The sequence below is a fragment of the bacterium genome, from assembly GCA_024224155.1.
GTDB lineage: Bacteria > Acidobacteriota > Thermoanaerobaculia > Multivoradales > JAHEKO01 > CALZIK01.
In genome coordinates, this window is the sequence record JAAENP010000284.1 from 1 (window position 1) to 49,527 (window position 49,527).

At 63.3% G+C, this 49,527-nt stretch carries 45 protein-coding genes; 26 read left to right on the top strand and 19 right to left on the bottom strand.

Annotation, left to right across the window (positions count from 1 at the left end; genetic code table 11):
• Window positions 1-264: 264 nt before the first annotated feature.
• The 3 genes from GY769_14740 to selD form a co-directional block, all read right to left on the bottom strand.
• The gene (locus GY769_14740) at window positions 265-549 is read right to left on the bottom strand and encodes a hypothetical protein (protein ID MCP4203177.1); all 285 of its coding nucleotides are present in this window, start codon (window positions 547-549) and stop codon (window positions 265-267) included.
• A 132-nt stretch (window positions 550-681) separates the two neighbouring features.
• On the bottom strand, window positions 682-1,272 hold the full coding sequence (locus GY769_14745) for a hypothetical protein (GenBank protein ID MCP4203178.1): 591 nt from the start codon (window positions 1,270-1,272) through the stop codon (window positions 682-684).
• A 121-nt stretch (window positions 1,273-1,393) separates the two neighbouring features.
• Entirely contained in the window at window positions 1,394-2,383 is a 990-nt protein-coding gene (selD, locus tag GY769_14750; protein ID MCP4203179.1) for a selenide, water dikinase SelD, read from the bottom strand.
• 293 nt (window positions 2,384-2,676) lie between these two features.
• Between selD and GY769_14755 the strand changes: the two genes are divergently transcribed.
• From GY769_14755 to nrfD (GY769_14795), 9 genes are all read left to right on the top strand, one after another.
• Window positions 2,677-3,144 (top strand): c-type cytochrome, encoded by a 468-nt coding sequence (locus tag GY769_14755; protein MCP4203180.1) that lies wholly within the window; start codon window positions 2,677-2,679, stop codon window positions 3,142-3,144.
• Between the two features lie 313 nt (window positions 3,145-3,457).
• Window positions 3,458-5,143: a M3 family oligoendopeptidase gene (locus tag GY769_14760; protein ID MCP4203181.1), complete on the top strand. Its 1,686-nt coding sequence runs from the start codon at window positions 3,458-3,460 to the stop codon at window positions 5,141-5,143.
• Window positions 5,144-5,380: 237 nt separating this feature from the next.
• Window positions 5,381-6,193, top strand: coding sequence for a DUF1223 domain-containing protein (locus GY769_14765; GenBank protein ID MCP4203182.1), 813 nt, complete (start codon window positions 5,381-5,383; stop codon window positions 6,191-6,193).
• Between the two features lie 215 nt (window positions 6,194-6,408).
• Window positions 6,409-6,897, top strand: a complete 489-nt coding sequence (locus tag GY769_14770) for a ubiquinol-cytochrome c reductase iron-sulfur subunit (GenBank protein MCP4203183.1) — start codon at window positions 6,409-6,411, stop codon at window positions 6,895-6,897.
• A 96-nt stretch (window positions 6,898-6,993) separates the two neighbouring features.
• Complete coding sequence (locus GY769_14775) at window positions 6,994-8,070, top strand: cytochrome bc complex cytochrome b subunit (GenBank protein ID MCP4203184.1); 1,077 nt, start codon at window positions 6,994-6,996, stop codon at window positions 8,068-8,070.
• Window positions 8,067-9,848 (top strand): hypothetical protein, encoded by a 1,782-nt coding sequence (locus GY769_14780; protein MCP4203185.1) that lies wholly within the window; start codon window positions 8,067-8,069, stop codon window positions 9,846-9,848. The genes GY769_14775 and GY769_14780 overlap by 4 nt, the downstream gene beginning before the upstream one ends.
• 226 nt (window positions 9,849-10,074) lie before the next feature.
• Entirely contained in the window at window positions 10,075-10,818 is a 744-nt protein-coding gene (locus GY769_14785; GenBank protein MCP4203186.1) for a hypothetical protein, read from the top strand.
• A 2-nt stretch (window positions 10,819-10,820) separates the two neighbouring features.
• On the top strand, window positions 10,821-11,606 hold the full coding sequence (locus GY769_14790; protein ID MCP4203187.1) for a 4Fe-4S dicluster domain-containing protein: 786 nt from the start codon (window positions 10,821-10,823) through the stop codon (window positions 11,604-11,606).
• A 16-nt stretch (window positions 11,607-11,622) separates the two neighbouring features.
• Window positions 11,623-12,843: a polysulfide reductase NrfD gene (gene nrfD, locus GY769_14795; protein ID MCP4203188.1), complete on the top strand. Its 1,221-nt coding sequence runs from the start codon at window positions 11,623-11,625 to the stop codon at window positions 12,841-12,843.
• Between the two features lie 88 nt (window positions 12,844-12,931).
• Here nrfD (GY769_14795) and GY769_14800 read toward each other — a convergent pair whose 3' ends face one another.
• From GY769_14800 to GY769_14845, 10 genes are all read right to left on the bottom strand, one after another.
• Window positions 12,932-14,146: a c-type cytochrome gene (locus GY769_14800; GenBank protein MCP4203189.1), complete on the bottom strand. Its 1,215-nt coding sequence runs from the start codon at window positions 14,144-14,146 to the stop codon at window positions 12,932-12,934.
• Window positions 14,143-14,439: a hypothetical protein gene (locus GY769_14805; protein MCP4203190.1), complete on the bottom strand. Its 297-nt coding sequence runs from the start codon at window positions 14,437-14,439 to the stop codon at window positions 14,143-14,145. Before GY769_14805 ends, GY769_14800 begins: the two co-directional genes overlap by 4 nt.
• Complete coding sequence (gene nrfD / locus GY769_14810) at window positions 14,436-15,812, bottom strand: polysulfide reductase NrfD (GenBank protein MCP4203191.1); 1,377 nt, start codon at window positions 15,810-15,812, stop codon at window positions 14,436-14,438. The genes GY769_14805 and nrfD (GY769_14810) overlap by 4 nt, the downstream gene beginning before the upstream one ends.
• On the bottom strand, window positions 15,809-16,492 hold the full coding sequence (locus GY769_14815; GenBank protein MCP4203192.1) for a 4Fe-4S dicluster domain-containing protein: 684 nt from the start codon (window positions 16,490-16,492) through the stop codon (window positions 15,809-15,811). The genes nrfD (GY769_14810) and GY769_14815 overlap by 4 nt, the downstream gene beginning before the upstream one ends.
• Window positions 16,492-18,984 (bottom strand): molybdopterin-dependent oxidoreductase, encoded by a 2,493-nt coding sequence (locus GY769_14820; protein MCP4203193.1) that lies wholly within the window; start codon window positions 18,982-18,984, stop codon window positions 16,492-16,494. Before GY769_14820 ends, GY769_14815 begins: the two co-directional genes overlap by 1 nt.
• Before the next feature lie 33 nt (window positions 18,985-19,017).
• Window positions 19,018-19,443, bottom strand: coding sequence for a cytochrome c3 family protein (locus tag GY769_14825; GenBank protein ID MCP4203194.1), 426 nt, complete (start codon window positions 19,441-19,443; stop codon window positions 19,018-19,020).
• 415 nt (window positions 19,444-19,858) lie between these two features.
• Window positions 19,859-21,550: a hypothetical protein gene (locus GY769_14830; protein MCP4203195.1), complete on the bottom strand. Its 1,692-nt coding sequence runs from the start codon at window positions 21,548-21,550 to the stop codon at window positions 19,859-19,861.
• Window positions 21,547-22,758: a hypothetical protein gene (locus GY769_14835; GenBank protein MCP4203196.1), complete on the bottom strand. Its 1,212-nt coding sequence runs from the start codon at window positions 22,756-22,758 to the stop codon at window positions 21,547-21,549. Before GY769_14835 ends, GY769_14830 begins: the two co-directional genes overlap by 4 nt.
• Window positions 22,755-23,882 (bottom strand): cytochrome bc complex cytochrome b subunit, encoded by a 1,128-nt coding sequence (locus GY769_14840; protein ID MCP4203197.1) that lies wholly within the window; start codon window positions 23,880-23,882, stop codon window positions 22,755-22,757. Before GY769_14840 ends, GY769_14835 begins: the two co-directional genes overlap by 4 nt.
• Entirely contained in the window at window positions 23,879-24,343 is a 465-nt protein-coding gene (locus tag GY769_14845; protein MCP4203198.1) for a Rieske (2Fe-2S) protein, read from the bottom strand. Before GY769_14845 ends, GY769_14840 begins: the two co-directional genes overlap by 4 nt.
• 212 nt (window positions 24,344-24,555) lie before the next feature.
• On the opposite strand from GY769_14845, the gene GY769_14850 reads away from it, so the two are divergent.
• Window positions 24,556-25,143, top strand: coding sequence for a hypothetical protein (locus GY769_14850; GenBank protein MCP4203199.1), 588 nt, complete (start codon window positions 24,556-24,558; stop codon window positions 25,141-25,143).
• Between the two features lie 2 nt (window positions 25,144-25,145).
• Here GY769_14850 and GY769_14855 read toward each other — a convergent pair whose 3' ends face one another.
• From GY769_14855 to GY769_14870, 4 genes are all read right to left on the bottom strand, one after another.
• Window positions 25,146-25,886, bottom strand: a complete 741-nt coding sequence (locus tag GY769_14855; GenBank protein ID MCP4203200.1) for an SDR family NAD(P)-dependent oxidoreductase — start codon at window positions 25,884-25,886, stop codon at window positions 25,146-25,148.
• On the bottom strand, window positions 25,883-27,211 hold the full coding sequence (locus tag GY769_14860; protein MCP4203201.1) for an FAD-binding oxidoreductase: 1,329 nt from the start codon (window positions 27,209-27,211) through the stop codon (window positions 25,883-25,885). The genes GY769_14855 and GY769_14860 overlap by 4 nt, the downstream gene beginning before the upstream one ends.
• 13 nt (window positions 27,212-27,224) lie before the next feature.
• The gene (locus GY769_14865) at window positions 27,225-27,563 is read right to left on the bottom strand and encodes a hypothetical protein (GenBank protein ID MCP4203202.1); all 339 of its coding nucleotides are present in this window, start codon (window positions 27,561-27,563) and stop codon (window positions 27,225-27,227) included.
• 97 nt (window positions 27,564-27,660) lie between these two features.
• Window positions 27,661-30,261 (bottom strand): hypothetical protein, encoded by a 2,601-nt coding sequence (locus GY769_14870; protein ID MCP4203203.1) that lies wholly within the window; start codon window positions 30,259-30,261, stop codon window positions 27,661-27,663.
• A gap of 110 nt (window positions 30,262-30,371) precedes the next feature.
• Here GY769_14870 and GY769_14875 point away from each other — a divergent pair, with 110 nt between their 5' ends.
• From GY769_14875 to GY769_14910, 8 genes are all read left to right on the top strand, one after another.
• Window positions 30,372-31,073 (top strand): hypothetical protein, encoded by a 702-nt coding sequence (locus tag GY769_14875; GenBank protein ID MCP4203204.1) that lies wholly within the window; start codon window positions 30,372-30,374, stop codon window positions 31,071-31,073.
• Window positions 31,074-31,242: 169 nt separating this feature from the next.
• Window positions 31,243-31,722 carry a superoxide dismutase family protein gene (locus GY769_14880; GenBank protein MCP4203205.1) on the top strand — a complete coding sequence of 160 codons (480 nt, stop codon included), beginning with the start codon at window positions 31,243-31,245 and terminating at the stop codon, window positions 31,720-31,722.
• Between the two features lie 149 nt (window positions 31,723-31,871).
• Window positions 31,872-33,005, top strand: a complete 1,134-nt coding sequence (locus tag GY769_14885; GenBank protein ID MCP4203206.1) for a hypothetical protein — start codon at window positions 31,872-31,874, stop codon at window positions 33,003-33,005.
• Between the two features lie 112 nt (window positions 33,006-33,117).
• Window positions 33,118-35,829 (top strand): pyruvate dehydrogenase (acetyl-transferring), homodimeric type, encoded by a 2,712-nt coding sequence (gene aceE, locus GY769_14890; protein MCP4203207.1) that lies wholly within the window; start codon window positions 33,118-33,120, stop codon window positions 35,827-35,829.
• A 10-nt stretch (window positions 35,830-35,839) separates the two neighbouring features.
• On the top strand, window positions 35,840-37,177 hold the full coding sequence (gene aceF / locus GY769_14895) for a dihydrolipoyllysine-residue acetyltransferase (protein ID MCP4203208.1): 1,338 nt from the start codon (window positions 35,840-35,842) through the stop codon (window positions 37,175-37,177).
• Window positions 37,177-38,985, top strand: a complete 1,809-nt coding sequence (gene lpdA / locus GY769_14900) for a dihydrolipoyl dehydrogenase (GenBank protein ID MCP4203209.1) — start codon at window positions 37,177-37,179, stop codon at window positions 38,983-38,985. The genes aceF and lpdA overlap by 1 nt, the downstream gene beginning before the upstream one ends.
• A gap of 16 nt (window positions 38,986-39,001) precedes the next feature.
• Window positions 39,002-39,475, top strand: coding sequence for a peptide-methionine (S)-S-oxide reductase MsrA (msrA, locus tag GY769_14905; protein ID MCP4203210.1), 474 nt, complete (start codon window positions 39,002-39,004; stop codon window positions 39,473-39,475).
• Between the two features lie 28 nt (window positions 39,476-39,503).
• Window positions 39,504-40,214, top strand: a complete 711-nt coding sequence (locus tag GY769_14910) for a permease (GenBank protein MCP4203211.1) — start codon at window positions 39,504-39,506, stop codon at window positions 40,212-40,214.
• Between the two features lie 54 nt (window positions 40,215-40,268).
• Here GY769_14910 and trmH read toward each other — a convergent pair whose 3' ends face one another.
• Window positions 40,269-40,928 carry a tRNA (guanosine(18)-2'-O)-methyltransferase TrmH gene (gene trmH, locus GY769_14915; GenBank protein MCP4203212.1) on the bottom strand — a complete coding sequence of 220 codons (660 nt, stop codon included), beginning with the start codon at window positions 40,926-40,928 and terminating at the stop codon, window positions 40,269-40,271.
• Window positions 40,929-41,044: 116 nt separating this feature from the next.
• Here trmH and GY769_14920 point away from each other — a divergent pair, with 116 nt between their 5' ends.
• Window positions 41,045-41,764, top strand: a complete 720-nt coding sequence (locus tag GY769_14920) for a tetratricopeptide repeat protein (protein MCP4203213.1) — start codon at window positions 41,045-41,047, stop codon at window positions 41,762-41,764.
• Between the two features lie 10 nt (window positions 41,765-41,774).
• Entirely contained in the window at window positions 41,775-42,959 is a 1,185-nt protein-coding gene (locus GY769_14925; GenBank protein ID MCP4203214.1) for a di-heme enzyme, read from the top strand.
• Here the strand turns inward: GY769_14925 and GY769_14930 are convergent.
• Entirely contained in the window at window positions 42,956-43,669 is a 714-nt protein-coding gene (locus GY769_14930) for an outer membrane beta-barrel protein (GenBank protein MCP4203215.1), read from the bottom strand. The genes GY769_14925 and GY769_14930 overlap by 4 nt on opposite strands.
• Before the next feature lie 211 nt (window positions 43,670-43,880).
• On the opposite strand from GY769_14930, the gene purD reads away from it, so the two are divergent.
• From purD to GY769_14960, 6 genes are all read left to right on the top strand, one after another.
• Complete coding sequence (purD, locus tag GY769_14935; protein MCP4203216.1) at window positions 43,881-45,149, top strand: phosphoribosylamine--glycine ligase; 1,269 nt, start codon at window positions 43,881-43,883, stop codon at window positions 45,147-45,149.
• Between the two features lie 277 nt (window positions 45,150-45,426).
• The gene (locus GY769_14940; GenBank protein ID MCP4203217.1) at window positions 45,427-45,966 is read left to right on the top strand and encodes a hypothetical protein; all 540 of its coding nucleotides are present in this window, start codon (window positions 45,427-45,429) and stop codon (window positions 45,964-45,966) included.
• Window position 45,967: 1 nt separating this feature from the next.
• On the top strand, window positions 45,968-46,297 hold the full coding sequence (locus tag GY769_14945) for a hypothetical protein (GenBank protein MCP4203218.1): 330 nt from the start codon (window positions 45,968-45,970) through the stop codon (window positions 46,295-46,297).
• 1 nt (window position 46,298) lies between these two features.
• Complete coding sequence (gene pdxA, locus GY769_14950) at window positions 46,299-47,339, top strand: 4-hydroxythreonine-4-phosphate dehydrogenase PdxA (protein ID MCP4203219.1); 1,041 nt, start codon at window positions 46,299-46,301, stop codon at window positions 47,337-47,339.
• 53 nt (window positions 47,340-47,392) lie between these two features.
• Complete coding sequence (gene serS / locus GY769_14955; GenBank protein MCP4203220.1) at window positions 47,393-48,676, top strand: serine--tRNA ligase; 1,284 nt, start codon at window positions 47,393-47,395, stop codon at window positions 48,674-48,676.
• 396 nt (window positions 48,677-49,072) lie between these two features.
• Window positions 49,073-49,527, top strand: a 455-nt coding sequence (locus tag GY769_14960; GenBank protein ID MCP4203221.1) for a hypothetical protein, incomplete at its 3' end; no start/stop codon positions are given.

The following is a 49,527-nucleotide window of genomic DNA, read 5'->3' on the forward strand; positions in this document are numbered from 1 at the left end:
CACCTCGCATTGCCCCTTCTTGCCCCACGGCCCCTGGGCCCCTTTGGCCCTGCCGGCGCTGAAACCCCCGGCGCCGGCAGCAGCCACAGCCCATCGAGCCCTCACCGGGCCCTGTATCGATACGTCCTGGACCTCGGCCGGGCGAGGTTCCCTAAGCGGTGCCGCCGCTCTCCCTGCCAGAGCAGCCGGATAAGAAAATGAAGGGTGACCCCCGGTAAGGAGCCACCCTTCGATCGCGCTGAACACGTGGGCGAGCGGTGATGATTAGAACAGCCAGCCGATTCCCAGGCTGTAGAAGTCGACCGAGCCCGAGGTGTCGTAGAGATACGGGGCATCGTCCTCGTAGTCGAGGTAGCGATAGCCGCCGGTAAGGTAAGTGCGTTCGTTGACGCGGTACTTGGCTTTCAGCGCGACCTCCTGGAACGTAGTGTCCAGGTCCGAGAAGGTGTGGGTGCGGGTGAAGTCGTACCACTGGTTGGGCCGACTCGCCGCAAAGGCCTCACCTTCGGGGAAACTGAATGGATCGAGAGACGCCTCGGCCGTATTCAATGCGGCGTCGAGCGACAGCTCGAAGTCTTCGTTGGGCTTGAAGCGGATACCTCCCAGAATCGTGTTGAGCGTGGTTTCGTATTCGAGCAGGGCACGATCGGAGCCAAACTGGCCCGACAGAATCGTGCCCGCTCAGCCATCAAAGAGCGGAATACTCGCAGGAGTACCTAGCTCTGTGCTGTTCCAGGCGTAGGCCGTATGCCATTCCCACTTTGGCGCCGGAGCTCCCCAGAGAGTCAAGGTGAGCGCCTGCACGGTGCGCGACCAGTCGGTCAGGTCGCCGTCGTCGTTGTCACCGTCCCAGTAGCGATAGGAACTGGTGAAGCTCGTGCTGCCGGCCAGGCAGTTCGCTCGCAGCTTGACTTCGTCCCACGAGGCCGGAGAGGCCGTGGTGTCGGCGATTCGAGCATCGTGAAATTCGTAGTACTGAGCTCCGTTTGGATCGAAGGGATTGGGCACGGCCGGTGAAGTGAGTGTCGAGAAGGCGCCATCGACCAGGGCGAAGGCGTTGTCGGTTTCGCCGTGCTCGACCGAGACATAGGTCTTGAGACCCTTCTTCGGACGGGCTCTCCAAGAGGCCCCCAGAATGTTGGTGGTCGAGGCCATCTCTCCGGGGGCAACTTCGAGGTGGTCGCGGTCTACCTCCTCGTATTCCCAGAAGAGCCGGACGCTGCCCTTTTTCTTCCCCAATCGGCGGTTGAAGTCGAGCTTGGACTCGGTCACCTGGCGGTCCAGACTCGACAGCCGCGTCTTGTGAAAATCTTCACAAGTTCGACGCGGTGCGGCAACACCCCGTGAGGTGGCCGGCTGGCCCGCCTCGAAGGGCGGGAGTGCCAGGATGACGCTAGGCCAGGATTCGAAGTCCTGGTTGTGCTAGCACTCGGCCGATCTCGTGCACTGAAACACCTAGCCTCTCGGCTGATTCGACAGCCGACTGCGCCTTTTCCGGGGACAGGGTCATGAGCAGGCCGCCGGAAGTTTCGGGGCTGAAACAGAGCGTCCGGCGCCAGCCCTCGAGCGAGTCGTCGAAGCTCACCGCGTCCCCGAAGTGCGTTTGGTTGTCATGGGCCCCTCCGGGAAAGATCTCGGCCCGGGCTAACTCCTCCGCGCCCGGCAGCCACGGCAGTCTGGAATAGGCGAGCTCGAAGCCGACGCTCCCGGACTTGGCCATTTCGCTCAGATGTCCGAGCAGGCCGAAACCCGTGACGTCGGTGAGAGCGGTGGCGCCCAGCTCTTGGGCCAGCTCGGCCGCGGCTCGGTTGAGTTCCAGCATGCTCCGGGTCGCAGCCTCGACCTCGACCTCGCCGGCTCGATTCTGCATGAGAGCCGTCGTCACCACGCCCGTGCCCAGCGGCTTGCTCAAGAAAAGGCGATCGCTTGCTTTCGCGCCGCCCTTGGTTTTGAGCCGACTCGGGTGAATCGTACCCAACACAACCAGGCCGTACTTAGGCTCTTCATCGCGGACGGTGTGGCCGCCGGCGACCGCGATTCCCGCTTCCTGTGCCTTCTCGGCGCCGCCTCGGAAGATCTCGTTGACGATGTCGAGCGGCAGACTCTTGGGCATGGCGGCGACGTTCAGCGCCAGCACCGGCCGGGCTCCCATCGCGTAGATATCGCTCAGGCTGTTGGCTGCGGCGATCGCTCCGTAGGCATAGGGGTCATCCACGATTGGGGTGAAGAAATCGAGTGTCAAAACGACCGCCAGATCGTCACTTACTTGATAGGCGGCGGCGTCGTCCGCGAGTTCGAGGCCCACGAGTACCTTGTCGGAAGCGGCTGCCTCCGCAAGTTCCTGCAGTGGGCGCAGAACCTGCGCCAGGGCCCCGGCGCCCAGTTTGCTGGCTCAGCCGGCGCAGGACGTCAGGCTGGTGAGTCGAATGCGGTTGCGGTCGTTCATTGCTCCTCGGCAGGAGATCATAGACCATGGGGTCTCAAGCCGGAGGTCGGGCAGCCTCCGCCCTCCCAGGGCCGGATCTCACCGCCCCCTGGCAGGGTAGGCGCGACTCCCACCTTGGCGGACGTTCCGCTCTCGACGCGGTAGAGTACGCTGAGTTTGGCCAGTGCCTGTAGCACTCGCAGCGATCGGCTTCGAGGCCCGACATTGGCCAAGAACGTGGAGGACGAGATATGAAACGGTTTCCTTTCTTGATCGGTGCGGTGCTTCCTCTGGCGCTGGTCTTTTCATTCGCATCGACGGCGGCATCGGAAGAGGTCGAGATCCGGCAGGCGCCGGTGACCTGGACCCAGGCGGCGTTGAGCGACGGCGAGGAGCTCTATGGGCAGCTCTGCGCGAGTTGTCACGGTATGGATGCGACCGGCAACGGTCCGGCCGCGCCGGCGTTGGCGATGCCGGTTCCGGACCTGACCCGACTTGCGCTCGACAATGACGGTGAGTTTCCGACCGAGGGTGTCGAAAAGAGCATCCAGGGCGGCGGCAAGATCGTGGCTCACGGCAGCGTCGAGATGCCGGTCTGGGGCAGGGTGTTGGGCGATGTTCGCCCCGACTTCAAGCCCTACCGTCGTGAGGCCTTCGCGAAGCAGCAGATCTTCAATCTGACCGAGTATTTGAAGTCGATTCAGGTCGAAGAGGACTAACGGAGACGCCTTCGACTGGAACAACCCAGGGCTGCGGCGCTTCGAGCGTCGCAGCCCTTTTCAAAGATCCGAGCGCGTTCTCCGGGGACGGCCGGCCCGGAGCCGTGCTCTTTGGTGTCTTCCGGCAGGTCACCTAGACTCGGCTGCGAAACACCTGCTCGCTCCCGGGCCGCTGCCCAGGGGCGCCCTCCGAACGAAGGAAGACAGATTGAGTGACGTGCTGAAGAGCCAGAGCTACGCGCAGAGATCCTGGGATTTGAGCGAGTTGCTGCCGGATGCAGCCCAAGGAACGATCTCGGCGCGGCTTGCGGAGATGGAGAGTCTCGTCGAATCGATTGGTGAGGCCCGTGTCGAGCTCGAAAGAGAACCTTCACGAGAGCGCGTTCTCAAAGTGCTCGAGACCTTCGAGAAGCTGACCGAAGCGTCTTATCCGCCCTCGGCCTACGGGTCTCTTTGGTTCTCGGAGGACACCCAATCCGAGGCAGCACTCACCTTCAAGAACCGCATCGATCGGGCGCTGGTCGACTTTCACAACCGGGTGCTTTTCTTCCTCCTGTGGTGGAAAGGGCTCGACGAGGTGACCGCGCGAGAGCTTCAGCCGGGACAGTTGGAGCACGCGGATTTTCGCCACTTCCTCGAAGACCTGCGCCGGACCAAGCCCTTCATGCTCGAAGAACGCTCCGAGCAGATCGTCAACCTCAAGGACACCAACGGCATCTCGGCCGTGCTCACGATCTACTCGATGCTCACCAACCGGCTGGCCTTCGAGCTCGAAGTCGATGGCGAGGCGAGATCGCTTACTCGCGATGAGCTACAGGCCTATGTCTACTCCCCGGCTGCCGACCTTCGGGCGGCGGCCTACCGCGAGATGCTCCGAGTCTTCGAAGGCGAGGCCAAGGTGCTCGGGCAAATCTACGTCAGTCGAGTGCTCGACTGGCATGCCGAGAATGTGAGTCTGCGGGGCTTTTCGACTCCGATCTCGGTTCGCAACGTCGACAACGACGTGCCGGATGAGGCAGTTGAAGCCCTCCTCGACACCTGCGCTCGCAACGCGCCGCTCTTTCAGCGTTATTTCCGCTGGAAAGCTCGGGAGCTGGGACAAGAGCGTCTGTCCCGGTTTGATCTTTATGCGCCGCTGATCGGCACCGACAAATCGACCCCCTATTCGGAAGCCGTCGAGCTGGTGCTGTCCACCTTTGAAGAGTTCGAGCCCCGGCTCGCGGCTCTTGCGCGTCGGGTCTTCGACGACGATCACATTGACAGCGAGATCCGCAAAGGCAAGAAGGGCGGCGCCTTCTGTGCGACCGTACTGCCGACACAGACACCCTGGGTGCAGCTCAATTACACCGGCAAGGTCCGCGATGTAGCGACGCTGGCGCACGAGCTTGGACATGCGGTGCACTCGATGCTCGCCGAGGACCACTCGGTTCTCACCCAGCATCCCTCGCTGCCGCTCGCGGAGACCGCGTCGGTGTTCGCGGAGCGGCTGCTTGTCGACCGGCTGCTGGCGAGCGAGACTGCTCAAGGCGTTCGCCGCGAGCTCCTGGCCTTGTCGCTGGACGACATCTACGCCACCGTGATGCGCCAGGCCTATTTCGTCCGTTTCGAACAGCGCGCGCATGCGGCGATCCTGGCAGGGGAGCCTCCGGAGAAGCTCAATGAGATCTACCTAGGACTGCTCGAAGAGCAGTTCGGCGACGCCGTCGAGGTGCCACAGGAATTCTCGCGCGAGTGGGTTTCGATTCCGCACATCTACCACACGCCGTTCTACTGTTATGCCTACAGCTTCGGGCAGCTCCTGGTGCTGGCTCTCTATCGGAGGTTTCGCGAGCAAGGCGCTTCCTTCGTGCCTGGCTACTTGCGGCTCCTGGCCTGGGGTGGCGCCTCCCGGCCCGCCGAAATCCTGGCCGAAGCCGGGGTCGAAATGACCGATCCGAGCTTTTGGCAGGGCGGTTTCGATGTGGTCGAGGGCCTGGTCGACGAGCTCGAGGCGCTTTAGCCTGCCGTGTCCTCTAGTCCGGATGCCTTGACACGCTTCCGGTCAAGAACGTATCTGCTGTAGTCGCAGGGCCGGGCCTCCAGGGCCCGGCCTTTTTCTTGAGGCTAGAATCCACCGGATGAGACCGACAGTCCGTTATCTCGTGTCTTTCCTCGCGACCGCGGCCGTGGTGTTCTCGTTTCTGGCTCAGCTCGCCCGTGGTGAGTGTCCGGTGCCGTGACCAGGACGGTGAGAACTGTGCGAGCGATACGGGCGGTGCGAGTGCCGGCAACCGGCCTGCTGCTCGTCGGCACCCTCTTGGTCATCGCGCCGGGTTCCGGCGGCGCTTTGCCCGACCCGCCGGCGTTGCAGAACGGCGCCATCGTCGTAGAGCTCTTCACTTCCCAGGGCTGTTCGAGCTGTCCATCCGCGGATCGCTACCTGAGCGAGCTAGCCGCGCGAGAGGACCTCGAGATCATCCCGCTGTCGTTCCACGTCGACTACTGGAACTATATCGGTTGGACGGATCCTCTCTCATCCGACGTCTGGTCGAGTCGGCAGCGACGCTACGCGAGGGTTTTCGGAGGCAGCCGCGTCTACACACCGCAGATGGTGGTCAACGGCCGCTGGGAAGGCGTCGGCTCTGACCGGCGCGACATTTCGCGCCTGCTCGAGATGGCCCGCAACGAGCGATCGGCTGCGACGATCGGCGTTTCGGCAGAGCTGATTTCGAAGAGCCGTCTTCGAGTTTCCGTCACCACCGCTCAGGTCGACGGCGAAGTCGTCTCTGAGAGCCTTGCAGCCTGGATCGCGGTCGTCGAAAGCGATCTCGTGACGGAAGTCGGCCGGGGTGAGAACGCCTCCAAGACGCTGCACAATGATCGGGTCGTCCGGCGACTGGAGGCAGTTCCTGAGCTCGAGCTGATCGGGACGGGAGCAGAGGGTTCGGTCGAGATCGCACTCGACGAAGGATGGCGCCGGAAGAAACTGAGCGTAGTGGCCTTTCTACAGGATGCCGAGGCATTCCGGATTCAGGCCGCGGCCGAGTACGGCCTTGCAGACGTGCTGTAACCGGGCTCGCCGAGCTGGCGCACGGGGCGCAGGAGCTGCCCCTGATTGGGTCGGCTGAGCACGACGGTTATACTTGCGCATCCATCATGAAGGCTCGGCTACCCTTTTGGACGGTGTTGTGGCTCGGAGCCTTTCTGGAGAATGCACCCGCAGTCTCACTGATCACGTCCGAGAGCGTCGCGCCCCGGGTCACGAAAGAGCTAGGGAGACACTGAATGGGAACAAGCCAAGTGCCGCACGGCGACTCACCAGCCGACCCGGGACGCAGAGGCTTCATCAACTGGTTTCTGGGCACGTCGATAGGTGCTCTGTTCGCCTCCGTGGCCTATCCGGTGCTGCGCTTTGTCAGCCCCCCGGAGATCCCCGAAGCCTCGATGAACCAAGTCGAGGCGGGTCCTATCAACGACCCGGAATTGCTCGAGATTGGCTACAAGATTCTTCGCTTTGGGGCAGAGCCGGTGATCTTGATCCGTGGTGGGGAGGGTGATTTTCGCGCTTTCGCGGCCACCTGTACGCACCTCGATTGCATCGTCGAGTACCACAAGGACAAGAAGCGAATCTGGTGCAACTGCCACAACGGCGAGTACAACCTGAGCGGCCAGCAGGTGGCCGGCCCACCGCCGAGGCCGCTCGAATCCTTCAAGGTCGATCTCGTGGTCAAAGCCGTTGGCGAGCCCGAGCACATCGTGGTTTCGAGGGCATGATCGGTGAGTAACCTCGTCGGCAAGGTGCGTACCTGGATCGAGAATCGGGTACCCGTCTCGACGGCGACCGAGTTTGCCTCGCACAAGACGGTGCCGATGCACCGTTATTCGGTCATCTACTACTTCGGCGGCATGACCCTGTTCTTCCTGATCGTTCAGCTTCTAACCGGCATCATGTTGATGCTCTACTACCGGCCGTCGGCCGCGGAGGCTTTCGAGTCGGTCGAGTTCATCATGACGGTCGTACCGTTCGGTTGGCTGATCCGCTCGCTTCACTCCTGGTCAGCCAATCTGATGGTCTTCTTCGCCTTTCTCCATCTGGTCACCGTCTATTTCTCCAAGGGCTATCGCAAACCACGCGAGATCACCTGGATCACCGGCTGCATCCTGCTTTTCCTGGCTCTGGCGTTCGGCTTCTCGGGTTATCTCCTACCTTGGAACAAGCTCGCCTTCTTCGCCACCAAGGTGGGCACCGACATCGCGGGAGCGGTGCCGGTCGTGGGGGAATGGACGTTACGATTCTTGCGCGGCGGCGATCGGGTCACGGGCGGGACGCTGTCGCGCTTCTACGGCTGGCATGTCGCGATCCTGCCCGCTTTCCTGACGATACTCCTGGGTGTGCACCTTCTGCTGGTCCAGATTCAAGGCATGAGCGTGCCGCCGCGGGCCGAGGAAGAAGCCTCACGCCGCCGTCCGATGAAGTTCTTTCCGAACTTTGCGCTCCGCGATCTTTTTGGCTGGATTCTCGCGCTCGGGGTCCTGGTCGCGATCGCAGCCCTGTTTCCGTGGGAATTGGGCGAGAAGGCCGACCCCTTCGCGCCCGCCTATAAGGACATCCGCCCCGAGTGGTACTTCATGTTCATGTTCGAGACCCTGAAGTTCGTTCCGGGCGGCGAGATCTTCGGAGTCGAGTACGAGGCAATCCCGATCCTTCTCTTCTCGCTGGGTGGACTGCTGATGGTGCTGGTACCGTTTCTCGACAGGGGAATCGAGCGCACCGGGCACAGTCGGGCATTCACCGTCGTCGGGGTTGTGGCGGTGACCTACATGGTGGGCATGACCGCGTGGGGCTACCGGTCGTGGGCGCCGATTCTGGTGGTCGCTGCGACCGTGGCCCTGGTCTACGTCCTGCGCTGGGGCACCCAGCGTGCCAAGAGGGAGCCCGAATCATGAGGTGCTTTCGGGCTTCGGTACGCCCTGGACTACTGGTTGCGGCGATCGCTTTTATTGGTTCCGCGCCGGTCAACGGCGTTGAGATACGCGCCACATCGTGCACGACCTGCCACGGCGACGCAGACTTGTTCGAGGCCGAGACCCTCGCGATCCTGGAGAGCTTCCGCAACGACGTTCACGCCAAAGTCGGTCTTTCGTGTCACGACTGCCACGGAGGCAATCCGGCGATGTCGGTTGCCGACGACATGTTCGAGGCCAAGGACGAGGAGTTCGGTCTGAACCCGTATCGTGGCAAGCCGGACCGGATGGAGGCACCCGACTTCTGTGGCAGTTGCCACTCGAGCCCTTCCTACATGAAGCGGTTCATCTGGCTGGATGCTCAAGTCGGCCAGGTTGGGGAGTACCGGACAAGCAGACACGGACAGAGGCTGGCGGAGGGGGACGTCAACGTCGCGATCTGCACCGATTGCCACGGCGTTCACGGCATCGTCCGCGTCGGAGATCCGGAGTCACCGGTCTATCCGACCAACGTTGCCGACACCTGCGCCTCGTGCCACGCGGATGCGGAGAAAATGAGCGGCTACTTGCTCCCCGACGGTCGCCCACTTCCGATCGACCAGAGTGCCCGCTGGCAGCAAAGCGTCCACGCGAAAGCGATGTTGGAACGGGAGGATCTGTCCGCGCCGACCTGCAACGACTGCCACGGCAACCACGGCGCCGTGCCCCCGGGTCTCGACTCAGTGGCCGTCGTCTGTGGTCAGTGTCACGGCCGCGAGGCCGATCTCTTCCGCAGCAGCTCGAAGCACGATGGCTTCGCGCTCCATAACGAATACCTGGCCGAGGCCGGCGAGGAAGGCTGTCCGGCGTGCCACGAGCCGCCCGAGCCACAGGCCTGGGTCACCGGCATTCGACACTTCGGCGAGTGCACGTCCTGCCACGAAAACCACGGTACCGTACGGCCCACGGTCGCTATGTTCGGAGAGCTACCGGAGACACCCTGTGTATTCTGCCATGAGGGTTCGGTTGACCTGGGAGACGAGGCCGCGGAGCCGGAAGTGTCGGCGCGAAACTACTCGGAGGTTCTTGAAGAGCTCTTTAGCGAAGCGACGGCGGCGAATCTCGAGGGCGAAGCCCGTTTTGACTGGCTGGTCGACCGAGCTCGCGGTCTCGAGCCGCACTCCGTGTCCGGCGAGGTAGACGAGGAAGGCCGTCCGCTGCTACGGCCTGAGTTCAGTCGTCTGTTCGACAAATTCCGAATCGGCAAGACCTACTACACCCATGACGATCCGAATACCGGAGAAGAAGTTCGGACACCGATTACACGCTGTAGCACTTGCCACGTCACCGGCGCCTTGGTCAGCGACGCAACGCCGGGAGCGGTTACCGGCATCGACCTGCTGGATCGGATGAGCGAGCTTACGGCGATGATTGGAAGAGCCGAGCGAGTCGTGCTGCGAGCCCATCGAGGTGGTGTCGAGGTGCGCGACGCCCAGCTCGAGGTGGATCAGGCAGTCGACTCCGAGATCGGCCTCGAGGTCCAGGTTCACGGTTTCACCGCGGCCGAAGGTAGCGACTTTCTCTCGACTCACGCAAAGGGTCTGGAGCACGCGCGTACGGCGATCGACTTGGGCCTCGAAGCTCAGGAGGAGATCCAAGCAAGGCGACACTGGCTAGCCCTTTCCCTGGTCGCGATCGTCGCAACCCTCATAGCTCTGGGCCTCAAGATCCGAGAGCTCTCGAGGCGCGAAAGAGCCTCGTTCGAGACGTCGGAAGCCTAGGTCGGCCGTCTCAGAGGAGGCTCTCCCGGGAGCGAACCGCCGCCTGATTGGGCATGAAATCGTACGCAAGGCGTACTGCGTCGTGCAGCAGTGACGCGGGAAACTACCCGATCGGGTAGTCCGAAAGGCCTTTCGGTCCCGCCCTCTCGGTTGTTGGCGGCGGACTTTGCTACGGCGCATGATGCAGGCGACATCGCGCAGTTCGGTCTGAGTCTGGGGACTTGCATTGAAGATCTGGCGCATTCCTGATCAGGTTATTCGTTTAGCCGTTGTGCTCGTGGCGGCGGTGGCGGTGTTGGTGGTGGTGAGGGGCCGCTTCGTGCCGGCGTCGTTCGGCGAGACGGGACACTACCGGGCCGACGCGGTCGACGTGGTTGCCGCGCAGCCGATTCGATATGCGGGCTCACAGATTTGCGTCGAGTGCCACGACGGCGAAGGTGAAGCCAAGAGCGGATCCTTCCACCGGACCGTTTCGTGCGAAGTGTGCCACGGCCCCGCGGCCGCGCACGCCGAGGATTTCGAATCCCAGACACCGCTGATCCCCCGCGAGCGCGGCGCCGAGTGTCTTTCATGTCACGAATACCTATCGCCGCGTCCCACCGGTTTTCCGCAGATCATCGAACGCCTACACAACCCTCTCCAGCCCTGCATCGGCTGTCACGACCCGCACGATCCCACGCCGCCAGAGGTGCCGGAATCGTGCTCGGCGTGCCACGCCCAGATCGCCAGGACCAAGGCGGTGTCTCATCACTTGACGCTCGAGTGCGAGACCTGCCACGACGCACAGGCCGAGCACCGCGAGGAGCCGCGCTCCTTTCTGCCCAGGAAGCCGACGGCGAGGGAGTTCTGCGGCAGTTGTCATTCGGAGAGCGCCGACAGCCCGGCCGACATTCCACGCGTCGATCTGCGCGATCACGGCGAGCGCTACCTGTGTTGGCAGTGCCACTACCCCCATCACCCGGAGAGCTAAGGATGGCCGGACAAAACGACGAGCGAAAGTTTCCGCGGCGAGAGTTCCTGGTCAGAACGCTTCAACTTCCGTGCTCGGCGGCGGTGGTCACCGTTTTGGGACCGCTGGCCCTTGGCTCCGATGCCGCCGCAGCCAGTCAGAGCGGCTCGGAAACCTCGGAGCACTACTTCGGCATGGGGATCCAGGTCGACAAATGCATCGGTTGCGGCAAGTGCGTCGAAGCCTGCAAGGCCGAGAACGACGTCCCCCGGGAGCCCTATTACTTTCGCACCTGGGTGGAGCGCTACGTCATCCACAACGACGGTGACGTGTCGGTAGACAGCCCCGAGGGAGGCATTCGGGGCTTTCCCCTGCACGAGGGAGAGAGTGACGTGTTGCGCTCTTTCTTCGTTCCCAAGCTCTGTAATCAGTGCGACAACCCGCCATGCGTACAGGTATGTCCGGTGGGGGCGACATTCAAGACCGACGACGGGGTCGTGCTGGTGGACAGCGACTACTGCATCGGCTGCCGCTACTGTATCCAGGCCTGTCCCTACGGCGCCCGCTACCTCGATCCACGGACCAACACCGCGGACAAGTGCACCTTCTGCTATCACCGCATCACGCAGGGACTGTTGCCGGCCTGTGTCGAGGTCTGCCCGACGGGGGCCAGGATTTTCGGCGAGCTCAACGCGTTGGCCAGCCCGCTGCGGCGGTTGATGAGGATGAGCTCGCTTCAGGTTCTGAAGCCCGCTCTCAATACCGAGCCCAAGGTCTTCTATTCGAAGTTGGACGGAGAGGTGAGGTAGTCGCGTGGAGCAGCATCTGGAGCGCCTGGAGTCGGCCGTCGAGCAGATCTCGGGGTTCATCTATCCCAACGAGATCGAGCTCCATTGGGGGCTGCTGGTGGTGCTCTATCCGTACATTACCGGCTTGGTGGCGGGGGCCTTCATCCTGGCTTCGCTGGAGAAGGTCTTCAAGGTGAAGGAGCTCGAGCCTACCTACCGGCTGGCGTTGCTTACGGCCCTGGCCTTCCTACTGGTGGCGCCGTTGCCTCTCCTCGCCCATCTCGGTCACCCGGAGCGCTCGTTCGAGATCTTCCTCACCCCGCACTTCAAGTCGGCAATGGCCATGTTCGGGTTCGTGTATGCCTGGTATCTGATGCTCGTTTTGTTGTTGGAGATCTGGTTCGACTACCGAGCCGATCTGGTCAAGTGGGGGCGGAAGGCGGGAAGGTTCAAGAAGTTCCTCTACTGGGTGATCACGCTGGGCTCGCGGGATCTGTCGCCGGAGGCCGTCGAGTTCGACAAGAAGGCCGTGCACACGATCACCTTGATCGGCATCCCGTCTGCCTTCTTGCTGCACGGCTATGTCGGTTTCATCTTCGGATCGGTCAAGGCGAATCCGTGGTGGAGCAGCGTGCTGATGCCCATCGTGTTTCTGTTCTCGGCCATCGTGTCGGGGATTTCGTTGGTTCTCCTGATCTATTACGTGACGACGCTGTTTCGCCGCAAGCAGCCGGAGATGGCCTGTCTCGACAAACTGGCCTCCTTCCTGCTGTACGCGCTGATCGTGGATTTCTCGTTGGAGATCTTGGACTTTATTCATCGGCTGTACGAGTCGGAAGAGTCGATCGGGATCCTCTCGGAATTGATCGTCAGCAAGCTCTACCTCAGCTTGACAATCGTTCAGATTCTCATCGGTACTATCGCTCCGCTGCTCATCCTCGCCTATTCTCGTTTTTCACGGCTTCCGACCGAGCTCAAGCGGGTCGCCTACTTTATTGGCGCGTTGCTGGTGCAGGTCGGAATCTTCGGCACGCGCTGGAACGTAGTGATCGGAGGACAGCTCTTCTCGAAGAGCCTCCGCGGGTTGACCGTCTACAAGCTCGAGCTGGGGGGCATTGAGGGCCTGTTCACTTGCATCGGTCTTCTCATTCTGCCGTTCGTCATTCTCTACATCTTGATCAAGGTGCTGCCGCCGTGGGAGGAGGCTTCGCTCGCGCTCTCGGAAGACGCTGCGGTCTCGACCGCTAGCGCGGATTGACCTTGCGGACGTCAAGCTCCCGGAGCGAGAGCCCCAGCCGCTAGAGCATGCCCCGCCACGGGAAAGCGAGGGTTTCGAAAGCGGTCCTTCAGGGGCTTCGTTGCTCGGATTCGGCCTCTCGGGTTCGCTGAAGATACGCCAGCAGGTTGCGCAGATCCTCACCTGAGAGCTCGGGCCAGAGCTTGCCCTCGCCGAGGATCGCTTCCTTCATCACCGGCGCATGACTCCACAGGGCCGCGATGAAGGCGGCCGGCGACCGGCTCGCCGCGGTACCGGCGAGATCGGATCCTTGGTGCGCCGAGGCCGCGCCGCCGCCGTGACATTCGGCGCACGACCTGGCGGAAAAAGCATCTTCGCCGCGCACGGGGTCACCGGGCCGGTCGGCGAACGGCAGGAAGTAAAGGTACGCGATCAGGTCGGCCAGTTCGGCTGTCGAAAAACTCGGCCAGCCGACGCCACGGCTGAGCATCATCTCGCTCATCACCGAAGCGTGATTCCACATCAAGCCCGCGATCGTCTCCGCCGAGCGATGTAGGTCCGCGCGCGTCAGGTCAGGTCCGTCGCCGCCTCCAGTCGCATTCCTGCCGTGGCAAAGCGCGCAGCCTCTGCTTCGGAACAGTTCTCTGCCGTGATTTGGATTGCCCGGAGCCAGCAAGGTACGCTCCGCAGGCCCCTCGGCCGTGGCCTGGCGAAAGTAAGCGCTCAAATCAGCCAGATCCCCCTCACCGAAGCTTGGCACGGCCATGCCTGCCGTGCGGATGGTCTCGAACATCTCCGGGCCGTGGTTCCAGATCGCCTGGGCGACAAAGAGCGGGGAGGCGAAGCTCTCGAGCCCGTCCAAGTCTGGGCCCAAACCGCCTCGGCCGCCGAAGCCCGAGAGCTCGTGACATTCCTGGCAGCCTTGTACCCTGAAGGTGGCCCTTCCCGCTGTGGCATCGCCGGGCTGGCCCAGATACTCGATGAAGTAGAGGAAAGAGGTCAGTTCGACCACTTCCGTTTGCGACAGTTCGGGCCACGGGAGCTTGGCGTCCTCGAAGCTGACGCTCATCCCGGGAACGTGGTTCCACAGCGCCGCTCCGAGATCGAGAAGGCTGCCGCCGAAGGCCTCATGCCCGAGATCGGGCCCCACCCCAGGAGTGTTGCCGGCGATGCCGTGGCATTGAACGCAGTTCCGGTTTTCGAAGAGCAGCCGCCCTTCGAGTGGATCGTCAGGGAGCGCAGCACCGGAATCTGAAGGACTTGCTCCGACGAGTGCGAGAGCGCACAGCAGAACGAGCCAACCATCGGCACTCAGAAGCCTCATTCCGGGCCAGGTCCTTTTTCTTTCCTGTCGGTGCTATCGGCCGCCGAGGAGGCACCACGGCGCAATCCAACGAAGACATAGGTCAAGACCGACGCGCCAGTCAGAAACACGGGGATGGCGACGATCGAAATGCCGACCGACGCCGACGGTACGTCGTGCAAGGCTTGGGAGAGACGCATCAAATGGATGATCCAGACGCTGATCCCAACGACAAAGATCCAGATCGCGGCGACCGACGCGACTTGACACGCGACGATCCAGGGCGGTGTCTGCCGAAATTTGGTTTCGGTCACGCCGTCTCTCCTTTCGGCACCGGGTCCGGCAGGTAGCTCTCGACGCGCTCAGCGGTCTCAGCTACCGCTATCTCCTGGCCTTCTCGCAGCTCCCAGACCGAGATGAGCGGAAACAGCCGAGCGAAAAGGACGAACCCGAGGGCAAAGGTCGCGAGCCCGCCCACGAACATGGCCCACTCGACAAGACTGGGAACATAGAAGCCACTGGGGTAGGCCAGCCGGGGATTGGCCAGCGACGGCACCACGATATTGAGCCGCTCGAGCCACATGCCGATCACGATAGCAATCGACGCCACCATGATTCCGGGAATGGTTCGTGTGCGCCGGAAGCTCAGCAGAACCACAGGAATCAAGAAATTGCACACCACCATGCCCCAGAAGAGAGTGGCGTACGGTCCGGTGAACTTGTAGAAGAAGACTCGCATTTCGGCCGGCTCATTCCCGAAGAACGCGGTCAAGTACTCAGAAAAGGTGAAGTAGAACCAGAGCAGCGACATGACCAGCAGCAGCTTAGACAGGTGGGAGAAGTGAATCTCCTTCAAGTACCGTTCAAGGTGGAAGACCCTTCTCAGAACGATCATCAGGACCATCAAGGCGGCAATGCCGGAGAAGATCGCGCCGACCACGAAATAGGGACCAAAGATGGTCGAATGCCATCCCGGTTGCAGAGTCATGGCGAAAATGTAGGAGATGACCGTGTGCACCGAGACCGCGATCGGAATCACCAGGATCATCATGATGTTGACTGCGCGCTCCAACACTTCCCGCTGGCGCGGCGTGTTCTGCCAGTTCCAGGCCAGGAAGGAATAGAGCCAGCGCGGCCTCGCGCCGCGGTCGCGCAGCAAGGCGATGTCGGGAATCATGGGCATATAGAGATAAACGGTCGATGCCATGAAATAGGCGGAGATCGAGCTCACGTCCCAAAGCAGCGGGGATTGCAGGCGGCCTGCCGTGAAGATGTTGAGCATGCGATCCGGGCGACCGAGGTCCAGAACCGGGTGGAAGGCACCGATCGCGAGCACCACGACGGTAATCACTTCGGCCATACGTGTGATGGGGCGGCGCCACTCGGCGTTCGAGAGCCTCAGAATCGCCGAGATCAGCGTACCGGCGTGGCTGATGCCGATGAAGAACACGAAATTGACGATATAGAAACCCCATCCCACAGGCTGGTTAAGACCAGTCACGCCCAGGCCGCGCAGAATCTGGCGGCTGAAGAGAACCCAGCAGCCCAAGATGATCAGAATGAGCAAAGTCGTTACCACCCGAAAAGCGCTACCGGGCTGCTCGACCGAACGCAGCAGGGCGTCGATGTCTTGCTCGGAAAGATCGTGTGAGGTGCTTGGCCGTACTTTGGCGCGCTCGGAGCTCATTCCTGCTCCTCGAGGTAGAAGACCTTGGGCCTCGTGCCGAGGTCCTCGTGGGGCCGAAATGCGCGCGGACTGCGCGCCAAGGTGCTGACAGTGCTCTCGGGATCGTCCAGGTTTCCAAGCACGATGGCCCGCGCCGGGCAGCTCTCCGCGCAGGCGGGAACGACCTCGCCGTCGCGAAGCTCGCGGTCCTCGGCGCGAGCCTGCTCGCGGGCGTGATTCACGCGATGGTGACAGAAGGTGCATTTCTCGACCACGCCGTGCGAGCGAAACGAGACATCGGGGTTGGCCTTCCGCTTCAACTCGCCCGGCCATTCAGGCTCGTACCAATTGAAGACCTTGGCGTTGTAGGGACAGGCCGCCATGCAATAGCGGCAACCGATACAGCGGCTGTAGATCTGGCCGACGATACCCTCCTCGCTCAGATAGGTCGCGTGCACCGGACAGACCTTGACGCAAGGAGGATCGTCACACTGCACGCAGAGTGCGGGCTTGTAGCGCACCGCGGCGTGAGCCTCCGACCCCGAGACTTCGCGCAGTAAGCGAATCCAATGAAAGGCTCGACTCTGATCCGTCTCTTCGGGCCCGACAGCCGTCAGGTTGTTCTCCTGGTGGCACGCGGCCATGCAGTTTCCGCAACCGGTGCAACGGTCGAGGTCGATTGCCATGCCCCAGCGAGCCATCAGCCGTGACCTCCGGTGAGCGGCCGCACACCGCCACGCCCGCGCTTCTTGACCAGAGTCGCCCGCACCCGTGTCGAGACCGTGGCCAGCGCGCCGGAAACCGGATCGGGGACCGCCGCCAGGATCTCTGTCGGGTTGGCGCCGACATCGTCCGCCAAGCCGCCGAGGCCCCGCCTGCCCAGGCCGGAGGGCACATGAGCAACGCCCGCCACGGCACCCGGCTCGATCTTGACGACTGCTTCGACTGGCGGCTCGGGAGCAGCGGTCTCGGCTTGAAGCGTCACCCGATCGCCTTCTTCGAGATGGAGCTCATGCGCCGTTTCGGGTGCCAGCTCGACCCAGGTCTGCCATCCCGAGAGCACCGGATAGCCGTACATCTCGAGCAGCATCGGCGAAGCCACGCCCATGTCGCCGCGGCCGGTCATCGGTCGAAATGGCACCAACGTCAAGGCGTCGCTCGAACTGCCCGCGGCGGCAAACCTGGGCGGCTCGAAATGCGGCAGGCACGCTTCGTCGGCGCTGGCCTCGACCTCCAGGCCGAGGGCCTCGACACCCCGGCGCAGTGCTTGCTCGGGTGAGGACTCGCCCGCCAACCGCCCGATCTCATCCAGATGGCGCTCGAACGCCAGCGAAAAGAACTCATAGCGCCCGGTAGAGGTGCGAAACATCCGATTCCAGTCGCCCCGCGCCAGGACCGGATTCCACCAGCCGCCCTTGCGCGCCAAGCTCTGCCAAAATGCCTCCCGATCGCCGCTTTCCAGAAAACGCCAGCCCCGTTCTTCCAGAAAGTGGACCCAGGACTCCTCGAACGAGCCGGAGATGACCGAGCCCTGTCCGGAGGTTCGAAGTCCTTCGAGGCGCTTCTTGAGATAGACCTCGTAATTGGACCAGGGCAGTGTCGTTGCGAGTCTGCCTCCTACACGACGCGCCAGTTCGAGCAAGGCGTCACCCGGGTGGCGGCTGTCAAACAGCGGCGGCGTAACAGGCTGACTGACTCCTAGAACGCTGAACCCCACGCCTTCGGGCGTGATCGACTCCCGCCAGGTTTCGAGAGACAGGCTCGCAGGCAGCACGACATCGGCTGCTGCCGCGGTTTCGTCCCTGAATGAGGAGAATGCAACCACCAACGGGATGCGTTCGAGCGCCTTTCTCAGCTCGCCGCCGGCCGGGCTGTCGTAGACGGGGTTGGTGCCGGACACGAACAGCACCTCCAGATCTTCAGAACCGACCAGAGCTTCGACCGGATCGATGCCAAGACTGGTGGAGTCTGCGGCGGGGGTGAAGATGCCGGCGCGCTCTTCGCCTCCGTCTCCATTGATCGGTTCGGTCGGTGCGAGGGGCGCGAGCGGAACCGGCGACGGCAGTACGACTCCTCCCGGTCGGTCGAAAGCGCCGAGCAGCGCGTTGAGCGAATGGGCCGCCAGAGCGGTCGAAGTGGCATTGGTGCCCGAGACAGACTCGCCGCCACAGACCACTACTGGCCGCTCGGCGCGAGCGAGGCGTCTGGCAACACGGATGATGCCGCGCGGATCTGAGCTACTCAGTTGTGCCGCGCGATCCGGATAGTACTGCTCGAGCAAGAGCCGGCGGAACCCGAGCCGTCTCTTGCCGCGATCGTCGGTCCAGTCGTTGAAACCGAACGTATGCTCGTCGACGAACCGTCCATCGTAGCGCCCTTCGCGCACCAGAACGTGCGCGATGCCCAGGACCGCCGCGGCGTGAGTTCCGGGGGCGACAGCCAACCGCTCCTCCGCCTTGGTAGCGCTCGGTGAGAGCCGCGAGCCGATGTGAATCGAGCTCGCCCGGTTCGTCGGTTCTCGAGAGCCCACCATTGCGTTGATGGTGTGAAGCGGAGCCGCGCCGCCCTCGAACAAATCCAGCCCAACCGCCAGCACCAGATCGGAGTTGGCGAGATCGAATCCGGGAATTTGGTCTATTCCCTGGGCCAGCTTGTACACCAACGCCGCGTCGCCCGATCGGTGAGTGATGTTCGACGAGCCCAGCGCCCGGGTGAAGCGCCGAGCGAGATCCTGAAACAGTTGGCCCGGATCGCCGTTCAGAAAAGCGACCTTGTGCCCGTCGCCAGAGCTCTCGAGCTTGCCCAGGCGAGCGGCGATCTCGCTCAGCGCTTCGTCCCAGCCGGTCGGCTGGAAACTCCCGTCGGGTTGGCGGCGGAGCGGTCCCTGCAGCCGGTCGGGCGCGTAGAGAACTTCGAGGCCGGCCTGCCCGACCGGGCACAGACCACCGCGGTTGAGCGGATGCCTGCGATTGCCCTTGATTCCCACAGGCAGATCGTCCACCAGTCGGACGGTGATTCCGCACCCGCCCTCACAGAGGCCGCAGATCGTGTTGAGCTGGCGTTCGATTCCGGGCCCCCGAAGAGCCAGTTCGACCATCCGGTCAGGGACCAGAAAGCGCCCGCAGGAGCCCAGGGATACGGTGCCCACCGAACCGCCCAGAAGCTTCAGGAATTCGCGCCGCTCGAGAATCATCCCTTGTGATCTAGGTCGGTCGATGCCGGCCGCTCAATAGTGACAGTGGACACAGTCGTTCGATGCACCCGATTCCTCGTGACATTCGATGCAGTTGTCCATCGTCGGCCGCCAATGCGGCCGGCGAATGGGTTTCACCTGCTCGTTTACCGGCCCATGACAGACCTCGCACTCGATCGCGGCGATCGCGGCGTGCCGCCGGTGAGAAAAATAAACGTGCTCTGGAACGCGGTACACCTTGCGCCACGGAACCCGCTCGCCGGCCGCGATGTACTCCACCAGCTTCGCTTCTTCGGGAGATTCGGTCTGCGCCTCTTCGTGACAGTCGGCGCAGTTCTCTATGTTGGGTATGGTGGCGCGCTCGGAGGTCATCGCATAGAGATGGCAGTCCAAACACTCGAATCCGAGCTCCTCGACGTGGACGTTGTGATTGAAAGCGAGCGGTTGTCGAACGGGCAAACCGCCGTAAAGCGGCGACCTTGGAGACAGAGCTAACAGTCCCCCCGCTGCGACCAGCACGACGATCCCTGCAAGGGCGACTGTCCTCCGATTCACCATCGGTTGAAGGCAACCTTGTCACCGGTACCAGCGCAGGGCCTGGTCGCTACCGGTCGTGTTGTCATGCTCGGGTCTTACCCGCTACGGCGGGTCTTCGGAACCTTCAGTTTCTGATGCCACTTGGGCTGGCAAGAGGCTAGTCAAAATGCCTTTCGGTGGAAAATACCCGAGGGCACGGCCCCACTGGGCCGTTTGTAGGTGGTGCGACCCGCCTCTTTGGGTAGTGAACGGTCTGACTCCCAGAACCTGCCTGTAGCGGTTTCGGCCGTTGCTTGGGGCCCCGGTGATCGAGGGTGGCGCCCCTGTCAGAGGAGGGCTAGTGACAGTCGGCGCAAAGTGTGCGGTCGGCTTTGGCCGAGATCCGCGGCGCCGTGCCGTGGCAATCGCTGCAGCCGATCTCCATGTCGTCGACATGGGCGGCATGGCTGAAATCGCCGAACTCGACGGCGAAGGTCCGGTCGCGAACCGCGCTATGGCAGCTCATACAATCGCGGGCGTCGTCGCCGTGATGGCAGCTCATACAGTCGGACTGGTTCAGCCGGAGATGTTGTTCGCCGGTGGATTCACGTTCATCGTGGCTGCGGTGGCAGGTCTCGCAGTCCAGGCCCTGGCGCATGACGTGCCGCGTATGCGAGAACGACTTGCCCCAGACGTTGCGAGTCCGGGTTTCCGCCCCAGCGTGGCACTCCATGCACGGTGTCTCATAGGGCGGCGCAGGCCAGGGCGGCGAGAGCTCACTCCGTCCGATCAGTCCCCTGGCCTCGTTTTGCTGGCGGTGCACCGCCTGGAGAAGCGCGAGGCTGTACTTCACGTTGTGAATACCGCTGCCACGCTCGACGAGCTCGAGATTGTGTCTGGCGTCGGCGAGGACTGTCGACGTCTGCTTCCCCAGCAGCCTTGACGTAGCCTCCAGTTGGCGCCGGGCCGCTGCAGCTCTCTCGCGCACCGTGACCTTCCAGTCTTCGAAGAGCGTTCGGTAACGGGGTCCGTGACAACTCATGCAGGCTACATCCCCTGCGGTGCGCGTCCCGCCTTCGTGCTGCAGGTGGCAGCCCTCACAGCGCACTCCGGCCTGATACATCACGTCGGGCATGGGCGGCACACCCTTGCCGCCGATACCGGCATAGAGGCTGCGCTGGGGGGAGTGGCCGCCGCCGTGGCAGGCTTCGCACTCGGTCCGGACCGCCTCCATATGGCGAGGAGCCACGTGCTCGATCTCGAGGTGGCAGTTGGTGCACTCGACTTTGTGGTCCGTGACGTGAGTCTGGTGGAGCAGATCGCCCTCTTCGTAGCGTTCGAGTCGCTCGGGATCGTTGTGACAGGTGAGACATCGTTCGCGTGGAACACCGCCGGAGCTCGCCGCTGCCGGTGTATGACAGGACTCGCAGGCCATGCCGAAGCGGGCTACGTCTCCGTGATCGAATTGGAGACCGTTCGCGTCGACGGTGTGGTCCGGGGTCTGATGGCAGAGTGTGCACTCGGCCGTTCCGGTCCCGGGCTCCTGATTCTTGAAGTGGCAGAGGATGCAGGAGGTGCCGGTGACCGTGATGTGGCTTCCCTGGACGATCTGGGAATGACAGGAAGTGCAGCGCAGCCGCTTGCCGCGGCGAAGCTCGGTCAGGTGTGGTCCGTGGTCGAAGATCACGCTGCCGTAGAGCTCGCGCCCGACCAGCAGCCGTCGCTCATGGCACTCGAGACATGCGGCGTCATCGACTTCGGTCCAGGGATTGGTGCCGTAGGTACCGGTGAAGTAGCGAGTCACCATCGACAGAGCCTCGTACTTCTTGCGCAGCTCGGCGGTGATGCCGGGGGAGATGTGGCAATCCACGCAGGCGATGTCGGCGTGTGACGATGTCTTCCAGGACTGATAGTAGGGGTCCATGACGTGGCAGGAGCCGCAGAAGGCGGGCGTTCCGCTCGCCTCCATCGCGCCGTAGCTTGCGACCACAACGAGTCCGATGGTGAGTCCCACCACGTAGGCGGTGGCTCCGAACGCTCGGATCTTCATTCGTTCTCTTCGTCGTCGACGGCCACGAGCTTTCGCCGGTAACGCCAGAGAATGGCGACCGTCATCAGAAGATAGAACCAGAACACTGCCAGTGTGGCATGGGCTACCCGCCGATCGAGCCGCTTGTAGAGCTCGTGCTGGACTTCGCTGCCGAGACTCCGCGCCCGGCGCGTGACGCGCTCGACCGCGTCCAGAGAAACCGAATGAATCTGCGGAAAGGCTTCTGTCAGGAAGGTCTGTCCCTCCTCGATTCGGCCCAGGTGGTCCTCGACCGGCAAAGGAACGCGCTGTGCCCTCGCGACCAGGGCTTCGGCTTTGGCCAGCTCTTCTCTGGTGGTCTGGATCAGGCTACTGAATTTTCGGCCCAGAATCGCCTCGTCGGAACCTTCACCATGGCAATCGGCGCAGAGGGTCTCGATCTCGGCAACCTCGAACTGGCGAATAGCATGATTGGAGTGACAGGACGCGCACTCGGGCAGATCGGCGTCGAACATGGCCTGGTCATGCGGTCCGTCCAGGAAGGCCAGCCGGGTCTCCACGTGGCACGAGCCGCAGATCTTGTCGATGTCACCGACGCCGGGCGGCGCCGGTCCATGAGATCCGTGACAGCTCGTGCAGTCCGGCGCCGCCAGATTGCGATCCTCGAGCAGCACTCGGGCGTGGATGCTCGAGCGGTACTCTTCCACCACGCCGTGATCGATCCCGTATCGGGACATCAGGCTCTCGTCCGCATGACACCGAGAGCAGGTTGCGGTGACATTGGCCGCGCTGACCGGGCTCAAGGGGTCGGTCGCCTTGCGTACGTCGTGGAAACCGTGACAGTCGCTGCACACCGCGGCGCGCGCGTCACCGGCGGCGACCGCCTTGCCGTGCGGCGAGGTCAGATAGACGGCGTACTGGTCTATCGGCAGGTTGTATGGGCGCATCTGGGCGAGATCCGAGTGGCATTTCGCACAACTGGCCGGAGACTCGAGACGGTCGGTCAAGGGCCGAAAGCCGCTTCGATGCGCGGGTCCGACGTCCAACGACTCAGCGTTGCCACCGTGACATCTCGTGCAGGTGACGCCTTCGGCGCGATGCACGCTGGGGGCGAGCTCGACTCGACTTTCGGGATGACAGATGCCGCATTTCTCGTCGGCACCCTCGGCCGGCGCGGATGCCGCGGTCCACACAGCGAGGATTAAGACCGGGGCAAAGCTCGACTTCATGCCACACTCGCTCCATACAGGGTCAGCAGTACCCATGAGACCACAATGATCGCGGCCGCCGCCCAAACCAGCGGCCTCCGGCCTCCGGCTTCTTCGGGCCGCGGGCGGTGCAGGAACGGAAGGGCGACCGCGGCCACGGTCGCCATCAGCATGGCCAAGCCGACGATCCATCGGGGCAGGAATCCGGCGGTCATCTCGAGCAGGCCGAACGGGGCGAGTAGATACCAGGGGGGACCGATACCTGAAGGCGTCGAAAAGGGGTCCGCTTTGCTCTCGAACGGGAGCGGCGCGAGCACGGCGAAAGTCATCAGGACCCCGAGCAAGAGCACGAAGATGATCGCCAAGCTGGCGAGATGAGCACGAACGGCTCGCCGGCCGGGTATACTGGTCGTCTTCTCCTCACCGCTGAGTCCGATGCGCCTCACGGTCGAGAAATGGAAGTAGACGAGGGCGAGGGCCAGTAGGGGCAGCACCGCGATGTGAAGGATGTAGCTGCGTATAAGTGCTACATCAGAGATGAAAGAGCCTCCCGTGCCGATGAAGAAAAGCATCCCGTTGCTGATCACGGGCACCGTCGCCAGAACTTCGATCGCTCTCACCGTGGACCAGTAGGAGGAGGTCGTCCAAGGTAGGAACCTGCCGGTCAAGTCGGCGTGCAGAGAAACCAAGAGCAGGAGCACGCCGAAGACCCAGACCAGCTCTCGCGGCCGGCGATAGACCCGTTGAAGAAAGAAACGGACCAGTCGCAGGATCAAGACCGCGATCAACATCTGGGCGCCCCAGAAATGTGTCTGGTAGATCAAGGCTCCGAAATCGACGTCCCGGAGGATGGTCGCCACGCTGGCGTGCGCGCTTTGTGGAGTCGGCAGGTAGTACAGCGCGAGCAGGCCGCCGGTGAGGATCTCGACCGCCAGCAGAACCAGGACGACCAAACCGAGTACCCTGGGCCATCGACTGTAAGAAGGAACCGGCTTTTCCAGGGCCTCCTCGAGCGCTTCTGCGAGCGGCTTCCTCGGATCGAGCTCCGTGTAAAACAAACCGTAACTGGTGAGGAGAGAAAAGACCTCGGTCAGGTTGAGTCGGGTCGAGAGCCACCCGAGTAGCTTTTGTGTGGTCTGGCTCATGTCCGGTGCAGGTTGACGACCAGACGGCCCATCCTGGTCTCGACCACGTAGCGCTCGAGCGGTACCGGCGCCGGACCGGAGAGGACATTGCCATTCAGGTCGAAGGAGCCCGCGTGGCAAGGACAGTCCATGACGCGTCTTTCCGGATCCCAGTCGAGGACGCAGTGAAGATGAGTACAAACGGCCGACATACCCACATAGGCGTCTTCACCGGTACGAACGACCCATACCGGCTGACGGCCGTGCCGCACAAGACGGCCTTGGCCTATTGTCAGTGAGTCGGTCGTGCCCGCATCGAGGGTCGTCTCCCCCAGCCCCCGTCCACCCTTTGGCGGTTGGACGAAAGCCGCCGCGACCCAGGCGGCTCCGAGCGCCCAAAGAGACCCGAAACCTCTTACCAGCCAGACAAGGAATCGGCGCCTTTCCGGGGACTGACTACCTGAGGGCTGATTACTAGACATCCTCTGCATTCCTCCGATCGAAGCTTCCCGGAAGTGCCTCGATCATCACCGGTTCATCAGCGTTTGGCAAGCTCTCGACAGGGCAAACGAAAACCACCCGTTTGGGTGGGGAGAGCCGGAGTCTAGGGGCGGCGACTTGAGCGGAGTGTGGATCGTAGGATAATGCCGGTGAACGACGCATTCCCGCGTAAATGGATCGAAAGGAGTTGCCCGTGCGGAAGTTCGTTCTTGTCCTCGTGATGCTCGTCGGGATGGTGGGGCTTCTCGTCTCGGTCCCCGCTTCGGCCGAAGACGGCGAACACGCCTATATCGGCAGCAAGGGCTGCAAGAAGTGCCATCTGAAGCAGTACAAGTCCTGGGAACAGACGACGATGGCAACGACCTTCGAGGCGCTCAAGCCGGGTGAAAGGGCCGAGGCCAAGGCGGCGTCTGGATTCGAAGTCGACAAGGACTACACGACAGACCCCGAGTGCGTGAGGTGCCATGTGACGGGTTACGGGAAAGAGGGTGGCTTTGTCGATATCGAGACGACCCCCGAGCTCGCCGGCGTCGGCTGCGAGTCGTGCCACGGTCCGGGTGCGACCTACACTCAGGATCACCTGATGAGCCTAAAGAACAAGGAGTACAAAAAGGCCGAGGTCGTGGCGGCCGGAATGGTCGACACGATCTCTGCGGACCAGTGCGTGGGCTGTCACAGCGCCGAGAATCCGGCGGTTGGCGACGACTTCGTCTTCGATTTCGAAGCCAACAAGGACTCCGGAATCCACGAGCACTTCCCGCTCAAGTACTCGCACGAGTAGTTTTAGAAACCGATTCGCCGCATCACGGTGCGCGGCAAGTGCCGGATCACCAACATGATCCAGCGCCAGGCTCCGGGTGCATAGACCACGGGAGTGCCCCGGTCGATCGCCCGTAGCACACGGCGCGCTACGGCATTCGGCTCGCCGGCGAAAGGCGGCGGCTTGTGACCTGCGGTCATGCCGGTCTTGACGAAACCGGGCTTGACGCAGACGGTCACCAGGCCTTGGCGCCTGAACTTGTGGTCGAGTCCCTCGAGGTAAGTGCTGAGCCCGGCCTTGGCCGCGCCATAGAGGATCACGGGCTTTCTGCCGCGCTCGCCGGCGACCGAGCTGAAGACGCAGAGCGTACCGCCACCCCCTGTCAGCAGCCGGCGCCGGGCTTCTTCGCAAAACTCGATCGTGCGCACGAAATCGACCTCGAGAATCCGGCGCGTGGCTTCGGGGTCGTTCTCGAGCTCAGCCTGGGAGGCGAAGATGCCGGCCGTGACGACCACACAGTCGAAGCCTCCGAGCGTAGCGTCCGCTTCGGCGAGTGCCGGCCCCAGGCTCTGCGGTTGTTCGAGGTCGCAGATTCCGATTCCTATCTGAAGGCCCGAACCGGCGCGCACCTCGAGATCGCGGGCGGTCTTCGCCAGAACTTCCGAGTCGCGTCCGAGCAGGAAAAGACGATCACCACGCTCGGCCATCAGGCGGGCAAGAGCTCGCCCCATGCCTCGGGTGGAGCCCAGGATTACGACTCTCACGCGGGATCTCCCAGCAGTCGCACCGACTGCGCGCTGCGCAGACGCCCTTCCGGGTCCCACCTGCGGCGCACCGCTTGGAACTCTTCGAGCCGGCTCTCCATGGCTTGAAAGTGCTCGGCGCTCGAAAGCGCGTCTTTGGCCAGATAGATGCGACCACCGGCCTCGAGGACACGTTCGTTGAGCTCATTGACGATCTCTTGCGTACGGGCGCGCATCGGAAGATCGACCGCGATCGAGATCCCGGGCCGCGGGAAGGACAGCAAGCCCTCGCCTTCGGAACCGCAGTCCTTGATCACGCATAGAAACGAACCGAGGCCCCCGGCGGTCAGCGCCTCCAGATAGCGTTTGGTGGCGCCCGGGCGTTCCTTCTCGGGCAGCACGCACTGGTGCTGAGTGAATCCCCGTCTGCCGTAAATGAGATTCCAGCGCCGGACGACGTCGAGCGGGTGGAAGAAGCTCTCCGGGTGAGCGATGCCCCGTTTCGCGCGCCGGGGATGTTTGTGGAAGTAGAAGTTGTTGAACGCCCGCACGGAGAGTGAGTTCAGGACCCAGCCGGGGAAAGTGAAAGGCACCGACAGGCGACGCTTGGGTCGCGGCGGCCTGGCAGGCGCCTCGCTCGCCCCCGCCCAGCGACCACGTATCAGGATGCCACGGCCGAGATTGTCGCCCCGGACCAGCGCGTCCATCCAGCCCGCCGTGTAGGGCCAGCTCCGGGCGGCGTCCGCCAGGGCTTCGATGAAGGCGTCGATTCCGGTCACGCGCTCGCTCTCCGCCCAGATCCAGGGCGACGGAATTCGCTTCAGGGTGACCTCGACCTCCAGGATATGTCCGGTCAGACCCATGCCTCCCAGCGTCGCTCGGAAGAGGTCGTCGTTCTCCTTACGCGAGCAGCGAATCAGCGAATCGTCCGCCAGACGAAGCAGCATTTCGTTGATGTGGTTCCCTATGGTTCCGTCGATGTGATGGTTCTTGCCGTGAATATCGGCGCCGACGGCGCCTCCGAGTGTCACGAACTGAGTACCGGGGAGAACCGGGAAGCTCCAGTTGCGGGGCAAGAAGACGCGCTGGATCTCTTCGATCGATAGACCGGCCTCGGCGCGAAGCACGCCGGTGCTCGAGTCGAAGGACAGGATACGGTCCGCCAGAGCGCAGCCCGGAATTTGATGAGTGCCGGGAGGCGGTAGCGCGGAGTCACCGTAGGATCTTCCGAGGCCTCGCGTCAGCACGGCACCGCGAGTGATTGAGGGTAGGTCGTCGCTGCGTATCTCGATCCCCGCAGCCCGAGTGCCACCCCACCCCTGTAAGGTCTCGTCGCTCGTTTGCATTGCGTTTGGCGTCTCAGCAGCTCGAGCAGGCCTGGTGCCGAAAGTCCTGTTGGAGAGCTCTGAGCTCGCTCTGGAGTGCCTTGAAGACCTTCTTGAGCCGTTTCAGTTGGGCGCGTTTGACGATCCATGCCTCGCTGCCCGACTCGAGCGCCTTGAGTGCTTTTCGTGTTTTCTTCACCTGCCGCTTGGCCGCTTTGAAGTCCGGCTGAAGCCGGGCGACCTCGGCCTTGATCTCGCTGCAGGCGGTTCGGTCCAGGCACTGCGCCGCGGCCGGGGTCGGGTTCGCGAGCAGCATGCCGGCGGTAGCGAGTGTTGCGGCAACCGCGAGTGCGGCAAGCGAGCGTCGACTCATTAAAGCTCCCCTTCCAGGACTGCTTTGAATCCTACCGGACCGGTGTGACAATGGGCAACCGCCGGGCGGCGGCCGCCCGGTTCGCGGGAACGCCGACTCAACCGCCCAGGCTCGTGTCCTCGAGGCCCCCGAACAGCAGCGCATTGAAGAGCAGCTTGAAGGTCCGGTGCGGTTGAGCTCGATGCTGGGCTCGGAATCCGATCAGCACCACTCGCCCCCGTCCGACCGTGTACTCGACGACGGCAGCCTTGCGCTCGAGGTGCTCGGCGCCCCTTATGTACCCGGAGATCGGGATGTCGTCACGGTGGTCGGGATAGCGTGCAACCACGCGGCGGTCGAAGCGGGCGTCCGGCACCGAGGTGCTGAAAGCCGGCGAGTCCGCGAAATAGGCCGCTTCTCGCCGGCGCATGCCGTATCCGATCGGATGCAGCACATCAACGTGAATGCTCAGGTGGGCTCCGGGCGCCGAAACTGCGGTTTTCTCGAGGGCGCTTCGCACCGGCAGATCGAACAGATCAATGGCAAACTCGGTCGACGAGTCGAGGGCGACAAGAGTGCCGCCACCTTGGACCCATTCCTTGATCTTGTCCTTGCCTTCGCTTTCGATGCCGCCGGCGTAATCGCCGGGGAGCGGAGAGAAGAAGCCGCGAGCGTTCGTGGAGGCCGGCTCGCCTTTCTCCAGGATCGACTTGCTGATGTCCGGAAGGAGCAGGACGTCGGTCCTCTTCGTGAATCCGCCGCTCTTGATGTCCTGGTTGGAGAGCGTCATATGGGGAAACTCGTAGCGCTCGAGGAGAAAGCGCGTCCAGCCCTCGTCCATCGACGCGATCCAGGGTTTGAACAGACCGACGCGCTGGCGACCGACGCGGTAGGCGGACCCCCTGGGGACGGCTTCAACGGTGCCCACCGGCAAGTGGAGGTCGCGCGCCAGGTTGGCCAGGTCTTCGTGTGCAACCCCGTCCGCGGGTATGAAGATATCCCCGACCACGCCGCCGGCGGGTAGAGACGCACCCTCCCGCAGCCAGTAGAGAGATCTGTTGTCTTCGAGCAGCCGATTCATGGCTGTGAAAGCCGAGTCGGCCGCGTGAGAGATCAAATAGCCGCCCGACTCCGATGCCGGCTCGACCCTGGAATCGGGCCATCTCGGCTCAGTGAGTCCAACGAAGCTTCCCGACACCGGCTCGTCGCTCTCGATGACGTTGACGCCCATCGAGATCGGCAGCGACCAGGAGGTGACGTCGTAGGGCGGCAGAATCGGTCCGTCGAGGTAGGGACGAATCTCGGGGTAACGCTGCGCTCGGAGCATCGAGAGAAGAAACGCCCGGTAGGCCTGCGCCGCGGGGATTACCTGAGTGCCTGCCGGGTAGGTTGTCCTGCCAACGGTGAAGTCCGTTTCTGCCACCTGCACCCGGACGCCGTGTCGCAGCAGCAAATCGACCAGAAGCGACGCCGCCACCGGGTCGTGCTGCTCGGGCCCGACAATCCAGGCGTACGGCGGACGTTCGATTCCGGCCTCGACCGCTTCGCGAGCCATGCGATGGAAATTGCGCAGGATCTCTTCGCGGTACTGCGAACAGGACTCGACCAAGGCCCAGGTCGCGATCAATTCGTACTCGACGATGTCGCGCAGCCGCCACCAACCACCGGGCCATGGCGACGGGAAGTTGGCCCGGCGCTTGTACTCGGGCAGACCCTTGCTGCCGCCGCGGAGCTCTCCCGGGTCTATGTAGATGGGCGTTGCGATGCGCGCGCTGGCCACTTCGGTCAGGAGCCCCGTGACGTTTTTCCACCAAGCCGTGTTCCGGGTTCCTCCCGGCCAGTAGCTGTCGTAGATCATGTTGTGACCGACGCCGAGCTTTCCGGCCTCCTCGAGGCGATACGACATGTTGGTTCCGATCAGATCCGCCTGCCGAAAGATCAATGAGTGGATCTCTTCAGCGAGGGGGTCGGTCTGTGGCGGCACGAACATGCGCACACTGGTCGAGCCCATCTGGTGCTCATCGACGAAGACCTGTGGAAACCAACGGTGGTACAGGACATCGTTGACGACCTGGGTCTCCTTCTGGGTCAGCATGTAGAAATCGCGGTTGTTGTCGTGGCCGACGTAGTGTTGGTAGAGCCAGGGCATCCGGCCGCCTTCGTACTCCGTCCCCAGGTTCTTTTCGTACCAATCGACGATCATTACCTGGCCGTCGGGATTGATCGAAGGCATGAGCAGGAGGATGACGTCCTCCATCCAGCCGACTCGGTCGGGATCTCGAGTGGTGGCGAAATCGTGGACGAACTCCATCGCCATCTGAGTACAGCCGACCTCGGTCGAATGAATCGTGCAGGTAACGAGTGCCAGCACCTTGCCGTCCTCAAGAAGCTGCCCGGCTTCTCCGGATTCGAGCGGATCGCCCAACGCGAGCCGGCGAGAGATAGCGCGATGATGCTCGAGCTGCTCCTGGTTCGAGGGCGAGGTCAGCACGACGGCCCACATTTCGTTGCCCAGCGTGGATTCGCCCAGCTTGTCGATCGACACCCGGTCCGAGTCGGTGGCTAGCTTCTCGAGGTACTCGAGCACCTTGGGGTAGGGTGCGAGCTCGCGATCGGCGCCCACTCGATGTCCCAGGAACTCTTCCGGGGACGCGATCTCGGAGACGGCGACCTGTGAGAATGCAAGAGATGCGAAGACAAGGCACAGCCAGCGAAGCATGTCGATCCTCTGAAAGAGGTTGCGAGAGCCTGATTTCGGGCCGCGAAAGGCTACCATGGACTGCTGGCGCTGCTCGGAGGTGGCCGGCTTCTTGCTTAGTCCGAGGTTCGATGGGAAACCGGGCCGCGACCCTCCTCATGTCCCTCTTTTTGTGCCTCGGTGCGGTCAGCGTACGGGCGGAGAGCCGAGACTCTTCGTTTCCTGAGCAATTCGACTACCGGTGGACCCTCGCCGGCTTCAAGGGTGTGGTGGCTCGTCTGTTCATCCCCGGTCAGGGTCAAGGACGTCTCACGACCGATCTGGCAAGCGCGGATGGATCGCTGGATCACCTGATAACCGAGCTTCATATCTCGTCGCGCGACGGCCAGCGGGATGAGTTCTGGCTCTATGGCGCCGAGATCGACGCTGCTGAGAAGCGCACGGTCCGGGCCTGGTCCGCGCAACGCTTCCGCGGTAAGTCCAAGCGCAGGGAGCGAGAGGCCGAGGGCATCGACGCCCTCGATCTGGCGTCTTCGATCTACTACCTCCGGCGCGAACTTCCAGACCGGCCGCGCGAAGAGACGATTTGGTCCAGCGGACGGCTCAACCCGGTCATCATACGGCCCGGTCCTCGAGGTAGGGCGGAATGGAACGGCCGGCAGATCTCCACACGTTCCTATGCGATTCGTGGCCTGCGCAAGCCGGGTCGGCCGGCCTGGGGCGGCAAGCTGGATCTGGTTCTGACCGACGACGAAAGGGCCGTGCCGCTCGAGATCACGGTTGTTCGCAAGGGGATGCGGGTGCGTCTCGAGCTGGTTGACCCGGCCCGGTAAGCGGCGGCGCGAGCCGTGTAGACTAGCGCTTCGTTTGCGAAGGAGGTCGATTGCGATGATGAAGACGAGCTGGAGACAACTGGTTTTAGGTATGGCGGTGCTCTCGGTTGTGGCCGTTGGCTGCGCGAAGAAGCAAGAGGCGCCGGCGCAGGAACCCGCCGCGGCGACGATGGAAGAGCCCGTTGCCGTCGAATCCATGACGGCTCTCGCGAGGCTCGAACCGCGGTCCGATACGACGGCGTCGGGAATGGTGATGTTCTCGCAAGACGGAGATACCGTCGCGATCACCGCGCATATCGAGGGCGCGCCTCCCGGAACGCATGGTCTCCACATTCACGAGGTCGGCGACTGCAGTTCGGACAACTTCAAGTCCGCCGGGGGCCACTTCAATCCGACCGATGCGCCCCACGGGGGTCCCGGTGACGCCGAGCGGCATGCCGGCGATCTCGGTAACATCGAGATCGGCGAGGACGGATCCGGCCATCTCGAGTTGACATCGGACCTGATTACCCTCGGCGAGGGCGAGAACTCCATTGTCGGTCGGGGCGTGATTCTGCATGAGAAGGCCGACGATCTCGTGTCGCAGCCGACCGGAGCGGCGGGTTCGCGGCTCGCGTGCGGTGTCGTTGCCCTTGGTGGAGAGGGCTGATCCGGGTCAGCCGGGTCGACTCCCCGAGCCGCAGGTCTCGTGTGACGGGCAGGTGGGCCCTCGCCTCCCTGGCCGCTCTGTATCTCGCGCTCGCTTCGTGCGCACCGACGCCCGGCTCCGAGGATTCGTCGGACCGGGCGCCAGGAGTTGTGATCTCCGAGTCCGAGAGCGCGGCGATCGATCCGCCCGCGGAGCCGGGCGCACTCGCGCCCAACCTGGCGTCGGTTGGGGGCCGGCTCGCGGCAACCTGGCTCGAACCGGTGAGCGGGTCCAATTCCGCTGGCCACAGGCTTCGTTTCGCGCTTCTCGGAGAAGCGGGTTGGTCCGATCCGGTATCGATCGCCGCGGGCTCCGACTTCTTTGCCAACTGGGCCGACATCCCGTCTCTCGTGCAAGCCGGTGATCGAAGGCTCTACGCCCACTGGCTGGCCAAGACCGCCGAAGACACCTACGCCTACTCGGTCTTTGTGGCGCGGTCGGACGATCGGGGTTCAAGCTGGCAACCGGTCGGCAAGCTCAACAGCGACTCCACGCCGACAGAGCACGGCTTCGTGGCGATGGTGCCCGAAGGCGACGGAGCTCGCGCGTTCTGGCTGGACGGGCGCGAGATGATTCACCGTGCCCCGATGACGGTGCGGAGCGCGCGAATCGAGGATCCCGACGGCGTCGAACGGGTGCTCGATGCTCGGGTCTGCGAATGTTGTGGAACCGATGCGGTGGTAACGCGTGAGGGTCCTCTGGTCGTCTACAGAGATCGCTCCGAGGACGAGGTGCGCGACGTTTTTTCGGTGCGAAGAACCGCGGCCGGCTGGACCGAGCCCCAGGCGGTTCATCACGACGGTTGGCGAATCGATGGTTGTCCGGTGAACGGGCCGGCGGTCGACGCGATCGAGAACCGCGTCGCGGTGGCCTGGTTCACGGCGGCTGCAGACAACTCGCGAGTCCAGATCGCTTTTTCCGACGATTCGGGAGCGAGCTTCGACGCGCCCATCGTTGTCGATGACGGCCAGGTTCTGGGTAGGGTCGACACCGCTCTCGACGCCCAGGGCGTCGCCTGGGTGAGCTGGGTCTCGAGACGGAACCAGAACGTCGAGATTCTGATCCAGCCGTTTGGCTCCGGGGGCGCCGTCGGAGAGCCTCGGACCGTGGCGCACACCACCGCGGCCCGGGCCAGCGGCTTCCCGGTTCTCCGGAAGGTCCAGAGCAAGCTGTTCATAGCCTGGGTCGATGTCGGCGAGGATCCGAGCACTTCCAGGATTCGGGTCCGAGAGCTCCGAGGGTAATCGGGGGTATCAGGGATTACGGGAAGCCTCTAAATAGAACGAGCGATCGGTTATCTATCTTTCGGTACAATGCGTCGCCATGGCCCCCAAGGAACCGCCTAAGGAATCGCATATGGAAGCGAACGACAAAGTCGTGACCCTTGATTCTTCATTCCCCCCGAGCGATATCGATCCCCAGGAAACCCGCGAATGGAAGGACGCCCTCGCCGAGGTCATCGAGCGTGACGGGCCGGCGCGAGCGCACTTCTTGATCGAGGCGCTGGTCGAGAAGGCACGCCGCACCGGGGCCTACCTACCCTTCAACGCCACCACCGCCTACATCAACACGATTCCACCGCACCAGGAAGCCAGACGCGCCGGCGACCCATCGCTCGAGCGGCGGATCAAGTCGATCATTCGCTGGAACGCAATGGCCATGGTGGTCAAGGCAAATCGCAAGGGCGGCGGATTGGGCGGCCACATTGCCAGCTACCAATCGGTAGCCAACCTCTTCGAAGTCGGGTTCAATCACTTCTTTCACGCGCCCAGCGACGAGCACGGTGGCGATCTCGTCATGTTCCAGGGGCACAGCTCACCGGGCGTCTATGCCCGGGCCTTTCTGGAGGGGCGGATCACAGAGGAGCAGCTCAACCACTTCCGCGAGGAGGTGGGCGGCAACGGCCTCTCGTCGTACCCCCATCCGTGGCTGATGCCGGGCTTCTGGCAGTTCCCGACGGTGTCAATGGGACTGACTTCGATCTCGGCCATCTATCAGGCCCGCTTCATGAAGTACCTGCACAACCGTGGTCTCGTCGACACCGAGGGTCGCAAAGTCTGGGCGTTTCTGGGCGATGGCGAAATGGACGAGCCGGAATCGCTGGGTGCGATCTCGCTGGCCACCCGCGAGAAGCTCGACAATCTGATCTTTGTCATCAACTGCAACCTCCAGCGCCTCGACGGACCGGTACGCGGCAACGGCAAGATCATTCAGGAGCTGGAAGCCGTGTTTCGGGGCGCCGGCTGGAACGTGATCAAGGTCGTGTGGGGCTCGAACTGGGACCCGCTGATCGCGCGAGACCAGTCGGGCCTCCTGCGCCGGCGAATGGAAGAGGTCGTCGACGGTGAGTACCAGGCCTTCGCCGCCAACGACGGTGCCTTCGTGCGTGAGAACTTCTTCGGCAAATACCCGGAGCTCAAAGAAATGGTCGCCGACATGTCGGACGAGGACCTCTGGCGCTTGAAGCGCGGTGGCCACGATCCGCAAAAGGTCTACGCCGCCTACGCGGCGGCCGTAAAGCACGAAGGTCGGCCGACGGTGATCCTGGCGAAGACCATCAAAGGCTACGGCATGGGCGAAGCCGGCGAAGGCCAGAACATCACGCACCAGCAGAAGAAGATCGGAGAGGAAGCGCTCCGGCACTTCCGGGACCGCTTCAACATTCCGATCACCGAAGAACAGCTCGATGATCTTCCGTTCTACAAGCCCGCCGAGGACAGCGCCCCGATCCGCTATCTGCGCGAGCGCCGGGAGGCCCTCGGCGGGTACCTTCCGGCGAGAAACATCCGCGCTTCAAGGCTCGAAGTTCCGGAGCTCTCGAGCCTGAGCGTCCTTCTCGAGGGCAGCGGCGAACGGGAGCTCTCAACCACCATGGCCTTTGTCCGCATCCTGATGACGCTGACGCGGGACAAGCAGATCAAGGATCGCGTGGTACCGATCGTGGCCGACGAGGCACGCACGTTCGGCATGGAGGGAATGTTCAGGCAGGTCGGTATTTACGCGTCCACGGGCCAGCTCTACACCCCCGAGGACCGCGACCAGCTTGCCTACTACCGAGAAGAGAAGCACGGCCAGATGCTCCAAGAAGGTATCAACGAAGCCGGAGCCCTGTGCTCGTGGATCGCCGCCGGTACTTCCTACGCCAACCACGGCCTTCACATGATTCCCTTTTTCATCTTCTATTCGATGTTCGGATTTCAGCGGGTCGGGGACCTCATTTGGCAGGCGGGCGACATGCGCGCCCGCGGATTCCTCATGGGGGCGACTTCCGGGCGAACCACTTTGAACGGCGAGGGACTTCAGCACCAGGACGGACACAGCCATCTCGTCGCCGCCACGGTTCCGACATGCCGGGCCTATGACCCGACCTACGGCTACGAGCTCGCCGTGATCATCCAGGACGGTTTGCGCCGGATGTATTCGGAAGACGAAGACACCTTCTACTACATCACGTTGTTGAATGAGAACTATCCGCACGGGACCCTGCCCGAAGGTTCTGTCGAGGGCATCTGCAAGGGGATGTACAGGTTGCGGGAAGCCGAGGGCGGTCATGCCGGCACTGGCGCCGATACGCCGTGGGCGCAGCTGCTCGGTTCCGGGGCCATTCTGCGCGAGGTCGAAGCCGCGGCCGAGTTGCTGCGCAACGACTTCGGGGTCGCGGCCGACGTTTGGAGCGTGCCCAGCTTCAACCAGCTGCGGCGAGACGGCGTCGAGGTAGAGCGCTGGAATCGGCTGCACCCGGAGGACGAGCCGAGGCGGAGTTATGTCGACACGCTGCTCGGCCCGACCGAAGGACCGGTGATCGCGGCTACCGACTACGTTCGTTCATTTGCCGAACAGATCAGGCCATTCGTGCCGCGCCGGTACGTCACCCTGGGTACCGACGGATTCGGACGGAGCGACACCCGGGAGCGGTTGCGGGCGTTTTTCGAAGTCGATCGGCGCCACGTCGCGGTTGCTGCTCTCAAGGCGCTTGCCGACGAAGGAGCCGTGCCGCCGGCGAAGGTCGCGGAGGCCATCGGTCGGTACGAGATCGAGACACGGGGTCCGGAGCCCTGGAAGGTCTAGCGGCGAGGGCATGCCGGAACTACGAGAAGTCACCATCCCTGACATTGGAGACATCGACGAGGTCGATGTCGTCGAGGTGTTGGTTGCCAGCGGAGACCAGGTCAAACAAGACGACTCGCTGATCTCACTCGAGAGCGACAAGGCGACCATGGACGTACCGGCGCCGTTTGCAGGTACCGTGCGCGAGGTCAAGGTGAAGGCGGGTGACAAGGTGCGCGAGGGGAGTACCATTCTGATGCTCGAGGTAGCGGCGGGCGAGAGCGAGGAGCCGGCTGCCGAGGCCGCGGCCCCGCCGGCTCCGGCGCCTCCGAAGGCCGCGCCGGCGCCCGAGCTAGAGAGCTCTCAAGAGCGGCCTAAGCCGATCGAGCAGACGACTCCGAGCCCGGTACCGGGTCCGGCCACAGCGCCACCCCCGCCGTCGCCCGAGCCGATGTCCCCGCCGAACGACTTCTCCAAGGTCTACGCCTCGCCGGCGGTGCGTCGGTTCGCGCGCGAGCTGGGCGTTGATCTCAGCCGCGTTCGCGGTACCGGCCGCAAGGCGAGAATTCTCAAGGAGGATGTGGAGAGGTTCGTCAAGGAATCGCTGTCCAAGCCGACGGCTCGGGCCGGAGCTGTCGCGGTCGAGCTTCCGGTGATCGATTTTTCGACCTTCGGGGAGATCGAGCGCCAGCCTCTCACGCGCATCCAGAAGATCTCGGGGCCGAGCCTGACCCGGAGCTGGCTGACGATTCCGCATGTCACCCAGCACGATGAGAGCGACATCACCGAGCTCGAGGCCTTTCGACAGGAGCACAAGACCCGGGCCAAAGAACAGGGCTTCAGCCTGACGCCGCTGGCTTTCGTCATGAAAGCGGTGGTGGCGGCGCTCAAGGAGTTTCCCCGCGTCAATGCGTCACTCGATGCCGACGGTGAACAACTCGTGGTCAAGAAGTACTACCACCTGGGTGTCGCGGTGGACACACCCGAAGGGCTGGTAGTTCCGGTGATTCGTGACGTCGATCGGAAGAGCGTGTTCGATCTCGCACGCGAGTTGGCCGAGGTCAGCGCCCAGGCGCGCGAGCGCAAGCTCAAACCCGACCAGGTCCGAGGCGCGAGTTTCACGGTGTCGAGCCTGGGCGGTATCGGTGGAACCTTTTTTACGCCAATCGTCAACTGGCCCGAGGTGGCGATTCTCGGTGTTTCCAGATCGCGCCAACAAGCGGTCTGGAACGGCGAGTCCTTCGAGCCGCGATTGATTCTGCCGCTCTCGCTTTCCTACGACCACCGGGTGATCGATGGCGCCATGGCCGTGCGCTTTACGACCTATCTGAGCCAGGTGCTCTCCGACATCCGTAGATTGATTCTGTGATGGACCACCTGAGCGAAGTCCGGGTTCCCGATCTGGGCACCGACGACTCCGTCGACGTTGTCGAAGTCCTGGTCGCCGCCGGCGACCAGATTGCTCTCGAAGACAGCCTGATCACGCTCGAAAGCGACAAGGCCTCGATGGACGTGCCGTCGCCGGTGGCCGGCAAAGTGCGCGAGCTCAAGGTCAAGCGGGGCGACACGATCACGCAGGGCTCCTTGATCCTGCTCATGGAGGTCACAGAGGAGGCGGCGTCCGAGTTTCTGGAGATGCCCTCCGAGAGCGCCGGGTCGGCGACGCGGGACGAGTCCTCGGCGCACTTCTCGGCAGAGCCATCCGCTGCCGAACGGATCGATCCGGCGGCGTCGGTTTCCCCGGCTTCCGCCACCGCAGCCGAGACCTACGACACCGATCTGGTGGTCATCGGTGCCGGTGTCGGCGGCTACACGGCCGCCTTCCGAGCCGCCGATCTGGGGCTGCGAGTCACGCTGATCGAGCGCTATCCGGTGCTCGGCGGCGTATGCCTCAACGTAGGCTGCATTCCTTCCAAAGCCCTGCTTCATGTGGCGGAGGTCGTGCACGAGGCGGGGGCTCTTGCCGAGCACGGCGTGTCGTTCGGCCCTCCCGAAGTTGACTTGGATCGTCTGCGCTCGTGGAAAACCGAGGTGGTCGGCCGATTGACCGGTGGGTTGAGAGCGCTCGCCAAAAGGCGAAACGTGCGGGTGGTAGAGGGCACCGCCCAGTTCGCAGGCCCGCACGAGATCGAGATCGACGGCTCTGACGAACTGCAGAAACTGAGCTTCGCCCAGGCGACCATCGCTGCCGGCTCCAGGGTCGTGAAGATCCCCGGCGTGCCCTACGATGATCCCCGAGTCATGGACTCGACCGACGCGCTCGAGTTGGCCGAGACACCCGAGAGCCTGTTGCTCGTGGGTGGCGGAATCATCGGACTCGAGATGGCCATGGTCTACGGCGCTTTGGGGACCAAGCTGACGGTTGTCGAGCTGTTGGATGGACTGATCCCGGGTTGCGATCGCGATCTGGTGAAGCCACTCGAGAAGCGCCTGCGTAAGGATCTCGACGCCGAGATCCACCTCGGCACCAAGGTAGCGGCTATAGAGAGCTCCGAGGCCGGGCTCATCGCCACTCTGGTTGGACCGGACTCATCGAAGTCCTCGACTTTCGACCGGGCCCTGATCGCGGTGGGCCGGCGCCCGAACGGTGATTTGCTGAACGCCGGGGCAGCGGGCGTCGCGGTGGACGAGCGAGGCTTCATCGCCGTGGACCGATCGCAGCGCACGAACCAGCCGCACATCTACGCCATTGGCGACATTGTTGGGGAGCCGATGCTCGCTCACAAAGCGGCCCATCAGGCCAAGGTCGCTGCGGAGAACGCGGCGGGTGAGAAGAGTGCTTTCGACGCGCGCGCGATTCCGTCCGTCGCCTACACCGATCCCGAAATCGCCTGGGTGGGTCTCAGCGAGCTCGAGGCCAGAGAAACCGGGACCTCGTACGAGAAGGCTGTTTTCCCATGGTCGGCGAGTGGCCGGTCTCTCGGCATGGGTAGGACGGACGGCCGGACCAAGCTACTGTTCGACCCCGAGACGAAGCGGCTGCTCGGCGCCGGGATCGTGGGCCCGGGCGCCGGAGACTTGATCTCGGAGATTGCCCTGGCGATCGAAATGGATTGCGAGGCGACGGACCTGGCACTCACAATCCATCCGCATCCGACCGTGTCCGAGACCATCGGCTTCGCCGCCGAGGCGTTCGAGGGTACGATCACCGACCTCTATTTGCCCAAGCGAAGATAGACCAGAGGAGAAGACGATGACTGCTACTGCAACGTTCGGAGCCGGATGCTTCTGGGGCGTGGAGGCGGCTTTTCGCCAAATCGAAGGAGTGGAAGATGCCGTCTCCGGCTACATGGGTGGCCATCTGGATAATCCGAGCTACGAGGACGTCTGTACGGACACGACCGGCCATGCGGAGGTCGTTCAGGTCGACTATGACCCCGACAAGACCTCCTACGAAGAGTTGCTCGATGTCTTCTGGAGCAACCACGACCCGACCACATTGAACCGGCAGGGCCCGGATGTCGGCAAGCAGTATCGATCGGCGATCTTTTTTCACGACGAGGAGCAGCGCGAGAGGGCCGAACGCGCGATTGCAGAGCTCGACGCCAGTGACCGCTTTTCCGATCCGATCGTGACCGAGATCGCCCCGGCTCAGAAGTTTTGGCGCGCCGAGGAGTACCATCAGCGCTATCTCGAGAAGCGCGGCCTGAACACTTGCCGTCTGTGAACGGACTTTGGTTGCGAGAAACCGGCTGATGGGCTCGGAGGCTCTCGCCGGACGGCCGATCGCGCCGGGCAAGAGCGCCCGCGCGACGTTTGTCACGCGCGTCTATCTGCATCTGTTGGGCGCCATCCTGGTGTTCGTGGCGTTCGAGGTGGCGCTCTTCAAATCGGGCGTTGCGGACAAGCTCGCGGGCGCGATGGCCGGAGTTCCGTGGGGCCTGATCCTGGCCGCGTTTTTGATGATCGCCTGGTTCGCGAGCCGGATGGCCTGGCGCCTCAGCTCACCTCTGGGCCAGTACGTTGGCCTGGGTCTCTACATCGTTGGCAAGGGGCTGATCTTCGTGCCCCTCCTCTACCGCGCCAACCATTGGGCGCCAGGCACGATCGAGCAGGCGGCGCAGGTGACGGTGATGGGTGCCGTTGGGTTGACTCTGGTCGCCTGGACGTCCCGCAACGACTTCTCGTCTCTGAGATCGTTTCTCTACTGGGGTGGCATCATCGCGCTGATCCTAATCGTCGCTTCACTGGTCTTCGGTTGGCGGCTGGGGACCTGGTTCAGCGTCGCGATGATTGCTTTCTCGGGAGCGTCGATCCTCTACGACACCGCCGGTATCGCGCGTCGCTATCGGCGGCATCGCCGGCTTCGGACGCCGCGCCACGTGGGGGCGGCGCTGTCGCTGTTCGCCTCGGTCGGCATGATGTTCTGGTACGTGCTGCGGCTGACGACGCGGCTGCAGCGGTAGACCGGGGACACCATTCCGATGGTGTCCCCTCCCGACTGGTTTTGCGCGCGGGTTCTACCGCGGAAGGGGATCCAGCAGACCGCCATCCTCATCGAGCCTCGGGTAGCCGACGCCGCGGCGGCGGCAAAGATCCGCGAGCTCGGGGTACGCCCACTCGAACAGCTTGCGCGCGAACAGGTCCGAGTCCATGCGGCTCTTTGCGTAGAGCCCGGCGGCGGCTCGCTGGCGCATGGCTTCGAACAGGACCACGGCGGCGGCCACCGAGACGTTGAGGGAGGTTACGAAGCCAACCATAGGTATGCTGATTGTCGAATCGGCGACGGTCAGGGCCTCGGCGCTCAGACCGTCTTTCTCCTGGCCGAAGAGCACCGCCGTCGGCCGCGTGAAGTCGACGGTTCGGTAGTCGAGGGCGTCGGGGGCGGGGTGCGCGGCCAGAATCCTCAGACCCCTTCGCCCGAGGTCGTCGAGTCCCTCGGCGGTGGTTCCGTGAAGCTCGACTTCGACCCATTTGTCCGCGCCGCTCGCCGAGACCAGCGCGGTTCTGAGATCTCGATCGGGCACCACGGCGTGGGCTTGGTAGAGGCCGACGGCATCGGCGGTCCTGAGCACCGCGGCGAAATTGTGGGGTTTGTGGACGTTCTCCAAGAGCACGGTCAAGTCGAGCTGGCGTCGTTCGAGAACCGCGCGAATTCGGTGAAACCGCTCGGGAGTCATGTTTCGTATGTTGTCAAAGTGGCTCGATCGAGCCGCCTCGGCGAGGCCGGGCGGACTAAGCGCGCTATGATTCGCGTCCAAGCGTGAAACCGATTGCCTGCAAGGAGCGTCAAGCCATGCCAAGTAGCCTCAGCAAGCCCGCCCGGTTGGTCGATTTCTCCGGAAGACTCCTGATCGCGGCACTGTGTCTCGGCCTCGTTCTGCCGGCGACCGGCTGGGCCAGCGGGGGCTCTTCCAGCTTTCCCTCGACCCCCTCGGCTCCGGAAAGCCCGGAAACGAACGCCCAGAAGCACTACGAGCAGGGCCTCGCGCATCGCGACAAGGCCTGGGAGCTCGAGAAGAAGGCCGCCGAGGCGGAAGGAGCCGCGGCCGACAAGCTCCTCAACAAGGCGACGAAGGAATACGGCAAAGCCGTGAAATTGCAGCGCAATGCCGTGACCGCGAATCCCCGCATGCATCAGGCATACAGCAGCCTCGGATACGCACTGCGCAAGACCGGCGAGTTCGACGAGTCCATCGAGGCCTACGACCGGGCTCTGACCCTGGCTCCGGGGTACACGGAGGCGATCGAGTATCGCGCCGAGGCCTATCTGGCGTTGAATCGACTGGAAAAGGCAAAGAGTGCCTACTTGACCTTGATGCGTGTCGATCAGGCCAGGGCCGATGAGCTCATGACTGCCATGAAGAGATGGCTAGCGCAGAACGCGCAGAGCGAAAGCGGCTCGGCCGGGGTCTCCGAGGCCGACCTGGAAGAGTTCTCGAGTTGGGTGGAAGAGCGCGCCGACGTCGCCGGCCACGCGGCGATGCTCGGGCCCGCCCAGGCTCGCGACTGGTAGGAGAGCAGCTATCCGTGCGCCGAGCCAGAGGGCCGGTTGGCGGAGTGTCGGCGGCCGGGCGCTGCTGAGACTCGCTCCAGCTGTGGCCTTGATCGCCTGCGGCACGATCGGACGGTCCGAGTTCGTGTCGCTCCCCTCTTCGGCTGTCGCGTTTTCCTGGCAATTGCCGGCGGGGTTTCCCGAGCCCCAAGTGCCGGGAGACAATCCCATGTCCGCCGCCAAGGTGCGGCTCGGACGTCGGCTCTTCTACGATTCGCGGCTCTCGGGTTCCGGTGACTTTTCTTGCGCCGATTGCCACCGCCAGGAGCTGGCGTTTACCGACGGCCGCGGCAGGGCGCTTGGCGCAACCGGACAGACCCATCCCCGCAGCGCGATGAGTCTCACCAACGTCGCCTACAACGCGACCTACAACTGGGCGGATCCGAGTCTGGCGCGGCTCGAGCAGCAAGCGCTCAACCCCATGCTCAATCGGGATCCGGTCGAGCTCGGAATCGCCGGCCGGGAAGAAGAGGTCCTCGAGCGGCTCAGAAACGACGACGTGACAAAGGCTCTGTTTCGAGAGGCCTTTCCGGAAGAGCAGATCTCGATCGATACCGTGACCCGGGCAATTGCCGCCTTCGAGCGCACGTTGATCTCGGGCAACTCGCCCTACGACCGCTACCTATTCTGGGACGAGCCGTTGGGCGACGCGGAAAAGCGCGGCATGGAGCTGTTCTCCTCCGAGCGGATGCGTTGTTCCGAGTGCCACTCGGGCTTGAACTTCTCGGGCCCGGTGCGAGCCGCCGTGGCTCCAGGCGCCGGCGGACCCGAGATCGGCAAGGTCGAGTCGGAGTTTCACAACACCGGACTCTTCGATGAGGACGGCGCCGGCGCCTACCCGGCGCCCAATCGGGGGGTCTTCGAGATCACCAAGCTAGCCGAGGACATGGGGCGGTTTCGAGCGCCGACTCTGCGCAATATCGAGGTGACCGCGCCTTATATGCACGACGGCAGCCTCGCGACCCTCGGCGAGGTAGCTCTTTTCTACGCCAGCGGAGGCCGGGGGGCGGGCCGTACGAGCCCGCTCAAAAGCAAACTCCTGAGCGGTTTTGCTCTGACCGCTCAGGAGCAAGATGACTTGATTGCCTTCTTGGGGTCCTTGACCGATCGCGAGTTCCTGACCGACTCGCGGTTCGCGGCCCCCGAAGAGCCTTAGAAGCTCCAGCTGATACCGGCGGAGTAACTCCTCCCGGAGAGGTCCATCTCGCCCAGGCCCTGGAAGTCGCCGGCCAGGTCGGCTTCGGCGCTGTCCCAGCGGGCTTCCGCGAAGAGCGCCCAGGTGTCGGCCAGCGGCACCTCGAGGCCGGCGGTGAAGTAAACGCCCAGCTCCTCATCTTCGTCTTCGAAGAAGGCGTCGAAGATTTCGAGGTCTGGGTCGTCGAAGTCGATGAAGTCGCCGAACTCGGTCAAACTCCAGGCATAGAGGCCGCCACCGGCTCCGACATAGGGAACCAGCGCCGCGTCCGGCCCAGTGAACTTGTAGATCAGACCGGCCGTGACGGCGGCAAGCTCGACCTCGGTGGTGTGCAGGATGTCGTTACCGGCCTGATCCTCGAACCTCCGGTAGGCGAGATCTTCGGCGGCCTCGTAGAAGAAGCCGGAGATCTGCAGGGCCAGCTTCGGGCCCAGCGGACGGATGTACGAGAGACCCAGGGTGGCGTCTTCGAAATCGCTGGCGTCGCGATCGAAATCGAAAGCGGAATCGTCCCAATAGCTGGAGTTGCCGTCGGGCTCGAACTCGCCCAGTTGAATCCTGAACGAGGGTTCGTTGTAGCGTTTGGCGGGACGGTACTGCGCCTCCGAGGCGGTGGTGAAAAGCACGCCTGCAACCAGGCAAACCGTTGTGGCGATCAGTGGTTTTCTCATGACGTTTCCTCCATTCCTTCTGGGTCTTCGAGAGAGCAATCGTGATGCCAGGGCCGGTCGAGGTCAGAAACTCCAGTGACTTCGGTGCCATTTGCGCTTGCGCGCCTCATTCTGAGGACGGTGGTCCGGCGCCTGAGAGACACTCTCAGCTGGTACCATCCATCCAACACGTTTCGGCCGCCAGCCGCGGCCTAGAAAAATCAGAGGAGCCATGCGAGTACTGGTAGTCGGTGGAGGTGGAAGAGAGCACGCGATCTGCTGGAAGCTGCGCCAAAGCAGTGAGCTTAAGGAGTTGTTCTGCGCTCCGGGCAACCCCGGCATCGCCGAAATCGCCGACCGTGTGCCGATTGCCGTCGATGAGATCGGCAAGCTCGCCGATTTCGCTTCCGATCTCAAGATCGACCTAACCGTAGTCGGTCCGGAGCTGCCGCTGACGCTGGGTATCGTGGACGAGTTCGAGCGTCAGGGGCTGGCGATCTTCGGTCCGCGCCAGGGCGCCGCCGAGCTCGAAGGGAGCAAGGTCTTCGCGAAGGAGTTCATGGAGCGCCATTCGATTCCGACGGCCGAGTTCGAAGTTGCCCATACGGCGGCCGAGGCCCGCAAAGCGATCAAGAGCCTGGGTCTGCCAATCGTGCTCAAGGCGGAGGGTCTGGCGGCGGGCAAGGGAGTGTTGATCGCCGAGAACCGAAAACAGACCGCGATCGCCCTCGACACGTTCTTCGAAGAGAGACGATTCGGGTCGAGCGGTGATCGGATTGTCGTCGAGCGCTGCCTGGAGGGCGAGGAGGTTTCGCTGATCGCCGTGTGCGACGGCAAGCGCGTGCTGCCGCTGGCCACCAGCAAGGACTACAAGCGGATCGGGGACGGCGATCAGGGTCCCAATACTGGTGGTATGGGAGCCCACAGCCCGTCCGGGGTCTTGTCGGCGCAAGAAGCGGCCGAGGTCATCGAAAAGGTTCTGCGGCCGGTGGTCGATGGTATGGCCGAAGAGAGCCGGATTTTCCGAGGGTTCCTGTACGTCGGACTCATGCTCACCGCCGAGGGGCCCAAGGTCTTGGAGTTCAACGTGCGTCTGGGCGATCCCGAGGCCCAGCCTTTGCTCATGCGCATGACCGACGATCTGCTGCCGGTACTCAGCCAAGGGGCGGCCGGTCGATTCGAGATGACCAGGCTCGAGTTTCGGCGCGAGGCCGCCGCTTGTGTCGTTTTGGCCGCGCCAGGCTACCCGGACGCCCCGATTTTCGGCGATCAGATCTTCGGCCTGGCTGAAGCAGCGGCAAGGCCCGGAACCGTGATCTTCCACGCTGGCACCAAGCTTGAAGGCGAGAATCTCGTGACCGCAGGGGGCCGAGTTCTGAATATTTGCGCCTCCGGCGCGTCTCTCCGAGAGGCTCTCCGGGCCGCCTACCAGGCAGCCGGTGAGATTCGTTGGAATGGACTGACTTATCGCAGCGATATCGGCCGGCGAGTTCTCGTATAATGTTTCAAAGCCCGTCAAACGTGCGGACCGACTCAGGCCGTTGAGGGTCGGGAGTTCACTTGGTCCGAGTTGTTAGAGGAAGTGCATGAGTGGTTGCCAGGCTTGTTCATTCAAGGGGATGTCTACCGCGGTCGAAAACAACTTCATCGGCGTACGGTTCCGCGAGGAAACCAACCTGACGTTGTGCTCCACAGGGGAACATTTGTTTGCCAAAGGTGATCCGGTTGTGGTCGAGCTCGAGACTGGGCACGCCGTCGGTCGCGTCGAGCAGTCGCCGATGCCGGTCTTCAAGCCCTGTCAGAAATCGAGCGCGATTCGGATTATTCGTGCCGCGTCCGAGTCCGATCGGCGGTCCCACGAACGTCAGTTGATCAACGAGGACACGGGAAAGCGGTTCGGACGCGAGCGTGTTCGTACTTTGGGGCTGGACATGAAGATCTCGAAGGTGGACTTCTCGCTCGATGGCCAATCGGCGCAGTTCTACTTCACCTCTGAAAGCCGAGTCGATTTCAGGGGGCTGGTTCGCGACCTCGCGAAGCGGTTTTCGACCAAGGTGCGCATGGTGCAGGTCGGGTCCCGCGACGAAGCCGGCTTGATCGGCGGGGTCGGTGTTTGCGGAAGAACGCTGTGTTGCTCGTCCTGGCTCAAGGACTTCCGCCCGATCTCGATCCAGATGGCCAAGCGGCAGAACTTGAGCCTCAATCCATCGAAGATCTCCGGTCAGTGCGGGCGTCTGCTCTGCTGCCTTGCCTACGAAGACGATCAGTATAAACAGCCTCCGGCCAAGAAGCCGAAGGCGCAACAACAAGCGAGCTGAGATGCCCAATCGAAAGCTAATCCGGCCTGATCTTTCCGATCAAAAAGGAGGGGCCAGGTCCGTCCGGCGCAAGCACGCGCCGCCCGAACAGACCAACGCCGAGGAGTTCTACTACCTGAAGCAGATGGCCGCCAAGACCTCGATGATCGTCGTTTTGACGGACGGCACCGAGCTCAAGGGTTGGATCGAGTGGTACGACAAGGGCGCCATCAAACTGAATCGGCACCGCGAGCCGAACCTGCTGATACCGAAGCACAACATCCGCTACATGTTCAAGGAAGAAGAACTGAAGCGGCGCAAGCGACGCGGTTCCGGGCCGACTTCTTCCTGAGTTGACGGCAGGAGGCCACATTCCGGCCCTGGCTATCACCCAGGGCGATCCGGCCGGGGTGGGACCGGAGATCCTCTTGAAGTGGGCGTCGACCCGGCCAGGGGGCTTCTTGCCGCTCCTCGTGGCTGAGAGGTCGGCTCTGGAGCAGGTGCGCGAAACGGTGACCGGCGAAACCGGGATCGTTTTCGAGTACCTGACCTCACTCGAGAGCCGTGAGCAGCTGCTCGATCGCGAAGAGAAGGACGGCATCGCCGTACTGGATCCGATGGCGGTGGCACGCAGTATCCGCTATGGAGATTCCGGGCCGAAAGACGCCGCAGCCGCGATCGGTTGCCTTGAAACCGGCGTCCAGCTGGCGCTCTCCGGCCTGGTCGACGCGGTGGTCACCGCGCCGGTCAGCAAATACTCGATCGCCAAGCATCACCTTCCGAGCTTCCGAGGACAGACCGACTTCGTCGCGGAGATCTGTGGCAAGGGCACGTACGGGCGCGATTTCTTGATGACCTTCCTTACTTCCGATCTTCAAGTCGCATTGCTCACTACTCACATTGCGCTGGCCGAGGCCGTGAGCTCTCTGAACGCTGACTCGATTGTCCAGGCGGTGAAGTGTCTGCAAGAAAACGCCGGTGGCCGCATCCTGGTTGCGGGTTTGAATCCCCATGCCGGGGAAGGTGGCCTCATGGGCCGGGAGGATCTCGACATCCTCGAGCCGGCGATTGCAAGGTGCCGTGAGGCGGGCATTGATGTCGGCGGTCCCGAAAGCGCCGACTCCCTTTTCGCCCGCGCGCGCCGGGGCGAGTGCGACTGGGTGCTGGCTCTCTACCATGATCAGGGCCTCATCCCGGTCAAGACCGTCGCCTTCGGCACCGCCACGAACTGGACACTCGGTTTGCCGATCATCCGCACTTCCGTGGATCACGGCACGGCCTTCGATCTGGCGGGTCAGGGCCGGGCCGATGCCCGCCCGCTCGAGCGCGTGGTCGAAGCGACCCTGGACCTGATCGCCGGCCGGCTGCCGCGACCTCGGGGACACCTTTCCTAGGTGTCCCCTCCCGACTGGTTTTCGGAGCCGTGCGCGTTCGCTAGACTGCGTTCATGTTGTCCCGCGACTACCTGCGCTCCGAAACCGAATCCGCGCGCGAGCGTCTGACGCTCCGAGGAGTGGACCCCGGCCTACTCGATCGGTGGATTGACCTCGACCGGAAACGCCGCTCGATTCTCGGCGAGGTCGAGCAGCTCAAGCAGAAGAGAAACGAGCGCTCGAAGCAGATCGGCGCGATCAAGCGCGAGGGTGGTGACGCCGAGGCGATCTTGGCCGAGGTCGGAGAGCTCAAGGGCAAGATCTCCGAGCTCGGAGTCGGGCTCGAGAAGTCCGAGGCCGAGCTCGGAGAGCTCGACTTCTCCTTCCCGAACCTCACCCACGATAGCGTTCCTTCCGGCGCCGACGAGAAGTCCAATCGCGTCGAGCGTGTGGTCGGCGAGCCTGCCTCCTTTGGCTTCGAGGCCAAGGCGCATTGGGATTTGGGGCCCGAGCTCGGCATTCTGGACTTCGAGCGGGGCGCCAAGATCGCCGGTGCTCGTTTCACCGCCTACTTCGGAGACGGGGCGCGGCTCGAGCGAGCTCTGATCAACTTCATGCTCGATCTCCACACCGGCGAGCATGGCTACCGTGAGGTTCTGCCTCCTTTCATCGTAAATGCCGATGCTCTGGTCGGGACCGGACAGTTGCCCAAGTTCGAAGAAGACCTGTTCAAGCTTCGCGGCCACGAGTACTACCTGATTCCGACGGCCGAGGTGCCGGTGACCAATCTCCACCGAGGCGAGATCCTCGAAGAGGCCGAGCTGCCACTCAAGTACGCCGCCTACACGCCCTGCTTTCGGGCCGAAGCCGGCTCCTACGGCAAGGACGTAAGGGGCCTGATTCGCCAGCACCAGTTTCAGAAAGTCGAGCTGGTCCACCTGACCACGCCCGAGACCAGCTACGAGGCGCTCGAGGAGCTCACCGGCCATGCCGAGCGAGTGCTCCAGGCCCTCGAGCTCCCCTATCGCGTGGTTACCCTGTCGACCGGCGACACCGGCTTCTCGGCGGCCAAGACCTACGATCTCGAAGTGTGGCTGCCGGGACAAAACGCCTATCGAGAGATTTCCTCGTGCTCGAACTGCGAGGCCTTTCAAGCTCGCCGCGCCGGGTTGCGCTATCGACCGGCCGGCGGCGGCAAGCCTCGCTACCTGCACACGCTGAACGGCTCGGGCCTGGCCGTCGGGCGCACGCTGGTCGCGATTTTCGAGAACTTCCAGCAAGCCGACGGCTCGATCCGGATTCCCGCGGCGTTGCAGCCCTATTTCGGAAACCGCGAGCGCATCGTCAAGGCGGTCTGATCTTCCGGTTCAGGAGAGCTCGTGCAAGGGACACTCGATTCTCTGGTCAGGTTTCTCGACCTATCCGCCGTTCCTCACTACCGGAGCGGAGACGAAGAGCAGCTGCAACGAGCAAGGCTGTTGGTCGCGGTGACGTTGTTCGTGGGGATCTCGGCCCTGGCCTTTGCGCTTGCGAACCTGGTCTCGGGCCGGTCGGTGCCGCGCACCAGCATCGTCATTCCCGCCGTTGGCGGCCTGGCTTTTCTCGTGGTGCCGGTTCTCTTGCGACTGGCCGGCCGGCTGCGGGCGCTCAGCTGGGCTCTGACCGTCGCCACCTTGGCCGCGATCGTAGCCTCGGCATGGAATGCCTACGGTCTCTACAGTCCCGGTCTGCTGACGCTTCCGATTCCTGTACTCATGGGACTGGTGCTGGGAGGGCACCGCCTCGGGGGTACGGCGGCGGTCCTGGGGCTGGCCGCGGTGATCGGCTTCTACGTCCTGGATCGGCAGACCGATCGGTTCGCGTCGCCGCCTCTGGACCCTGCCAACGCGTTCTTACTGCTCAGCGTGTTCGTCCTCGGAATCCTGTTGATTGCAGGTATCGGGTGGTTCTACGAGAGTCTTCGGCGCCACGCCCTCAGGCAGACGCGTGACGCGCTCCGCCAGGCCGAGGCCGCGAACGCCGCCAAGGGCGAGTTCCTGGCATCGATGAGCCATGAGCTGCGCACGCCTCTGAACTCCGTGATCGGCTTTTCGCAGATCGTTCGAAAGAAGGAAGAGCTCTCGTCTTCGGGCGACGACATGCTCGAGCGAGTGCACTCGAGCGGGCTCCATCTGTTGCGCCTGGTGAACCAGATACTCGACGTCTCGAA

Excerpts from the sequence above, each read along its gene's own strand:
- GY769_14755 (MCP4203180.1), top strand. The coding sequence starts at position 2,677 with ATGAAACGGTTTCCTTTCTTGATCGGTGCGGTGCTTCCTCTGGCGCTG.
- GY769_14760 (MCP4203181.1), top strand. The coding sequence starts at position 3,458 with ATGGAGAGTCTCGTCGAATCGATTGGTGAGGCCCGTGTCGAGCTCGAA.
- GY769_14770 (MCP4203183.1), top strand. The coding sequence starts at position 6,409 with ATGGGAACAAGCCAAGTGCCGCACGGCGACTCACCAGCCGACCCGGGA.
- GY769_14775 (MCP4203184.1), top strand. The coding sequence starts at position 6,994 with ATGCACCGTTATTCGGTCATCTACTACTTCGGCGGCATGACCCTGTTC.
- GY769_14780 (MCP4203185.1), top strand. The coding sequence starts at position 8,067 with ATGAGGTGCTTTCGGGCTTCGGTACGCCCTGGACTACTGGTTGCGGCG.
- GY769_14790 (MCP4203187.1), top strand. The coding sequence starts at position 10,821 with ATGGCCGGACAAAACGACGAGCGAAAGTTTCCGCGGCGAGAGTTCCTG.
- GY769_14800 (MCP4203189.1), bottom strand. The coding sequence starts at position 14,146 with ATGAGGCTTCTGAGTGCCGATGGTTGGCTCGTTCTGCTGTGCGCTCTC.
- nrfD (MCP4203191.1), bottom strand. The coding sequence starts at position 15,812 with ATGAGCTCCGAGCGCGCCAAAGTACGGCCAAGCACCTCACACGATCTT.
- GY769_14815 (MCP4203192.1), bottom strand. The coding sequence starts at position 16,492 with ATGGCTCGCTGGGGCATGGCAATCGACCTCGACCGTTGCACCGGTTGC.
- GY769_14820 (MCP4203193.1), bottom strand. The coding sequence starts at position 18,984 with ATGATTCTCGAGCGGCGCGAATTCCTGAAGCTTCTGGGCGGTTCGGTG.
- GY769_14830 (MCP4203195.1), bottom strand. The coding sequence starts at position 21,550 with ATGAAGATCCGAGCGTTCGGAGCCACCGCCTACGTGGTGGGACTCACC.
- GY769_14835 (MCP4203196.1), bottom strand. The coding sequence starts at position 22,758 with ATGAAGTCGAGCTTTGCCCCGGTCTTAATCCTCGCTGTGTGGACCGCG.
- GY769_14840 (MCP4203197.1), bottom strand. The coding sequence starts at position 23,882 with ATGAGCCAGACCACACAAAAGCTACTCGGGTGGCTCTCGACCCGACTC.
- GY769_14845 (MCP4203198.1), bottom strand. The coding sequence starts at position 24,343 with ATGTCTAGTAATCAGCCCTCAGGTAGTCAGTCCCCGGAAAGGCGCCGA.
- GY769_14860 (MCP4203201.1), bottom strand. The coding sequence starts at position 27,211 with ATGCAAACGAGCGACGAGACCTTACAGGGGTGGGGTGGCACTCGGGCT.
- GY769_14865 (MCP4203202.1), bottom strand. The coding sequence starts at position 27,563 with ATGAGTCGACGCTCGCTTGCCGCACTCGCGGTTGCCGCAACACTCGCT.
- GY769_14870 (MCP4203203.1), bottom strand. The coding sequence starts at position 30,261 with ATGCTTCGCTGGCTGTGCCTTGTCTTCGCATCTCTTGCATTCTCACAG.
- GY769_14875 (MCP4203204.1), top strand. The coding sequence starts at position 30,372 with ATGGGAAACCGGGCCGCGACCCTCCTCATGTCCCTCTTTTTGTGCCTC.
- GY769_14880 (MCP4203205.1), top strand. The coding sequence starts at position 31,243 with ATGGAAGAGCCCGTTGCCGTCGAATCCATGACGGCTCTCGCGAGGCTC.
- aceE (MCP4203207.1), top strand. The coding sequence starts at position 33,118 with ATGGAAGCGAACGACAAAGTCGTGACCCTTGATTCTTCATTCCCCCCG.
- aceF (MCP4203208.1), top strand. The coding sequence starts at position 35,840 with ATGCCGGAACTACGAGAAGTCACCATCCCTGACATTGGAGACATCGAC.
- lpdA (MCP4203209.1), top strand. The coding sequence starts at position 37,177 with ATGGACCACCTGAGCGAAGTCCGGGTTCCCGATCTGGGCACCGACGAC.
- msrA (MCP4203210.1), top strand. The coding sequence starts at position 39,002 with ATGACTGCTACTGCAACGTTCGGAGCCGGATGCTTCTGGGGCGTGGAG.
- GY769_14910 (MCP4203211.1), top strand. The coding sequence starts at position 39,504 with ATGGGCTCGGAGGCTCTCGCCGGACGGCCGATCGCGCCGGGCAAGAGC.
- trmH (MCP4203212.1), bottom strand. The coding sequence starts at position 40,928 with ATGACTCCCGAGCGGTTTCACCGAATTCGCGCGGTTCTCGAACGACGC.
- GY769_14920 (MCP4203213.1), top strand. The coding sequence starts at position 41,045 with ATGCCAAGTAGCCTCAGCAAGCCCGCCCGGTTGGTCGATTTCTCCGGA.
- GY769_14930 (MCP4203215.1), bottom strand. The coding sequence starts at position 43,669 with ATGAGAAAACCACTGATCGCCACAACGGTTTGCCTGGTTGCAGGCGTG.
- purD (MCP4203216.1), top strand. The coding sequence starts at position 43,881 with ATGCGAGTACTGGTAGTCGGTGGAGGTGGAAGAGAGCACGCGATCTGC.
- GY769_14940 (MCP4203217.1), top strand. The coding sequence starts at position 45,427 with ATGCCGGTCTTCAAGCCCTGTCAGAAATCGAGCGCGATTCGGATTATT.
- GY769_14945 (MCP4203218.1), top strand. The coding sequence starts at position 45,968 with ATGCCCAATCGAAAGCTAATCCGGCCTGATCTTTCCGATCAAAAAGGA.
- serS (MCP4203220.1), top strand. The coding sequence starts at position 47,393 with ATGTTGTCCCGCGACTACCTGCGCTCCGAAACCGAATCCGCGCGCGAG.